Genomic DNA, 55,826 nt, shown 5'->3' on the forward strand with positions numbered 1-55,826 from the left:
CAGCTGGCCGATCTTGGGCAGCGAGAGGTTCGTCAGCTCCCGGCACAGGTACATGGCGATCTGGCGCGCGGTGGCGACGGCCTGCGAGCGCGCCGAGCCCAAGGGCGACGCGATCCCGTTCGGCAAGGGCCGCGACCCGCACGACCTCGGCGACGTCCTCGACTCCCTCACCGTGAAGCTCGGCTGGACGGCGCCGCTGGCGCAGGGCGACCTGATGTCGTCGTGGACGGCGATCGCCGGCGAGGAGACCGCGAAGCACTCGACTCCGGTGGGCGTCGTCGACGGCGTGCTGACCGTCGCGTGCGAGTCCACGGCGTGGTCGACGCAGCTCCGGCTGATGCGGATCGAGATCATGAACCACATCGCCGTGAACTTCCCCGACGCGGGCATCGCGTCGATCCGTTTCCAGGGCCCGGACGTCCCGAACTGGAAAAAGGGTCCCAGGTCGATTCCAGGGCGTGGTCCGCGCGACACCTACGGCTGAGGACGCATTTTCGGTCGACCGCTGATCTTTCGCGCCTCAGATCGCCGTCCAGCGCTTCGGATCGACCCGGCACGCGGTAGAATGGAGGGCCGCCGAACCGCAGTGACGCCGCCGCGCGGGCGATCTCCAGATCACCGTGCGCGTCGCGACGGACCGTCAGAGGAGAACTCCACAGCTATGACTCACGAGCCGAACGACTCCACGTCACCCGCAGCGAACGACCTGGACGCGAACGGCTCAGCAGCCCCCTCCGCTCCGCACGAGAGCATGTCGACCAAGTCGTCCGGCGACTACGGCGCGAACCAGATCCAGGTCCTCGAGGGCCTCGAGGCGGTCCGCAAGCGCCCCGGCATGTACATCGGATCCACGGGTCCGCGCGGTCTGCACCACCTGGTCTACGAGATCGTCGACAACGCCGTCGACGAGGCGCTCGCGGGCTACTGCGACAACATCGAGATCCTGATGCGCGCCGACGGAGGCGTCACCGTCTCCGACAACGGCCGCGGCATCCCGGTCGACATGCACCCGACCGAGGGCATCTCCACGGTCGAGCTGGTCCTCACCGTGCTCCACGCCGGCGGCAAGTTCGGCGGAGGCGGCTACGCGGTCTCCGGCGGCCTGCACGGCGTCGGCTCCTCCGTGGTCAACGCGCTCTCGACGCGCCTCGACGTCGAGGTCAAGCGCCAGGGCGCCGTGTACCGGATGAGCTTCACCGACGGAGTGCCGGACGCCCCGCTCGAGAAGGGCGAGGCCAGCGACGAGACCGGCACGACGATCACCTTCTGGCCCAACGCCGGCATCTTCGAGACGGTCGAGTTCGACTACGAGACCCTGCGCGCGCGCTTCCAGCAGATGGCGTTCCTCAACAAGGGCCTGCGCATCGCGCTGACCGACCAGAACGAGGTCGAGTTCGAGGGGGAGGGCGAGAACGAGACCGAGGGCGACCGGACCGACGTCTTCCACTACGAGAAGGGCCTCGTCGACTACGTCGAGTACATCAACTCGCTGAAGAAGTCGGACCTCGTGCACTCCGAGATCATCGACTTCGAGTCCGAGGACACCGAGCGCCGCATCTCGCTCGAGGTCGCGATGCAGTGGACCACGGCCTACACCGAGAGCGTCCACACCTACGCGAACACCATCAACACCCACGAGGGCGGCACCCACGAGGAGGGCTTCCGCGCCGCGTTGACCACTCTGGTCAACCGCTACGCGCGCGCGAACAACCTGCTCAAGGAGAAGGACGAGAACCTCTCGGGCGACGACATCCGCGAGGGCCTCACCGCCGTCGTGTCGATCAAGCTCGGCGAGCCGCAGTTCGAGGGCCAGACCAAGACGAAGCTCGGCAACACCGAGGCGAAGGCGTTCGTGCAGCGCGTGGCCGGCGAGCAGCTGGCCGACTGGTTCGACCGCAACCCGAGCCAGGCGAAGGACATCATCCGCAAGGCGATCCAGGCGGCCTCGGCCCGCATGGCGGCGCGCAAGGCGCGCGAGACCGCCCGCCGCAAGGGCCTGCTCGAGGGCGGGGGCATGCCGGGCAAGCTCAAGGACTGCCAGTCCAAGGACCCGTCGATCTCCGAGATCTTCATCGTCGAGGGCGATTCGGCGGGAGGATCCGCGGTGCAGGGCCGCAATCCCGAGACGCAGGCGATCCTCCCCCTCCGCGGCAAGATCCTCAACGTCGAGAAGGCGCGGCTCGACCGCGCTCTCGGCAACAACGAGGTCCAGGCGATGATCACGGCGTTCGGCGCCGGCATCGGCGAGGACTTCAACCCCGACAAGGCGCGGTACCACAAGATCATCCTGATGGCCGACGCCGATGTCGACGGCCAGCACATCACGACGCTGCTGCTGACGCTCCTCTTCCGCTACATGCGCCCGCTGATCGACCTCGGCTACGTCTACCTCGCGCAGCCGCCGCTGTACCGCCTCAAGTGGTCGAACTCCCCCCACGAGTACGTCTACAGCGACCGCGAGCGCGACGCCCTGATCGCGCACGGCTCGGCGACCAACAAGCGCATGCCCAAGGAGAACGGCATCCAGCGCTACAAGGGCCTCGGCGAGATGGACTACAAGGAGCTGTGGGAGACCACGATGGACCCCGCCACGCGGACCCTCCTCCAGGTCACGCTCGACGACGCGGCCGCGGCCGACGAGATCTTCTCCACCCTCATGGGCGAGGACGTCGAGTCCCGCCGCTCCTTCATCCAGAAGAATGCGAAGGACGTGCGCTTCCTCGACATCTAGTGGTCGAGAAAGCGGACGTCCTTCGAAAGACGGCGGCCGGGCGGTCCAGTGGACCGCCCTCGCGACCACCTCGAACACGTGACGGCGGCCCTCGATGGGCCGCATCCTCGACCAGAACGCGACAGAGGCCCTCACCGGCCCGCCCACCGACGACACACCTGACACCCAGCGCGACCGCCGCCCCCGCTCCTCCGGGGCACGGACCCACCTGAGAGACCAGAGACCATGGCAGAAGAACCCACCACCCCCACCGGCCCGGACGAGAGCGACGACATCGTCACCGAGACCGGTGTGGTGATCCACGGTCACGACAAGATCGAGCCGGTCGACCTGCAGCTCGAGATGCAGCGCTCCTACCTCGACTACGCGATGAGCGTCATCGTCGGGCGAGCCCTGCCGGAGGTGCGCGACGGCCTGAAGCCGGTGCACCGCCGCGTGATCTACGCCATGTACGACGGCGGCTACCGTCCCGACAAGGCGTTCTCGAAGTGCTCGCGCGTCGTCGGCGACGTGATGGGCCAGTTCCACCCGCACGGCGACTCCGCGATCTACGACGCGCTGGTCCGTCTGGTGCAGCCGTGGAGCCTCCGCTATCCGCTCGCGCTCGGGCAGGGCAACTTCGGCTCCCCCGGCAACGACGGCGCGGCCGCCCCCCGGTACACCGAGACCAAGATGGCGCCGCTCGCGCTCGAGATGGTCCGCGACATCGACAAGAACACCGTCGACTTCCAGGACAACTACGACGGCCGCACCCGAGAGCCGGCGATCCTGCCGGCGCGGTTCCCGAACCTGCTCGTCAACGGCTCCGTCGGCATCGCGGTCGGCATGGCGACCAACATCCCGCCGCACAACCTGCGCGAGGTCGCCGCCGGCGCCAAGTGGGCGCTCGAGAACCCCGACGCGACGCGCGAGGAGCTCCTCGAGGCGCTGCTGCAGCGGATCAAGGGACCCGACTTCCCCACCGGTGCGCAGATCCTCGGCGTCCGCGGCATCCAGGACGCGTACCGCACCGGCCGCGGCTCCATCACGATGCGCGCCGTCGTCTCCATCGAGGAGATCCAGGGCCGCACCTGCCTCGTCGTCACCGAGCTGCCGTACCAGGTGAACCCGGACAACCTGGCGATCAAGATCGCCGAGCTGGTCAAGGACGGGCGCGTCTCGGGCATCGCCGACATCCGCGACGAGACCTCCGGTCGCACCGGCCAGCGCCTCGTCGTCGTCCTCAAGCGCGACGCCGTGGCGAAGGTGGTGCTGAACAACCTCTACAAGCACACCCCGCTGCAGGAGAACTTCGGCGCGAACATGCTCGCGATCGTCGACGGCATCCCGCGCACGCTCTCGCTCGACGGCTTCATCCGCGCGTGGGTCGACCACCAGGTCGAGGTCATCGTGCGCCGCACCCAGTACCTCCTCGACGAGGCCGAGGCGCGGATCCACATCCTGCGCGGCTACCTCAAGGCGCTCGACGCGCTCGACGAGGTCATCGCCCTCATCCGCCGCTCCCCCACCGTGGAGGAGGCGCGCGACGGTCTGATGGAGCTGCTCGACATCGACGAGGTGCAGTCCCGCGCCATCCTCGACATGCAGCTGCGCCGCCTCGCGGCCCTCGAGCGCCAGAAGATCATCGACGAGCACGACCGGATCCAGGCCGAGATCGAGGACTACAAGTCGATCCTCGCGAGCCCGGAGCGCCAGCGCACGATCATCTCGGACGAGCTCGACGAGATCGTCGACCGCTTCGGCGACGACCGCCGCACCGAGATCCTCTTCGGATTCGACGGCGACATGAGCGTCGAGGACCTGATCCCCGAGGAGGAGATGGTCGTCACCGTCACCCGAGGCGGTTACCTCAAGCGCACCCGGAGCGACTCCTACCGGGCCCAGCACCGCGGCGGCCGCGGCGTGCGCGGCGCGCAGCTGAAGGCCGACGACATCGTCGAGCACTTCTTCGTCACCACCACGCACCACTGGCTGCTGTTCTTCACGAACACCGGCCGCGTGTACCGCGCCAAGACCTACGAGCTGCAGGAGGCCGGCCGCGACGCCAAGGGCCAGCACATCGCGAACCTGCTCGCGCTCGAGCCGGGGGAGCAGATCGCGCAGATCCTCGACATCCGCGACTACGAGGCGGCCCGCTACCTCGTGCTCGCCACGCGCGACGGCCTCGTGAAGAAGACGGCCCTCTCGGAGTACGACACGAACCGCTCCGGCGGCATCATCGCGATCAAGCTGCGCGACGGCGACGAGCTCGTCTCGGCGCTCCTGGTCGAGGAGGACAGCGACGTGCTGCTGGTCTCCCGCAAGGGCATGTCGATCCGCTTCACCGCGTCCGACGAGGCGCTGCGTCCGATGGGCCGCTCCACCTCCGGAGTCCGCGGCATGTCGTTCCGCGGGGAGGACCGCCTCCTCGACGCCAACGTCGTCAGCGACGAGGGCTTCGTGTTCGTGGTCACCGAGGGCGGCTACGCCAAGCGCACCGCGGTCGACCAGTACCGCCTCCAGGGACGAGGCGGGCTGGGCATCAAGGTGGCCAAGCTGGAGGAGAAGCGCGGCGACCTCGTGGGCGCCATCATCACCGGAGAGGACGACGAGGTGCTCGTCGTGCTCGCCAGCGGCAAGGTGGTACGCTCTGCGGTGGCCGAGGTACCGGCCAAGGGTCGCGACACCATGGGAGTCGTCTTCGCACGATTCGCTGAGGACGACCGCATCATCGCACTCGCCAAGAACACCGAACGCAATCTCGACGCCCAGGACGAGGATCCCGACGCCGCGGCGCCGGCCGAGTCCGCCCCGGTGTCGGAGGAGGATGGGTCCGTAGATGAGTAGCACCGTCGCCGAGAAGCTCGCCAGGAAGTCCGCGAAGAGCCCGGCGGCGAAGCAGGTCCGCCTGAAGCTCGTCTACGTCGACTTCTGGTCGGCCGTGAAGCTCTCGTTCCTGCTGGGCCTGACGCTCGCGATCATCACGATCGTCGTCGTCTACCTGGTCTACACGGTCCTGGCTCAGACGGGAGTGTTCGACGAGGTCAACGGCCTTGTGCAGGACATCGCCGGCGCGGAGGCGTTCGACCTCAACACGATCATCTCGCTGCCGCAGGTCATGGGCTTCGCGATCGTCGTCGCGGTGCTGAACACCATCGTCACCACCGCGCTCGGCGCGATCGTGGCGCTGCTGTACAACCTCAGCGTCAAGATCACCGGCGGCCTCCTGGTGGGCTTCACCAACCAGTAGGGCGCACGGTCCGGCCGATTGGGATTCCTGCTCGATGTCGGGTAGAGTCTCCTCTGGCCATTCCGGGGGTATAGCTCAGGCGGTTAGAGCGCTTCACTGATAATGAAGAGGTCCCAGGTTCAAGTCCTGGTACCCCCACCCGGTCCGAACGGCCCGTCACCTCGCGGTGGCGGGCCGTTCGACTCTCGGAGACGGATCGCCCCGTCTCCGGCCCGGGGCCTTAGCTCAGTTGGTAGAGCGCCTGCTTTGCAAGCAGGATGTCAGGAGTTCGAATCTCCTAGGCTCCACACTTCCTCCCCTCTCGCGGGTGCTCCCCTCACAGGCCCTTCTGGTCTCCCGGCCCACGGCACTCCGGGTCCTCCGCCGTCGCGGGGTCACCGTGTCGAGGTCTTCGGCGGCCTCTCCTGTCGCCCGCCGCGCGGCCGTGCGATCGAGGTCGCCACTCGGACGGACGAGCCGCCCGCTCAGCGGTCCACGCAGGCGAGGCCGAGGAACTGCTGGACCGAGAGGGTCTCGGACGTGCCGTCGCGGATGTCGCCGACGATGATCTCGCCGACGGAGAGCGTGTCGAACTGCTCGGCCGTGAAGACGACCGGGCGGGCGAGCACGGAGCGGTCGGTCGCGTAGGCGCCCAGCGAGAGGTCGACGCCGAGCGGGAACCGCTCGATCACCGTGTCGGCCGGCCAGACCGTGGATCCGGAGAGGTCGGTCGCGCCCAGTTGCGTGACCGGTGACGGGGAGACCCAGCGGGTGACCCTCCGCAGCCCGTCGCCGATGGTCAGGGGGGCGGAGTCGGAGGCGGCGAGGTCGAGGCCGTCGACGGACCCCGAGCACACGACGACGACCCCGAGGACCTCTCCTCGCTCGCCGCCCCGTCCGAGCCCGACCGCGGCCGTGGTCACCGGCTCCTCGGAGGCGCACCCCGAGAGCGCGAGGGCGCCGAGCAGAACGACGGTGCTCGCGAGCGCAGCGCGACGGTGCATGGGTCCTCCCGCGGCCACCCTACGCGGGCAGGGCGAGGGCCAGAGCGGCGAGAGCCTGCGGAAGGGAGGGAGCGCCCTCCGCCCGGAAGACCACCTCTCCGGCCGTGTCCCGCACGACGACCGTGGGGGTCGAGCGGATGCCGGCGGCCTCGGCCTCGACGGGGTGGAAGGCCACGTCGCGCTCGCGGATCTCGGCGGCGGGGACGAGCTCCGCGGCGCGCTCCAGCACCGAGCGCGCGGCATGGCAGGCGCCGCAGAAGGCGGAGGTGTAGAGCTCGACGATCACGACGAAGGGAACACCGGGGCGCGGCCGGGGATTCCCGGGCACCGTCAGCGGAGGAGCCAGGCCTCGTTCATGGTGAGGGCCGCGTCGACGAGCTCGACGCGCTCCAGCTCCTCGACGTCGCTCAAGGGGAACCAGGCGGCGGCGTCCGTGGAGCCGTCCACCTCGTGCGTGAGCTCGCCGCCCACGATGCGGGCGCGGTAGACGACGCGGATGGCGTGCAGGGGGCCGGCCTCGGGATCGCTGCGGCGGTGCGCGGGGATCACGTGCGAGTCCACGCCGATGAGGGCCTCGAGCTCGGCACGGTAGCCCGTCTCCTCGAAGATCTCGCGGACCGCGGCGTCGGCGGGCGACTCGCCCTCGTCGATCCCGCCGCCCGGAAGCGTCCAGGCCGACCAGGGGCCCTGGCTCCAGTGCGCGAGCAGCATCCGCTCGCCGTCGATGATCACGCCGTACGCGGCGACCCGGATGTCCACCGCAGAAGCCTAACCCGGGCATACGAAGGAGCCGGACCCCCTGAGGGGCCCGGCTCCAGCGACGAGAACGTCAGGAAGCGGTCGAGGCCGCGTTCTGCGCGGCGCTCTGCGGCTCGTCCTCGGCGACCCACAGCTCGTCGTCGGCGCGGAACGTCTGCCAGACGGCGTAGCCGATGCCGCCGACGGCGACCAGCGCGGCGCCGATCGCGAAGACCGTGCCGACCTTGCTCTTCTTCTTCGGCGGAGTGGTGAGCTCCTCCCAGCGCGCCTTCGAGATCTCGGCGAGCTTCGCGCGGTTCTTCGAGTCCTTGGCGGCCTCGAAGGCGGCGGCGGCCGTGCCGCCCACAGCGGCGAAGGTCGGGACGACCTTGTGCTTGTAGGCGTTGCGTGCCGAGGAGTACGTGCCCTCGACGGCCGAGACGCCGTTGTCGTAGACCGGCTTGACGCGCGAGTCGTACGTGTCCTTGACGAAGGGGACGAGCTCCTTCTTGGCGTACTTCGACGCGTGGCGGCGGCTCTTCTCGAGCACGGAGGCCGCGTGCGCCAGCACCTCCTGCTGCTCGCCCCAGACCGCCTCGGCGTTCTTGCGAAGACGCTTGAGGTCCTTCTTGTGCTTACGTGACAGACCCATGTTGGTCCTCCATCGGCTACGAGCAGCGAACGCCTCAATACTGCCACTCATCGATCGGCGTCCGCATCGCGCACCCAGCGCATTGACACCGGGCGTTGCAGGGGCCTACAGACGCGCTGTGCGAGAATCCGAGCATGCCTTTGCACACCGCAGTCGCGACGTTCCACACCAACAAGGGCGACATCGTCGTCAACCTCTACGGGAACCACGCTCCCAAGACGGTCCGCAACTTCGTCGGTCTCGCGACCGGCGACATCGAGTGGACCCACCCCGCCACGGGTGCGAAGACGAAGGAGCCGCTCTACAACGGCACCGTCTTCCACCGCATCATCCCCGACTTCATGCTCCAGGGCGGCGACCCGCTCGGTCAGGGCATCGGCGGCCCGGGGTACCAGTTCGACGACGAGATCAACTCGGAGCTCGACTTCACCCAGCCCTACATCCTCGCGATGGCGAACGCCGGCAAGCAGGCGGGCCGCGGCACCAACGGCTCGCAGTTCTTCATCACCGTGGCGCCGACCACCTGGCTCCAGGGCAAGCACACCATCTTCGGCGCCGTCGCCGACGAGGAGTCGAAGAAGCTCGTGCAGTCGCTCTCGGCTGTTCCCACCGACGGCCGTGACAAGCCGCTCGAGGACGTCGTGATCGAGAGCGTCGAGATCACCGAGGTCTGATCGCCTCATCCACCACTCATTCGAGGGCCGGGTCCGTCAGGGCCCGGCCCTCGTTCTCCCCGGAGGCACGTCCGTGACCCAGGTCCCGCCGAGCAGCACTTACTCCTGCTACCGACACCCCGACCGGCAGAGCTTCGTGCGCTGCCAGCGGTGCGGCCGCACCATCTGCGGCGAGTGCCAGACGCCGGCTCCGGTCGGCGTGATCTGCCCGGACGACATGGCGCAGCAGCGCGCCACCGCACCGCGCACCCGCGGTCCCCTCCTCTCCCGCGTGCGGGCCATGACCCGCGCCGACCAGCCGACGGTGACCTACGCGATCATCGCGCTCTGCATCGTGCTGTGGATCGTCGAGATCCTCCCCTTCGTCGGCGGACCGGCGGTCAACGCGCTCCTGTACGCCCCCGCCTACACGCTCCCCGGCTTCGGTGCCGGCTTCGAGCCGTGGCGGATGCTCACCTCGGTGTTCCTCCACAGCACGTCGCTCTTCATCGTCATCCCGTTCCACCTGGTGCTGAACATGTACACGCTGTGGGTGTTCGGCATGGTGCTCGAGCGGATGCTGGGCCGCGGGCGCTACCTCACCCTCTTCCTCCTGAGCGGGTTCGCCGGATCGGTGGGCGTCCTGCTCCTCGCGAACCCGCTCACCCCGGTGATCGGCGCCTCCGGTGCGATCTTCGGGCTGATGGGCGCGTACCTGGTGATCCTCCGGCACCTGGGCGGTCAGGCGTCGCAGCTGCTGGTGCTGGTCGGACTGAACCTCGTCATCGGCTTCCTGCCCGGGATGAACGTGGCGTGGCAGGCGCACGTCGGCGGTCTGGTGGCCGGCGCGCTCATCGGGCTGGTCTTCACGAAGACCCGGCAGCGCGCTCAGCGGCGCACGCAGAACCTCCTCGTCGGGCTCATCGGAGTCGGACTGGTGGCGATCACCGCGGGCGCCTACGTCCTCGGCTGATCCCGTCCCCTCCCGCAGCGGCGGGTCCGGCAGTGCCTCGCGCACTCCCGGGCCCGCCGCTTCGTCGTTCCCGCGGCGACCGTCTCCACCGCTGTCCACAGGTGCTCTCAACAGGTGGGGAGGAAGTTATCCACAGAGTTGTTAACACTGGGGAGAACGTTCCGGGTGTCCTCCTCGGGAGGACGATCCGGGGACGGCGGCGCGTCCGAGGACCGGCGGACTGGTGCGGATCCGGGCCCTCCTCGCCTCGAGCAGGCCAGCGCGGCGGAGACCGCGGAGTTCTCCACAGGAGATTCCACAGCTGGGGATAATTACAGCGGTGTAGTTCTCCGGCGGACGGCCACCAGGGCCGTCGCCTCACGGTCGTCGTCGCGGTGCAGCGCGGTGGCGAACCCGGCCGCCTGGAACGCGGAGGCACTCGCCGCGGCCTGATCCGCGCCGACCTCGATCACGACGACGCCGTGGGGTGCGAGCCACGCTCCCGCCTCCTGAGCGATGCGGCGGTGCAGGGCGAGCCCGTCCGACCCGCCGTCGAGCGTGAGCATCGGCTCGTGCACCCGGGCCTCCGGCGGCATGAGCGCGATCGCGGCGGTGGGGACGTAGGGGGCGTTGACGACGACGACGTCGATCCGCCCGCGCTCGCTCCCGGGGAGCGCGTCGAAGAGGTCGCCCTCGTGGACGTCGGCGCGGCCTGCGAGCGTGCGGCGCGCGCAGGCGACGGCGGCGGGGGAGAGGTCGGCCGCGAGCAGGCGGACGTCCGGCCGCTCCTCGGAGATCGACCGGGCGAGGGCGCCGGATCCGCAGCAGAGGTCGAGCACCACGGCGCCGTCCGGGAGGATCTCCAGGGCGCAGTCGACCAGCCATTCGGTGCGCATGCGGGGCACGAAGACGCCGGGTGCGACGGGGACGCGCAGGCCGCGGAAGGCGACCCAGCCGAGGATCTGCTCGAGGGGCTCGCCCGTCTCGCGGCGGCGGAGCAGCAGCTCGAGGTCGGAGGAGGAGTCGGCGGCCTCCTCGAGCAGGCCCGCCTCCTCCTCGGCGAAGACGCAGCCGGCGGCGCGCAGACGCTCCACCGACGACGAACGCCCCGTCGGCGGACCGGACGGGGCGTCGTTCACGACTGGGGGAGGCTCAGCGCCAGCGCGTCGTCATCAGGAAGCCGATGAACGCGATGCCGAAGCCGATCAGGATGTTGAGGTTGCCGAGATCGGGGATCGGCAGGGTGCCCTGGCTCACGTAGAAGACGATGATCCAGGCGAGTCCGAGCAGCATGAAGCCGAACATCACCGGCTTGAACCAGACCGGATTCGGTGCGTTCTCGCCGGTCCGGGCCTCGTCGCGCTCGGGCTTCGGGCTCTTCGTCGCTCGTGCCATGCTGACCACTGTACCGGGCGGAGGCTCCGGGCCGGGAGCGCCGGGGCTGCGCGGGTGCTGTGCGGACTCGCGCAGCGGCCGGTGCGGGCGCTCGAGTGATCCCATCGGGCCTCCTCAGGCGGCGATTCTGGAGGGCTCTCCACAGGTCCGGATCGTGCGCCACAGCCGGTCACGGCTCGCGCCTAGACTCGTCGCATGACCGCCCAGAACCCCGACGGGGCGGCTCTGCGGCCGCGAGCGAAGCGACGGAGGGCCCGCCCGGTCCGACGACTCTCGTTCTTCGGAGTCGTCGGTGAGCTCCTGATGACCGCCGGCGTCCTGGTCCTGCTCTTCCTGGCCTGGCAGCTCTGGTGGAACGACGCGGTGATCGCGGGCCGGCAGACGACGCAGGCCGCGGAGCTCCGCGAGACCTGGGGCGACTCCTCTCCGGCACCGCAGCCGACCGAGGCCGCCCCGGCGGAGCCGGTCGTCGCGTCGGTCGCCGCCCTCGACACCTCCTTCGGCAACCTCTACATCCCGCGCTACGGCGAGGGGTGGGTGCGCACGATCGCCGAGGGCATCGACGCCGAGAACGTGCTCGACGAGGGGAGCATCGGCCACTACCCCGGGACGCAGATGCCCGGCCAGGCCGGCAACTTCGCGCTCGCCGCGCACCGCAGCGCGTACGGCGGAGGCATGCACCTGATCGACGAGCTCCAGCTCGGCGACCCGATCTACATCGAGACGGCGGACGGCTGGTACACCTACCGCTTCCGCAATCTCGAGTACGTCCAGCCCTCCGACGTCCAGGTGATCGACCCGGTTCCGTGGACTCCGGACGCGGCTCCGACCGATCGCCTGATCACGCTGACGAGCTGCAACCCGCTCTACTCGACGGCCGAGCGGATCATCGCGTACGGCGTCTTCGACTCGTTCCAGCCTCGGTCCGCGGGCGCCCCCGCCGAGATCGCCGCCTCGCTGGCTCAGGAGGGCTGACCGTGTATGCAGCGCTGTGGCGGCTCCTGCCCGGGCCGTGGTGGGTCCGGCTCCTGATCGTCCTCGTCCTTGTCGCGGCGGTCCTGGTCGCGCTCGACGAGTGGGTGTTCCCCTGGGTGCAGTCGCTCGTGCTCGACCGGAACGTGACCGTCGGCTCGTGACCGCCGGCGCGGCCCCGCGGATCCTGGTCGTCGACCACCACGACAGCTTCGTCTTCACGCTCGTCTCGTACCTCCGCGAGCTCGGTGCCGAGGTCGACGTGGTCGAGGGCGACGATCTCGGGACGACGGCGCTCCTGGCTCGCGCGGAGGAGGCGGACGGAGTCCTGGTCTCACCCGGGCCGGGCCGTCCCGGGGACGTCCCCGCGTCGACGGCGCTCGTGCAGCGGGCGGAGGCGACCGGGCGGCCGCTGCTCGGAGTCTGCCTCGGCCACCAGGTGCTCGCCCACGCTCTCGGCGCCCGCGTCACGGAGGCGCCGGAGCTGCTGCACGGCCGGACGTCCGCGGTCCTCCACGACGGAGATCCGCTCTTCGACGGCCTGCCCTCCGGATTCGCCGCGATGCGGTACCACTCGCTCGCGGTCGACGGTGAGAGCCTTCCCGAGGAGCTGCGGGTGACGGCGCGGACACCGGAGGGAGTGGTCATGGCCGTCCGGCACCGGAGTGCTCCGCTCGTGGGCGTGCAGTTCCATCCGGAGTCGGTCCTCACCGAGGGCGGGCGGCGCCTTCTCGAGAACTGGCTGCGCGAGGTGACGTCGATCCGGTCGTCCGTATCGGCCGACGACACGCCCGGACTCTCGATCCCGGCTCGGTGAGGCGGAATTCGCCGGGCTTATCGGGCTCGTTATCGACTCGAGAGCATTGAGAATGATCAGCGACCACCGTCCCCCGAACGGGGATGCCGCCCTGAGTGCGTTCTCACGTAGAAATCCGCCATCTGACGGCTAAATGACGGTGGGCGGAGGAGAAAGCCGAGACAGGGTATGAGCGTGACCTTGTCCACCCCCTTGCGCACCCCCCGATCAGGTGGCGGGATTTGACGGGCTCCCGGCGGAGGATGCGGCCCCTTTTCCCTGCATAATCAGAGGGCGCCGACAGGGGGTCGGCGCCGCAGAAGAGAAGTCCGGGGGGACCTCATGGTCGCATCGATCTCCTGGGCTTTCTCGGGAATCCGAGAACTCGAGAATCTCGGACCGCGCATCGTCGTCAAACCCGGCACCGTTCCGAGCATCACCGGTTCGGGATTCGGCACCGCCGATCTGAGCGTGGTGCTGATGACGGTCTCGCCGTTGCGCGTCCTCCGCGGGACGTGGCCGGCCGACGACACCTCCTTCCTCACCTTCAGCTTCCTCATCGACGGCTTCGTGCGCATGGTCGCCCCGGACCGAACGGTGCTGCTGCGTCCGGGCTCGATCTCGTACCAGCAGGGGACGACGACGTTCACGACCGAGTCGACGACTCCGGCCACGATCCTCCACCTCTCGCTGCGCGCCGACGAGATGCGCCGCTACGGCTTCGACACGTCGGCCCCGGTCTACGCGCTCGATCCCGACGCCCGGTCCACCCGCGCCGCATACGCCTTCACGACCGCCTTCGCCCTCGCGGCGGAGTCCGGGACGGGGCTGCCCGGTGAGGGCGAGGTCACCGGCTTCGCCCACGTGGTCAAGCAGCTCCTCACCAGCGCGTTCCTCGCGGCGGCGAGCTCGCAGCCCGGCACCACGAGCGTCCGGGCCGCCACGCTCGGGCGCGCGCGCACGGTCATCGACCGGACGCACCGCACGCCACGCTGCACCCCGGAGGCGGTGGCCGACGCGGTCAACGTGTCCACCCGCTCCCTCCAGCGGCTCTTCGAGGACGCGGGCACCACCGTCGCGAGCGAGATCGAGCGCTCCCGGGTCGCCAGCGCCGTGGAGCTCCTGCGCCGCCGCCCGCGGGAGGTCCCGCTCGAGGCGATCGCCGCCGCGTCCGGATTCTCCTCGGCGGACCACCTCCGCCGTGCGCTCAAGCGCCGCGAGGGGCTCACCCCGAGCGACATCCGCGGCAGGATCGCGCGCCCCGCCGACGGATCGGCAGCCGGCGAGGTCGTGCGGCTCCAGCCCCCGCTCGCCGACGCGCGCCGGGCGTAGCCGTTCACCTCGGGGCCGTCGGCCTCGCGGAGCATCGACCCCGACGAGCGACGTCCGGACGCGCCCTTCTCGGCGCAGAGCAGCGGCCCGGCCTCCACCGGGCACCGTCGGCCGACGCCGCAGCCGCAGCGGGCTGCAGGCCGGGTCAGCCCGCGCAGTAGCCGAGCTGGACGGTCGATCCCTGCGGGACGTCGCCCGGAGCCAGGGACTGGGTCGTGATGGGCGGGTTCGCCCGGGTCGCGTCGCAGGTCTCGTCCGGGACCTCGACCCCCACGAGCTGCAGCTTCTCGGAGGCGAGGGTGGCCAGCGCGCTGCTGAGGGATGTCCCGACGAGGTCGGGGAGCGTGACCTGGCCGGAGGAGACCGTGAGGTCGACCGGCGTGCCCGGGGCGACCTGCTGGCCCGCTCCGGGAGAGGCGGCGAGTACGACGTCGCCCGGGACGGTCGGCGAGTTCTCGCGGGTCTGGGAGCCCTCGACGAAGCCGACGGCGGTGAGCGCGTCGATGGCCTCGGCGAGGCTCTGCCCGACGGTGTCCGGCACGGCGACGGGCTGCGGACCCTGGGACACGACGATGCGGATGACCGTCTCGGGCGCGACGATCGTGCCCGAGCCCGGATCCGTGCGGATCACCTCGCCCTCGGGGACGGTCGAGCTGTACTCCGCGACCTGGCTCGGCACGAGGTCGAGCTCGGTCAGGGTCGACTGGGCGCTGTCGTAGGTGGTCTCGGTGAGGGTGGGGACCTCGCGCGACTGCGACGGGAGGGTCGACGCGGGCTGGAGCGTCAGCACCCAGATCACGAGTGCGGCGACGATCACGGCCAGCACGACGATCGAGGACCAGATCCAGAGGACCGGCGGGCGGCGCTGGGTGCGGACGATCGAGTTGTCCTCGGCCAGCTGGCGGAGGGCGAGCTCGGAGTCGTTGACTCCACCCTGGCTGCGGGCCGCGAAGAGCGAGGTGGTCAGCTCGTCGATCGGGCGGTGGTCGGGGAGGCGTCCGGCGGCGGCGTCGCGCAGGTCGTCGCGGAACTCCGCAGCTCCCTGGAAGCGCTCGTAGCGGTCCTTAGAGAGTGCTCGGGCGACGACCGCGTCGAGCGCCGGGGTGACGGCCGGGTTGATGGAGCTCGGCGCCGGCGGCGTCTCGCTGACGTGCTGGTAGGCGACGGCCACCGGGGTGTCGCCGCGGAAGGGCGCACGCCCGGTGAGGAGCTCGAAGAGCACGATGCCGGCGGAGTAGAGGTCGCTGCGGGCGTCGACCTGCTCGCCCTTCGCCTGCTCGGGGGAGAAGTAGGCCGCGGTGCCGAGGATCGCCGTGGTCTGAGCGACCGTGGCGGCGGAGTCGGAGACGGCGCGGGCGATCCCGAAGTCCATCACCTTCACCTGGCCCGACGGGGTCAGCATGATGTTGCCGGGCTTGATGTCGCGGTGGACGACGCCTGCGCGGTGCGAGTACTCGAGGGCGGTGAGGATGCCCTCCGTGATGCGGACGGCCTCGTCCACATCGAGGGGACCCTCGGCGATCAGGTCCTTGAGGAGGCGGCCCTCGATGTGCTCCATGACGATGAAGGGCCGGCGCGACTCGGCGCCGTTGTCGTCGAGCGAGACCTCCTCGCCCGCGTCGAAGACCCGGACGATCGTGGGGTGCGACATGCGCGACGCGGACTGCGCCTCCTGCCGGAACCGCAGGCGGAAGGCGGAGTCGGAGGAGAGGGAGAGCTTCAGCTCCTTGATGGCGACGGTGCGGCCGAGCCGGGTGTCGGTGCCGAGGTACACCTCGGACATCCCGCCGCGACCGAGCCGGGGCCCGACCTGGTACCGTCCCGCGATCAGGCGACCCTCATCCGTCACGCGCACGCTCCCGCCCTGTACTTCCGTGTGGTGCGGCCCCGAGGAGCCACGGCAAGTGTACCTATGGGCCCCTGGTGTTCCGGGCGGGGGCGCGACGCGACGGCCGCGAGGCGCCGGGCCGGAGCGGTGCCCCGACCGGCGCGCCGCCGCTACTCGGAGGGGGTGGGCGTCGAGGTGGCCTTCGAGGTGGGGGTCGGCGCCGGGGTCGGAGCCGGCTCCTCGACGGTGACGGAGAGGGTGGGCGAGGCCGCCGACTCCGACTCGCCGCAGAGCACGGTGTACGTGACGTCGATCGTGCCGGCCGTGGTGCCGGCCTGGATCGTCGCGGTCGTCGAGTTCGACGGGTTGGTGCTCGTCACGCTCGCGCCCTCACCGGTCGCGGTCACCCGGTAACCGCTCACGGAGGTTCCGCTCGGGCACTGGTTGTAGTTGCTCCAGGTGACGTTGAACGTCGCGCCCGCCTCGACGCTGGAGGCGGCGGGGGTGACGGTCGGCACGGCGGTCGGTGCGTCCGGGGTCGCGACCTCGGTGAAGACGGAGACCTCGATGGTCGTGCCCTTCACCACGTTCGCGGTGGGGTTCACGTCCTCGACGAGTCCGACCTGCTCGGCGGTGGGGGCGCTCGGGCCGTCCGCCCGGCGGACGCCCATGCCCAGGGCCTCGAGCTCGGTCTCGACGTCGTCGAAGGAGCGCCCGACGTAGTCGGCCTTGTCGATGACGACCGTGTTGGAGGTCGGCGTCGGCGTGGGGCTCGGAGTCTCGGACGGCGTCGGCGACGGGGCCGTGCTGGTCGTCGCGGTGGGGGACGCGGCCGGGTCGCTGCTCCCGCCGGTCGTCAGGGCGAAGATCGTGCCCGCGATGACGACGGCGAGGATCACGATGAGGGCGATCAGCGGCCAGGTCCAGGGGCTGCGCCTGCGCGGCTCCTCGGCCGCCTCGAGCGGCTCCTCGATCGGCACGAACGGAGCGGCGGCCGCCGCGGGCGCCCCGGAGGGCAGCACCGTGGTCGCCCGCGTCGCGCCCTGGTTGGAGGGGAGGACCGTGGTCGCCTGCGTCGCGGGAAGGTCGCTGAGGACCGCGGGGACGGCCAGCGCCGCTCCGCGCACGTCGCCCGAGCGCAGCGCCTGAGCCGCCCGCGCGAGGTGCGCGGCGGTGGCGGGGCGGTCGGCCGGCTTCTTGGCGATGCAGGAGTAGACGAGGTTGCGCACCGGCTCCGCGACCGTGACCGGCAGCTCCGGCGGGGTGTCGTTGATCTGCGCCATCGCGATGGCGACCTGCGACTCGCCCGTGAAGGGGCGGCGCCCGGCCAGGCACTCGTACGCGACGATGCCCAGCGAGTAGATGTCGGTGGCGGGGGAGGCGGGCTGGCCGCTCGCCTGCTCCGGGGACAGGTACTGGACCGTGCCCATGACCTGGCCGGTCGCCGTCAGCGGGACCTGGTCGGCGATGCGCGCGATGCCGAAGTCGGTGATCTTGACGCGGCCGTCCGGCGTGATGAGCAGGTTGCCCGGCTTCACGTCGCGGTGCACGAGGCCCGCGGCGTGCGCGGCGTGCAGGGCGAGCGCGGTCTGCGCGACGATGTCGAGGACCTTGTCGGTCGAGAGGACGCGCTCGCGCTCGAGGACGGTCGAGAGCGCCTCGCCGGGGACGAGCTCCATGACCAGGTAGGCGGAGCCGTCCTCCTCGCCGTAGTCGTAGACGTTGGCGATGCCCTCGTGGTTGACCAGCGCCGCGTGGCGGGCCTCGGCGCGGAAGCGCTCGAGGAAGCCGGGGTCGCCGAGGTACTCGTCCTTCAGGATCTTGATCGCGATGGTGCGGCCGATGACCAGATCGGTCGCCTGCCACACCTCTCCCATGCCGCCGATGGCGATCCGGGACTGCAGCTCGTAGCGTCCCCCGAAGGTGAGGCCTGTCGTGGGTCTCATTTGTTCAGCACCGCCTCTAGTACCTGTTGTCCGATGGGTGCGGCGATCAGGTTGCCGTACCCGGTCTGGCCGAGCCCTCCACCGTTCTCCACGAGCACGGTGATGGCGTACTGCGGGTCGTCCGCAGGCGCGAAGCCGGTGAACCAGAGGGTGTACGGGTCGTCCCCGCCGTTCTCGGCGGTACCGGTCTTACCGGCCACAGTGACGCCCCCTATTGTTGCATTCGTCGCCGCGCCGCCCTGGACGCTGGCGACCATCATCGCCTTGACGGCGTCCGCGGTCTGCGTGCTCACCGCCCGGCCGAGCGACTTCTCCTGGAACTGCTGCAGCACGCTGAGGTCCTGCGAGCGGATCGAGTCGACCAGGTTCGGCTGCATCACCTCGCCGCCGTTCGCGATCGCCGCGGAGACCATGGCGATCTGCAGCGGCGTCGCGCGCACCTCGTACTGCCCGAAGGCGGTGAGGGCCGTCTGGGCGTCGTCCGTCTTCGTCGGGTAGGTGCTCGCCTCGACCGACATCGGGATCTCGAGCTCGGTGTCGAAGCCGAACTTCTCGGCCTGCGAGCGGATCGCGTCCGCTCCCAGCTGCACGCCCATCTCGGCCATCGGGACGTTGCAGGAGAGCGAGACGGCGGTGGCCAGCGTGACCGTCTCTCCGGAGCCGCAGAGACCGCCTCCGGAGTTGATCACCTGCGACGAGGAGCCGGGCAGCGTGTACGACTCGACGTTGGGGAAGCTCGAGTCGGCCGTGAAGCGGCCGGACTCAAGGGCGGCCGAGGCCACGACGAGCTTGAAGACGGAGCCGGGCGGATTGAGCGAGCCGCCGATCGCCAGGTTCACGAGGGGCTCGGAGGAGTCGTCGTTCAGCGCCCGGTAGGCGGCGAGGACGTCGTCGGTGTCGTGGGAGGCCAGCGCGGTGGGATCGAAGGTGGGCTTCGAGACCATCGCGAGGATGCGGCCGGTGGCCGGCTCCGTCACGACGACGGCCCCCGTGTAGTCGCCGAGCGCGTCGAAGGCGGCCTGCTGGGCGACCGGGTCGATCGAGAGCTCGACCGACGCGCCCTTCGGGTCCTGGCCCGTGACGAGGTTGTTGATCTCGTCGAAGAACTGCGAGTTCGAGGTGCCCGAGAGGTAGTCGTTGAGCGTGCGCTCGATGCCGGTGGTGCCCTGGTTCAGGGTGAAGTAGCCGGTCACGGTGGAGTAGAGCGGGCCGTTCGCGTACTGCCGCTGGAACTTGTAGAGGTCGTCCGACGGCGTCGAGGAGGCGATCGGCTGACCGCCGGCGAGGATCGCGCCGCGCTCGGTCGAGAAGCTCTCGTAGAGGGTCCGCGTGTTGCGGCCGTCCTCGTCGAGGGAGTCGGCCTGGATCACCTGGATGGTGGTCGTGGAGAGGAAGAGGGCCACGAACATCGTCAGCACGACGAGGCTCACCCGTTTGAGTTCTCGGTTCATCGACGGATCACACCACCAGACGAGGCTGACTGCGGACTGTGTCGGACAGGCGCAGCAGCACCGCCACGATCATCCAGTTCGCCACGAGGGAGGAGCCGCCGGCGGCGAGGAACGGCGTGGTCAGGCCGGTCAGCGGGATGACACGGGTGACGCCTCCGATGACGATGAAGCACTGCAGGGCGATCACGAACGAGAGGCCGACTCCCAGGAGGCGCCCGAAGTCGTCCTGCCCGGCGAAGCCGATGCGGAACCCGCGCGAGACCAGCAGGAGGTAGAGGCCGAAGATCGCGAAGAGCCCGGCGAGGCCCAGCTCCTCGCCGAGGCTGGCGATGATGTAGTCGGACTGCGGGACCGGCGTGAGATCCGGCATCCCCTGGCCGAGGCCCGTGCCGAGCAGCCCGCCGTGCGCGAGGCCGAAGAGGCCCTGCACGAGCTGGTAGCTGCCGCCCGGATCCGCCCCGTAGCGCTCGGCGCTGAAGGGCTCGAGCCAGTTGGCGAAGCGGTTGCCCACGTAGTCGAGCGTCTGGCTCGCCAGCAGCGCGCCGCCGAGGAACAGGCCGACGCCGATGAGGACCCAGCTGGTGCGCCCGGTCGCGACGTAGAGCATGACCAGGAACAGGCCGAAGTAGAGCAGAGCCGTCCCCAGGTCGCGCTGGAAGACGATGACGCCCATCGTGACCGCCCAGACCACCAGGATCGGGCCGAGGTCGCGCAGGCGCGGGAAGCGCATCCCGAGGACGGTGCGGCCCACCATCGAGAGGGAGTCGCGGTTGCGCACGAGGTAGCCGGCGAAGAAGACCGCGAGGGCGATCTTGGCGATCTCGCCGGGCTGGAAGCTCGCCACGTCGCCGATCCCGATCCACACGCGCGCGCCGCTGACCTCGCGGCCGATGAAGGGCAGGAGCGGCAGCAGGAGCAGCACGATCGCCGCGAACCCGGCGACGTAGGTGTAGCGGAACAGCACGCGGTGGTTGCGGATGACCAGCAGCACCACGATCGCCGCCACGACGGCCAGGGCGCTCCAGAAGATCTGCCGCACCGCCACCGACTCCCAGCCGGTCGCGCCGTCGGCGATGTCGATCCGGTAGATCTCGGCGACGCCCAGGCCGTTCAGCACGGTGGCGATCGGGAGGAGGAAGGGGTCGGCCGCGGGGGCCGCAAAGCGCAGCACGACGTGCACGGCGAGCACGAGCGCCGAGAGGCCGGCGCCCAGCGAGACCAGCGTGGTGTCGATCGAGCCGAGGGCGCCGAGCTGCACGAGCACGATCGCGCCGGCGTCGATGAGGCATGCGCCGATCAGGAGCAGGAGCTCGAGATTGCGCAGCTTCTGGCGGAAGAAGCCCTGCCGCTCGGGGGCGGGGCGGGCGGTGGCCGTGGCGGCGTCCGTCATGGTGCTCCGTTCGCGTCCGTGAGGCGCTCGACGATGTCGACCGCGCCGGCGTAGGAGTCGGCGCTGATCGTCTGCTGCAGCTGCTCGACGTCGTAGGCGCGGAGGGAGTCGAGCGGGATGCCCGTGTCCTCCTTCACCTCCGAGAGCGAGAGCGGGCCGACCGACTGCTGGATGCCCTGGTAGATGATCACGGTGTCCCCGTCGGTGCCGACGTAGAAGCGCGACTGCGTCCAGTCGTAGGCGAAGAGGATCCCGAGGAATCCGATGATGAGCACGAGGGACAGGCCGACGAGCCAGGTGATGCGGCGGCGCAGGTGCCGGCGGCGGTCCTCCTCGATCAGCTCGTCGAGGTAGTCCTCGGACGCGGGCTCGAAGTGGGTGGGGCCCTGCGCGGCGGGAGCCCGGGTGTGCAGGCGGAGGCCGGGGATCCGGACGCGGTTCTGCGAGTCGTCGGTGCTGAAGGGCGTGGGCGCGGCGGCCGATCCGACGACCACCGGCTCCTCCACGGGTGCGAGGATGCGCGCGGTGTCGCCCGCGCCGGGGATGTCGAGGACGACGACGGTGACGTTGTCCGGGGCGCCGTGCGAGAGGCTGTCGCGGATCAGGCGGTCGGCCACCTGCTGGGCGGTCTCGTCGCGGCTGAGCTCCTTGAGGATCTCGTCGTGCGGGACGACGCCGGAGAGGCCGTCGGAGCAGATCAGCCAGCGGTCGTGCGGCTCGGTCTCGAGCGTCAGCGTGTCGATCTCGGGGTTGGTGTGCACGTCGCCGAGGACCCGCATCAGGACGGAGCGGCGCGGGTGCGTCATCGCCTCCTCCTCCGTGATGCGGCCGGAGTCGACCAGGCGCTGCACGAAGGTGTGGTCGGTCGTGACCTGCTCGAGCCGGCCGTCGCGGAGGACGTAGATGCGGGAGTCGCCGATGTGCGCGATCGCCACCGACTCGCCGACGCGGGCGATGGCGCTGACGGTGGTGCCCATGCCGGTGAGCTCGGGGTGGTCGACCACGGCGTCGGCCAGCAGGGTGTTGGCCGCCAGCAGGGTGCGCTTGAGCTCGTCCTCGGCCTCGTAGGTGGAGGCGTAGACGCGGTCGGCCTCCGCGATGCGCTTGATCGCGATGGAGGAGGCGACGTCGCCGCCCGCGTGGCCGCCCATGCCGTCGGCGACGACGAAGAGCTGCCGGCCCGCGTAGCCGGAGTCCTGGTTGTTCGAGCGGATCCTGCCGACGTGCGAGACGGCGGCGCTCTCGCGCACCGCGCCGTGGCCGGAGCCGCTCTCCGGAGTGGGGGCCACGCGCTACGACCGCCGCAGTTCGAAGGTGGTGGTGCCGACCTTCACGGGCGTGTCCAGCGGCACCTTGGTGGGCGCGCCGACACGGCGGCCGTCGAGGAAGGTGCCGTTGGTGGAGTCGAGGTCCTGGATCATCCACTCGTCGTTCCAGAGGAGAAGGCGCGCGTGGTGGGTCGAGGTGTAGTCGTCGCGGATGACCAGCGTCGACTCCGCGGAGCGGCCGATCGTCAGCGGGTCGCCGGTCAGCTCGAGCTCGGTGCCCCGCTTGGGGCCCGAGGTGATCACGAGGCGCTGCGCCGTGTGGACTGTGGCGGCACCTCCCTGCTCGGCGCGCTCGGCGGCGGCCTCGCGGCTCCTCCGGGCCGAGGGGGCCGACGGGGAGGCGGGCTGCGCGGGCGCGGGAGCCGGGGCGGCCGCGGCGACCACGGGCTGGGCTGCCGTCACGAACGGGGCCTCGGGGGACGCGGCCTGCGCGCCGGGCGGCAGCTTGCGCACGCGCTGCCCGAACAGGTCGGAGCGCAGCGCGTAGACGATGCCGAACACGAAGAACCACAGCAGCGCGAGGAACGCGATGCGCAGGAGGAAGAGAGTGAGCTCGCTCATAGCCGGTCGTCCCAGAATCCCTCGGAGCCGCGTCCGGCTGCCCTGCCGGACGACGGGCGGTCGGTGCGTGCGGGCGCGGAGCCCTGCACGACGCGGTAGACGATCGAGGTGCGCCCGATCGTGATGGTCTGCTCGGGGGCCAGGGGCGCCTGCGTGACGGGCCGGCCGTCGAGCTTGGAGCCGTTCGTGGACCCGAGGTCGTGCACCTGGGCGCGGGAGCCGTCCCAGAGGATCTCGACGTGCGTGCGGGAGGTGCCCGAGTCGTCGACGGTGATGTCGGCGTCGCTGCCGCGGCCGATGACGGTGCGCGCCTTCGTGATCGGGTGGCGCCGGCCGTCGATGTCGAGGACGGGCGTGTAGGCGACGGTGCCCTTCACGCTGCGGGAGTCGACCTCGACCATGCCGTCGCTGAGCGCCGGATCGACGGCGAGGGAGATGTCGATCGGGCCGGGGAAGCGGAAGCCCTGCTTGGTGGCGTGCTCGGTGGCCACGGTGGTGAGCTCGTCGATCAGCGTGGCGCCGAGACGCTGCATCCGGTCGAGGTCGGTCGCGGACATCCGCAGGACGAGGCTGTTGGGGACGAGGATGCGGTCGCGGCTGACCACGGCGGCGGTGGTGTCGAGCTCCCGGCGGAGGGCGGAGGCGAGCTCGACCGGCTGCAGACCCGACTTGAAGGTCCGCGCGAACGCGCCGTTGACGACGCGCTCGAGTCCCTTCTCGAAGTTGTCCAGTATGCCCACAGTCTTCCGATCTTCCGGTTCTTCGCCTTCTCGGCGGTCGCGCACGGATCGAGATGTCTGCGCGCCCGTCGCCGCTTCCTCTTCTTGGTCTGCGCCGCGCACGGCTACGGGCATGTTACTGGGATGGTCTGGATGCGCGATCCTCCGCAGTGGTTTCGCGGCCGGAGTGCCGTGTGCGCGCTCTCACCGGGGCGGCCCGGTGGCGGCTCCCGGGGGAGCTCCGGCCCGGGGCGGCGGGTGCCGGTTCGGCTCGGAGGCCGGGGGATGCTACGATTTCTCGTCGGCGCTTCGGTGCCGCTGGTGAGCGCGAGTGGCGGAATAGGCAGACGCGCACGGTTCAGGTCCGTGTGCCCGAAAGGGCGTGGGGGTTCAACTCCCCCCTCGCGCACCAGAGTTCATGAGAACCGGAGTTCGAGAGAACCGGGTTCGAGGGAACCGGAGAGAAGCCCCCGATCGGATGTCCGGTCGGGGGCTTCTCCCGTTCCCGGGTGCGGTGCGCTCCGGGGCGGGCTCCTGTCGTGTCGTTCTCTCGTACGGCGTCCCGCGGAGGGGCGGTGTTCACCGGGAGGTCGGCGCGAGGTCGTCCGGCGCGGGCACGCTCGCGGGGTGATCGCCCTCCGTGCCGACGTGTCCGCCCTCGATACGCAGGCGCTGCCCGAGCTGCTCCGACGCCTCCGCCGGCACCGGAGCGTGCAGGTGGGGGAGTGCCAGTGGATCGCGGTGCTGCCCGGATCGGGCCCGGTGCTGCTGACGGCCGGCGACCGGCTCGTGCTCGACCTGCTGATCGAGCGGCGCGCGCTGCTCCCCGTGGTGATCGACGCGCTCGAGGCGGAGCTGCGCAGCGGCGGCTTCCGCGAGCGGATCGCGCTGAGCTGGAGCACGCCGGACACGGTGCCCGTGCTGCTGCGCTGACGGCTCGCGGTCAGCGGCGGGTGAGCTCCACGACCGGGATGATGCGGGTGGTGCGCTTCTCGTAGTCGAGGAAGCCGGCGGAGGCGGTGGTGAAGCGGGCCCAGCCGGCGTCGCGCTCCTCCCCGGCGAGGACGCGCGCCCGGACGTCGACGGTGCCGTCGTCGGGGGTCTCGATCGCCAGGTCCGGGTGGGCGATCGTGTTGTAGAACCAGGCGGGGTGCTTCGGCGCACCGGCGGCGGACGCGGCGAGCAGCCAGACGTCGTCGGAGGGGTGCAGCGCCATCAGGGGAGTCACGCGCTCCTCACCGGAGCGGGCGCCGCGGTGGTGCACCAGCACGAGGCTCCTCCCGAAGCCGCTCGTGGTCACGGTCCCGCCGTTCGCGCGGAACTCCTCGATGATCGTGTCGTTCCAGTCGGCCATGCTCGTCCTCCTCGACGCGGTGCCGGCACTCGAAGGCCGGGGTCAGGCGCGGGCGCCCAGGGCGTCCTCGCGGCTGCTGCTCCCACCCGGCGGCTGCGCGCCCCCGGTGACGGCGGCGGGATCCGCCAGCGCCCGCCGCCAGGGTAGCTCCGCGGCGCCGACGAGTTCCAGCCTCGAGCGCAGGGCGGCCCGCTCGATCCGCACGCCGCGCGCGAGGTCGCTCAGGGCCCGGGCGGAGACGCGGGCGGCGAGGCGCTCGCGGTCGACGGTGAGCAGCGAGCCGAGGAAGCCGCCCAGCACGACCGCGGTGGGGTTGAAGAGGTTGATGTAGGTGGACAGGCCCTCCGAGAGTAGGTCGACCTGGCGGGCGACCTCGCCGAGGACGGCGGGGTCGCGGGAGGTGCCCAGGGCGATGTCGAGCTCGTCCTGGTCGAGGACGCGGGCGCCGAGGACGTCGAGGAGGGAGCGCATCCGGACCTCGGCCTCGAGGCAGCCGCGCCGGCCGCAGCCGCAGAGGCGGCCGTTCGTGGCGACGAGGGTGTGGCCCAGCTCGGCCGCGAACCCCGAGGAGCCCTGGAGCGGGACGCCGCCGATGATGACTCCTCCGCCGATGCCGCCCGCGCCGCCGGTGACGTAGACGACGTCGGCCACGCCGTGCGCGGCTCCGAAGAGGGACTCGCCGATGGCGCCGAGGGTCGCGTCGTTGCCGACGGCGACCGGGAGGTCGAGGGCGCGGCTCAGCTGGGTGGCGAGGTCGACGTCGCGCCAGCCCAGGTGCGGGGCGCGGTGGACGAAGCCGGAGTCGGCCTGGACGAGGCCGGGGACGGCGACGCCCGCGCCGACCAGCGTGCGGAGCGACTCCCGCTCGGAGCGGAAGCCCTCGACGATCCCGGTGACGACGCGGACCACCGTGGCCGGGCTCGCGGGCTTGGGGGTGTCGAAGCGGACGCGGCGCAGCAGCTCGCCGTGCAGCCCGACCAGGCCGACGATGATCGCGTCGGTGTCGAGGTGGACGCCCACGGCCGCGAACCGGTCGCCGGGGACGACGGTGGCGCTGGGGCGGCCGATGCGGCCGTCGGGCGCGGTGGTCTCCTCCGCCACCCAGCCGAGCTCGCTCAGCTCGCCGACGAGGTTCGCGACGGCGGAGCGGTTCAGCCCGGTGAGGCGGCCGAGCTCGGCGCGGCTGGTGGGACCGGAGCGGTGCACCAGGGTCGCGAGGCTCGCGAGGTTCGTGCGGCGCAGCAGCGCGTTGCTGGAGGCTCCGACTGCTCCTGCCATGATCGCCTGCCTGTCGCTGGACCCCGACGGGTCTCGGATGCACTCGGGCGCGGCTCCCCCGAGGAGAAGCCGCGCCCGAGAACTGTAGAAGAGAAGGACGAGGAGCGCCGCTGGGCGGCGCCCGGCGTTCGCCTAGCGGCCGCCGGCGCGGCGCTTGTTGAAGATGTCGAACGCCACCGCGAGCAGGAGCACGAAGCCCTTGATCGCCATCTGCCAGGCCGCGTCGACCGAGAGGATGGACAGGCCCATGTTGAGCACGCCCATCACGAGTCCGCCGATGACGGCTCCGACGACGGTGCCCACGCCTCCCTGGACGGCGGCGCCGCCGATGAAGACCGCGGCGATCGCGTCCAGCTCGTAGTTCTGTCCGGCCGAGGCGACCGCACCGCCGGCGCGGGCGGTGCTGACGATGCCCGCGACTCCGGCCAGTGCGCCCATGTTGACGAAGATGAAGAAGTTGACCCACTTCGTCTTGACGCCGGACATCATCGCGGCGAACAGGTTGCCGCCCATCGCGTAGATGTGGCGGCCGAAGACCGTCCGGCCGAGCACGAAGCTGTAGGCGAGGATCAGCACGGCGAGCACGATCAGGATGATCGGGGTTCCGCTGTAGCCGGCGAGCAGCCAGGAGAGGGCCATGATCGCGATGACGGCGATGGCCGACTTCGCCACCAGCGAGCCGATGGGCTCGCGGGGCAGCTCGAGGCGGCGGAGGGTCGCGCGGCTGCGGAGCTGCTGAGCCACGAGGACGACGCAGACGATCAGGCCGAGGACCAGGGTGAGCGCGTCGCGGCCGGCGATGCCGCCGAGGACGCCCGGCAGCCAGCCGGCGCCGATCGCGGTGAACTCGGTGGGGAGGCCGTTGATCGTCCCGCCGGTGAGGAGGACGAGGGTGAAGCCGCGGAAGATCAGCATGCCCGCGAGGGTCACGATGAACGCCGGTATGCCGACGAAGGCGACCCAGAAGCCCTGCCATGCTCCGACGGCGGCGCCGGTGACGAGGGCGACGACGACGGCCGCCCACCAGGGCAGGCCCCAGTTGTTCATCGCGATCGCCGAGATGGCGCCGACCATCGCCACGACCGAGCCGACCGAGAGGTCGATGTGGCCGGCGATGATGACCATCACCATGCCGATCGCGAGGATCAGCACGTAGGCGTTCTGCTGGATCAGGTTGTTGACGTTGCCGGGCAGGAGCAGGCGCCCGCCGGTCAGCACCTGGAAGAGCAGGATGATGATGGCCAGCGCGGCGAGGATGCCGTACTGCCGGAGGTTGATGTTCAGCCGGCGCGAGCGCTTGGGCGGGGTGGAGGGCGTGTTGGCGGGCGTGTCCGCCGGCGCTGTGGTGGTCGTGGCGCTCATCGGGCCTGTTCCTTTCCGGCGGTCATGTAGTGCATGAGGTGCTCCTGGGTGGCGTCGGCGCGATCAATCTCGCCCGTGATCCGTCCCTCGGAGATGGTGTAGATGCGGTCGGCGAGGCCGATCAGCTCGGGCAGCTCGGACGAGATGACGACGACCGCCTTGCCCTGGGCCGCGAGCTCGTTGATGATCCCGTAGATCTCGTACTTGGCTCCCACGTCGATGCCGCGGGTGGGCTCGTCGAGGATCAGCACGTCGGGACCGGAGAAGATCCACTTCGAGAGGACGACCTTCTGCTGGTTGCCGCCGGAGAGCTTCCCCGTGACGGCCGAGACGGTCGGCGCCTTGATGTTCATCTTCGATCGGTACGAGTCGGCGACCTTGTACTCGCGGTGCTTGTCGATCACGCCGAGCCGGGCCAGCCGCGAGAGCGCGGCGGCCGAGACGTTGACGGTGATGTCGCCGATGAGGTTGAGCCCGTAGCGCTTGCGGTCCTCGGTCGCATAGGCGAGGCCGTTGCGGATCGCCTCGTCGACGGTGCGGGTCTGGATCTCCTCGCCGTCCTTGTAGACGCGGCCGGAGATGCCGGTGCCGTAGCTCCTCCCGAAGATGCTCATCGCGAGCTCGGTGCGTCCGGCGCCCATCAGGCCCGCGAAGCCGACGATCTCGCCGGCGCGGACGGTGAAGGAGGCGTCGTCGACGACCACGCGGTTGATGTCGACGGGGTGGTGGACCGTCCAGTTCTCGACGCGCAGCTTCTCCTCGCCGATCTGCGGGTCGCGCGGCGGGAACATGCTGTTGAGGTCGCGGCCGACCATCGCGCGGATGATCCGGCTCTCGGACGCCTCCTCGCCGGCCATCGGGAAGCTCTCGATGGTGCGGCCGTCGCGGATGATCGTGACGGTGTCCGCGATGGCGCGGATCTCCTTCAGCTTGTGGCTGATGATGATGCAGGTGATGCCCTGCTTGCGGAGCTGGTCGATCAGGCCGAGCAGGTGGTCGCTGTCCTCGTCGTTGAGGGCGGCGGTGGGCTCGTCCAGGATGAGGAGCTTCACCTCCTTGGCGAGGGCCTTGGCGATCTCGACGAGCTGCTGCTTGCCGACGCCCAGCTCGAGGATCTTGGTCGCGGGGCTCTCGGCGAGGCCGACGCGGGCGAGCAGCTTGGCCGCCTCCGCGTTGGTCGCGTTCCAGTTGATGACGCCGCGGGTCGACTTCTCGTTGCCGAGGAAGATGTTCTCGGCGATGGAGAGGTAGGGGCTGAGGGCGAGCTCCTGGTGGATGATCACGATGCCGTCGGCCTCGCTGTCGTTGATCGACCGGTACTGCGCCTCCTCGCCCTCGAACTCGATGGTGCCCTCGAAGCTGCCGTACGGGTACACGCCGGAGAGGACTTTCATCAGGGTCGACTTGCCGGCGCCGTTCTCGCCGCAGATGGCGTGGACCTCGCCGGGCTGGACCGAGAGCGAGACGCCGTCGAGGGCGCGGACGCCGCCGCCGAACTCCTTGACGATGTCGCGCATGATGAGGATGGGACTGGCCAACAGGGCCTCACTTCGTTGGGGGGGAGTGGTGTGCGGACGGGCGGGCGGGGGCGGGGAGGATCGCTCCTCCCCGCCCCCGCCCGACGGATCAGAGTCCGACGTCGCCGGCCTTGAGGAAGCCGGAGTCGACGAGGACCGACTGCACGTCGTCCTTCGTGACGACCTGCGGCTCCAGCAGGTAGGACGGGACGACCTTCTCGCCGTTGTCGTAGGTCTCGGTGTCGTTGACCTCGGGCTCCTCGCCCGCGACGATCGACTGCACCATCTGGAAGACGCGGTCGCCGAGGGTGCGGGTGTCCTTCCAGACCGTCATGGACTGCTCGTCGGCGAGGATCGCCTTGACGTTGGCCTTGTCGGCGTCCTGGCCGGTGATGACCGGGTAGTCGGCGCCGGGGGTGTAGCCGGCCGACTTCAGCGAGGCCTCGATGCCGATGGCCAGGCTGTCGTTGGGGGAGAGCACGACGTCGACCTTCTGGCCGCCGGTGTAGAAGGACGAGAGGCGGTTGTCCATCTCGGACTGCGCCTTGTCGGAGGCCCAGCCCTGGATGCCGATCGAGGCCCAGTCGTCGTCCGACGCGGGCGACTTGCCCGAGGGGACGGTGAGCTTGCCGCTCTCGATGTAGGGCTGCAGGACGTCCCACGCGCCGGAGAAGAAGAACTTCGCGTTGTTGTCGTCGGGGCTGCCGGCGAAGGGCTCGAGGGTGAAGGGACCCGCGGCGTTCTTCAGGTCGAGGGTCGACTCGATGTACTGGCCCTGGAGCTGGCCGACCTTGTAGTTGTCGAAGGTCGCGTAGTAGTCGACGTCCGCGGTGCCGTTGATGAGACGGTCGTAGGCGATGACGGTGGCGTTCTGCTTCTTCGCCTCGGCGAGGACGGGCGCGAGCGCCTCGCCGTCGATCGCGGCGATGACCAGGATCTTGGAGCCGCCGGCGATCTGGTTCTGGATCTGCGAGATCTGCTGATCGGTCTTGTTGTCGGCGTACTGGAGGTCGACGGTGCAGCCGTCGCCCTCGAGCTGCGACTGGAGGCCTTCGCCGTCGTTGATCCAGCGCTCGAGGCTGCGCGTGGGCATCGAGATGCCGACGGTGCAGTCGCCTTCCGCGCCGGCGCCGGCAGCGGCGCCTCCGGAGTTGGCGGGGCTCGCGGAACAGGCCGCGAGGCCGAGGGAGATGATGCCGGCGGCGGCCAGCGTGGTGATGCCGCGGGAGAACTTCATGGAGTGCATTCCTCTCTGAAAGCAGTGTCCGAGGGAGAGGACGACAAGAGGCGTGCACGTGTGGCGCACGTCGTCGTGTCGTCGCCCGGGAGGGCGGGAGAGCCCCGAGGGGCTTTGTCCACGGAGAGAACATATTGCTTCGATCGGGGGGAGTAAAGCGCGGGCGGCGAATTTGTCCAGGCGATGCCGAAATGTGATCTTCGGGACGTCGACCCCCGCCGTTGCTGGGGGAGAACGCTCTCACCGCTCGGCTCCCGCCCGGCTCGCGCTCCTCCGCCGGGCGCCCGCCGCCGTCCGCGTGAGGGAAACGCGAGGACTCCGGGCCGGGCCGTAGGGGAACCGTGAGGACCGCTCCGAGGAGCCCCCGCGAGGTGTTGCATCGCTTCCTGTGCCGCTTCCCGGCAGGCGTCCGGTCCCGGGCGTCGTCCGCTCCCCGGATGGAGTCCTCCGTGCTCGACCTCGCCTACCTCCTCGGCGTGCTCGCCCTCTTCTCGCTCATCGCTCTCGCCGCGAAGGGGGTCGAGCGGCTGGGCGGACCGCCCCCCTCGGCGACCCGCGGGACCCGCGAGAAGGAGGCGGGCCGGTGATCGTCTTCGACGCCCTCGCGGCCGTGCTGGCGCTCGCCGCCGTCGTCTACCTCGTCGCGGCCCTGATCCGACCGGAGCGCTTCTGATGGATCCGCTCCTCGCCGTCCTCCAGGTCGCGACCGTCGGCCTGGCCGTCGCCCTCCTCCACCGCCCCCTCGGCGACCACATGTTCCGCGTCTACACCTCGACGCGCGACCTCGCCCTCGAGCGCGGCGTCTACCGCCTCATCGGCGTCGACTCCGCGGGCGAGCAGAGCTGGCGCGCCTACCTCCGGGCCGTGCTGGCCTTCTCGCTCGTCGGCGTGCTCCTGCTCTACGGGATGCAGCGCCTCCAGGCGGTCCTGCCCGGCTCCCTCGGCCTGCCCGCGGTGCCGGAGGGGCTGGCGTTCAACACCGCCGTCTCGTTCGTCACCAACACCAACTGGCAGTCCTACTCCCCGGAGGCGACCCTCGGCTTCGCGGTGCAGCTCGGCGGCCTCGCCGTGCAGAACTTCGTCTCGGCGGCCGTGGGCCTGGCCGTGGCGGTGGCGCTGATCCGCGGATTCGCGCGCCGCTCCTCCGGAACGCTCGGCAACTTCTGGGTCGACCTCGTGCGCGGCACGCTGCGCCTCCTGCTGCCCCTCGCGGTGGTGGCGGCGGTCGTGATGATCGCGGGCGGCGTGATCCAGAACCTGAACGGCCCGCTGACGGTGACCACGCTCACCGGCGGCGAGCAGAGCATCCCGGGCGGCGCGGTGGCCTCGCAGGAGGCGATCAAGCTGCTCGGCACCAACGGCGGCGGCTATTTCAACGCCAACTCCGCGCACCCGTTCGAGAACCCCTCGGCGTGGGTGTCGCTGCTGCAGATCGTGCTGATCCTCGCGATCCCGTTCTCGCTGCCGCGCACCTTCGGCCGGATGGTCGGCGACGTGCGGCAGGGCCGCGCGATCCTCGCGGCGATGGCGACGATCTTCGTCGTGTCGCTCGCGGCCCTCACCGCGCTGGAGGCGGCGGGCGGCGGATCCGCGGCGCAGGCCGCCGGAGCCGCGATGGAGGGCAAGGAGACGCGCTTCGGCATCGCCGGCTCCGCCCTCTACGCGACCGCCTCGACGCTCACCTCGACCGGCGCCGTCAACGCGATGCACGACTCCTTCACCGCGCTCGGCGGCATGCTGCCGATGCTCAACATGATGCTCGGCGAGGTCGCCCCCGGCGGCGTCGGCTCGGGCCTCTACGGGATGCTCGTGCTCGCGGTGCTGGCCGTGTTCGTCGGCGGGCTGCTGGTCGGCCGGACGCCCGAGTACCTGGGCAAGAAGCTCGGCCCGCGCGAGATCAAGCTCGCGAGCCTCTACATCCTCGTGACGCCGACGCTCGTGCTGGCCGGCACGGCCCTGAGCTTCGCGATCCCGGCGGTGCGGGAGGACGTGGAGAGCACGTCGATCCTGAACCCCGGGCTGCACGGGCTCTCGGAGGTGCTCTACGCCTTCACCTCCGCGTCCAACAACAACGGCTCGGCGTTCGCGGGGCTGACGGCGAACACGCCCTGGCTCAACACGGCGCTCGGCGTCGCGATGCTCCTCGGCCGCTTCCTCCCGATCCTGCTGGTGCTCGCCCTGGCCGGCTCGCTCGCGGCGCAGTCGCCGGTGCCCTCCAGCGCCGGCACGCTGCCCACCCACCGGCCGCAGTTCGTCGGCCTCCTCGTGGGCGTCACGGTCGTCGTGACCGCGCTCACCTACTTCCCCGTACTCGCGCTGGGCCCCCTGGCGGAAGGACTGCGACTCCGATGACCACTGCACTGACCGAGGCACCCGCGGAACCCGCGCGCCCCACCCGCGCCGCCCTCGGGCCGCGCCAGCTCGCCGCTGCCCTCCCCGGAGCGCTGCGCAAGCTCGATCCGCGCCTGATGTGGCGCAACCCCGTGATGTTCATCGTCGAGGTCGGCGCCGTGCTGACCACGGTGCTGGCGATCGCCGAGCCGTTCCTCGGGGGGCCGGAGGAGTCGGGCGGATCGACGGTGCCCGTCACCTTCACGGGCGGCATCGCGATCTGGCTCTGGCTCACCGTGGTGTTCGCGAACCTCGCGGAGTCGGTGGCCGAGGGCCGCGGCAAGGCGCAGGCCGAGAGCCTGCGCGCCACCCGCACGAGCACTCCGGCCCGGCGCATGACGGACTACGACCCCGCGGACCCCTCCGCCCTGTCGGCCCGCCTGGTCGAGGTCTCCTCGGCCGAGCTGCAGCTGGGCGACGTGGTCGTGGCGGAGGCGGGCGACCTCGTCCCCGGCGACGGCGACATCGTCTGGGGCATCGCCTCCATCGACGAGTCGGCGATCACGGGCGAGTCGGCGCCGGTCGTCCGCGAGAGCGGAGGCGACCGCAGCGCGGTGACGGGCGGCACGCGAGTGCTCTCGGACCGGATCGTGGTGCGCATCACCTCCCGGCCGGGCGAGACCTTCGTCGACCGGATGATCGGCCTGGTCGAGGGCGCGTCGCGGCAGAAGACGCCGAACGAGATCGCGCTCGACATCCTCCTGGCGAGCCTCTCGATCGTGTTCGTCGTGGTCGTGCTGACCCTGAACCCGATCGCCTCGTTCGCGGGAGCCTCCGTGAGCGTCCCGGTGCTGGTCGCCCTGCTCGTCTGCCTCATCCCGACCACCATCGGCGCCCTCCTCTCGGCCATCGGCATCGCCGGCATGGACCGGCTCGTGCAGCGCAACGTGCTCGCGATGTCCGGCCGGGCCGTGGAGGCGGCGGGCGACGTCACGACGCTCCTGCTCGACAAGACGGGGACCATCACCTACGGCAACCGCCGTGCGGTGGCGTTCCTCCCCCTCGACGGAGTGGCGCAGGCCGCCCTCGTCGACGCGGCCGCCTCCTCCTCGCTCAGCGACCCGACGCCCGAGGGGAAGTCGATCGTCGACCTCGCGGGCGACTCGGGCCGCCCCGCCGTCGAGCCCGCTCAGGCCGCCGTGGTGCCGTTCACCGCGCAGACCCGGATGAGCGGGCTCGACCTCCCCGACGGCTCCTCCATCCGCAAGGGCGCCGGCTCGGCCGTGCGCGCCTGGGTGGAGGAGGAGGGGCCGCTGCCGTCCGCGGTCGCGGCGCGCCTCACGGTGCTCGTCGACGGCGTCTCGGAGAGCGGCGGCACGCCCCTGGTCGTCGCGGTGAAGGACGCCCACGGCGCCCGGCTGCTCGGCGTCGTGCACCTGAAGGACGTGGTGAAGGACGGGCTCGCCGAGCGCTTCTCGGAGCTGCGCGCGATGGGCATCCGCACCGTGATGATCACGGGCGACAACCCGCTGACCGCGAAGGCGATCGCGGCGGAGGCGGGAGTCGACGACTACCTCGCCGAGGCGACCCCCGAGGACAAGCTCGCCCTGATCCGGCGCGAGCAGGAGGGCGGCGCGCTGGTCGCGATGACCGGCGACGGCACCAACGACGCCCCGGCCCTCGCGCAGGCCGACGTGGGCGTGGCGATGAACACCGGCACCTCGGCGGCGAAGGAGGCGGGCAACATGGTCGACCTCGACTCCGACCCCACCAAGCTCATCGACATCGTGCGGATCGGCAAGCAGCTGCTGATCACCCGCGGCGCGCTCACCACGTTCTCGATCGCGAACGACGTGGCGAAGTACTTCGCGATCATCCCGGCGATGTTCGCGGGAGTCTTCCCCGGGCTCGCGGTGCTGAACGTGATGCAGCTGCACTCGCCGGCCTCGGCGATCCTCTCGGCGATCGTGTTCAACGCGCTGGTGATCGTCGTGCTGATCCCGCTCGCGCTGCGGGGAGTGGCGTACCGCCCGGTCGCCGCCTCGCGCATCCTCAGCCGCAACCTCCTGGTCTACGGGCTGGGCGGAGTGATCGCTCCGTTCCTCGGGATCAAGCTCGTCGACCTGATCGTCGCCGCGATCCCCGGCTTCTGACCCGCCCGTCCCGACCACCGAAGACAGAGAGAAGAGACCATGTTCCGTCCCTACGGTGTCGCGCTGCGCGCGATGATCGTGCTCACCGTGCTGCTGGGAGCGGCGTACCCGCTCGCGGTGCTCGGGATCGGGCAGCTCGCCCTGCCCGCCCAGGCGAACGGCTCGCTGCTGCGCCAGGACGGCGCGGTGATCGGCTCGTCGCTCATCGGGCAGTCGTTCACGGACGCCGACGGAGCGCCCCTGCCGGAGTGGTTCCAGTCGCGTCCCTCCGCCGCGGGCTACGACGCCGCGGCCTCGACCGGCAGCAACCTCGGCCCCGAGAACGCCGACCTGGTCGCGTCCGTCGAGGAGCGCCGGGCCGCGATCGCCGCCTTCGAGGGCGTCGACCCGGCCGCGGTGCCGGCCGATGCGCTGACCGCCTCCGCCTCGGGGCTCGACCCCGCGATCAGCCCCGCCTACGCGCAGCTGCAGGCGCCCCGCGTCGCCGCCGCCCGCGGGCTCGACGTGAGCGCCGTGCGCGCGCTGGTCGAGGAGCACACCGCGGGCCGCGAGCTCGGGTACCTCGGCGAGCCGACGGTGGACGTGCTCGAGCTCAACGCCGCTCTCGCGCGGCTGTGACCGCTCCGGTGGCGCCTCCGGCTCGTAGAATCGCGATCGGCTCGTCGGGACCGTCCGATCGAGCGGATCGACGCCGGTCCCGCGAGCCCGGGACGCCCCGGAGCCGCGAGCACGAGGGGAGGCCGGGAGCATGACGAAGGGCCGCCTGCGCGTGCTCCTCGGAGCCGCGCCCGGAGTGGGCAAGACCTACACGATGCTCGAGGAGGGCCGCCGGCTCGCCGCCGAGGGTCGCGACGTCGTGGTGGCCGTGGTCGAGACGCACGGCCGCTCCGCCACCGCCGCGATGGTCGAGGGGCTGGAGGTCGTGCCGAGGAGGGCCGTCGAGCACCGCGGTGTGCTGCTCGACGAGATGGACCTCGACGCGGTGCTGGCCCGCCGGCCCGACGTCGCGCTGGTCGACGAGCTCGCGCACACCAACGCCCCCGGCTCCCGGCATGAGAAGCGCTGGGAGGACGTGCGGACGCTCCTCGACGCCGGCATCACCGTCTTCTCGACCGTGAACATCCAGCACATCGAGTCGCTCAACGACGTCGTGCACGCGATCACCGGAGCGCCGCAGCGCGAGACGATCCCGGACGCGGTCCTCCGCGCCGCCGATCAGATCGAGGTCGTCGACCTGGCGCCCCAGGCGCTGCGCGACCGCCTCGCCGACGGCCGCGTCTACCCGCCCGAGCGCATCGACGCGGCGCTGTCCAATTACTTCCGGCTCGGCAACCTGACCGCCCTGCGCGAGCTCGCGCTGCTCTGGCTCGCCGACGAGGTCGACAGCGCGCTCCGCGACTACCGCGTCGAGCACGGCATCGACAGCACCTGGGAGGCGCGCGAGCGCGTGGTCGTGACCCTCACCGGCGGGCCGGAGGGGGAGACCCTGCTGCGGCGCGGCGCGCGGATCGCGGCCCGCGCCTCCGGGGGCGACCTGCTCGCCGTGCACGTGGTGACCCCCGACGGCCTCCGCACTCCCCGGCCGCACGTGCTCGAGGCGCAGCGGGTGCTGGTCGAGAAGCTCGGCGGCAGCTACCACCAGGTGGTCGGCGAGGACGTGCCGCGGACGCTGGTCGAGTTCGCCCGCTCGGTGAACGCGACGCAGCTGGTGATCGGCGTGAGCAGGCGGAGCCGTTTCGCCTCGGCGCTGACGCCCGGCACCGCGTCGACGGTGATCCGCGAGTCCGGCAACATCGACGTGCACATCGTCAGCCACTCCGCCGCCGGGCGCACCGCGGTGCTGCCGAGGCTCGACGGGGCCCTGACTCTGCGGCGCCGCCTCCTGGGACTGGCCCTCGCCCTCGTGGGCGGCCCGCTGGTGACCTGGCTGCTCTCGAGCCTCCGCAGCGACGAGTCGATCACGAGCGACGTGCTCTCGTACCAGCTGCTGGTGGTGGTGGTCGCGCTGGTCGGCGGGCTCTGGCCGGCCCTCTTCGCGGCCGTGCTCTCGGGGCTGACCCTCGACTTCTTCTTCGTCGATCCGCTCTACACGATCACCGTCGACGAGCCTCTGCACGCGCTGGCGCTGGTGCTCTACGTGCTCAACGCGGCGCTCGTCAGCGCCGTGGTCGACCGCGCGGCCCGGCGGGCGCGGGCCGCCAAGCGGTCGGGGGCGGAGTCGGAGCTGCTGGCGACGATCGCCGGCGGCGTGATCCGCGGGCAGGGGGCGCTGCAGGCGATCCTCGAGCGCTCGCGCGAGGCGTTCGGGCTGACCGGCGTGCGGCTGCTGCGCGGCGGCGAGCTCGTCGCGGCGGACGGCGAGCCGCAGCCGGAGGGCGATCCCGCGCGCATCGCGGTGGGCGAGGGCGCGGTGCTCGAGCTGCACGGCCGTGAGCTGGAGGGGAGTGAGCGGCGGCTGCTCCAGGTCGTCGCCGCCCAGCTCGACTCGGTGCTCGAGAACGCGGCCCTCAGCGAGACGGCCAGCTCCCTCGCTCCGCTGGCCGAGACCGACCGGGTGCGCAGCGCCCTGCTGTCGGCCGTCAGCCACGACCTGCGCCGGCCCCTCGCCGCGGCCACCGCGGCGGTCAGCGGTCTGCGCTCGCCCGAGGTGGTCTGGAGCGAGCGCGACCGGGAGGAGCTGCTCGCCACCGCCGACGAGAGCCTCACCGTGCTCGCCGCGCTGGTCACCGACCTGCTCGACGTGACGCGGCTGGAGGCTGGGGCGCTCGCCGTGGCGCTCGCTCCGCTCGACGCCGCCGACGTGGTGCTCCCCGCGCTCGACGAGCTCGGGCTCGGTCCCGGCGAGGTCGACCTCGATCTCGATCCGGAGGGCCCGGCGCTGCTCGCCGACGCGGTGCTGCTGCAGCGCGTCGTGGTCAACCTGCTCGCGAACGCCGTCCGCTACGCGCCGTCCGGCACCCGGGTGCGCGTGGCCGCCAGCGCCTTCGGCGGGAGCGCGCAGCTGCGGATCGTCGACCACGGCCCCGGGGTGCCCGAGGAGCGCCGCGCCGAGATCTTCGTGCCGTTCCAGCGACTCGGCGACGACGACAACCTGACGGGCCTCGGCCTCGGCCTCGCGCTCTCGAAGGGGTTCACGGAGGGGATGGGCGGCACGCTCGAGACGGAGGACACTCCGGGGGGCGGGCTGACGATGGTGGTGACGCTGCCGCTGGCGCCGGAGACTGCTGCCGCTGCTCCTGCGGTTCACGTCGCTCCGGCCGGCCCGCACGACGGCGGGTCGGGCGCCGCCCCGCACGAGGACTCCGGAGGAGCCGCATGAAGATCCTGATCGCCGACGACGACCCGCAGATCCTGCGTGCCCTGCGCATCACCCTCACCGCCCGCGGATACGACGTGGTGACGGCCGGCGACGGCACCGAGGCGATCAACCGCGCGGTGGACGAGCATCCGGACCTCTACATGATCGACCTCGGCATGCCCCGGCTCGACGGGGTCGAGGTCATCCACGGACTGCGCGGCTGGACGAGCGCGCCGATCCTGGTGGTGTCGGGGCGGACGGGCGCGGCCGACAAGGTGGGCGCGCTCGACGCCGGCGCGGACGACTACGTGACCAAGCCGTTCTCGATGGACGAGGTGCTCGCGCGCATCCGGGCCCTCTCGCGGCGGGTGCAGCCGGCCGACGGCGAGCCGCTGGTCGTGATCGGCGAGGTGACCGTGGACCTGGTGGCCAAGAGCGCGACGCGGGACGGCGTCTCCGTGCGGCTCACCCCGACCGAGTGGCAGGTGCTCGAGATCCTCATCCGCAACGCGGGCAAGCTGGTCACCCGCCGCTCGCTGCTGGCCGAGATCTGGGGCCCCGCGCACGTCACCGACACCGGCTACCTGCGCCTCTACGTCGCGCAGCTGCGCAAGAAGCTCGAGCCCGACCCCGCGCATCCGCGGCACCTGCTGACCGAGGCGGGCATGGGCTACCGCTTCGTGCCCTGACCGGCCTGTGCCCGGCGGGGGGAACCCCGGACCGTCGAGGGAGCCCGCCGGTCGTGGCTCCCGCGACGGTCCGGGGTCCCCTCGGCGGAGGGGGGCAGGTCACCAGTCGTGGACGGTGCCGTCGGCGAGGCGGTTGAAGGGCAGGTACGCGTGCACGTAGGGGTACTTCCCGGCGGCGTCGACGTCGAGCTCCACGCCCAGACCGGGGGCGTCGCCCGGGTGCAGCCGTCCCTCGCTCCAGGTGAACGACTGCTGGAAGACGCTGTCGGTCCGCTCGCCGTGCTTCATGTACTCCTGGATCCCGAAGTTGTGGATCGCCAGGCCCAGGTGCATCGCGGCCGCCATGCCCACCGGGGAGACGTCGGTGGGTCCGTGCATCCCGGACTTGATCTGGTACTGCGCGGCGTGGTCGAGGATCCTCCGGAGGTGGGAGACGCCTCCGGTGTGCGTGACCGCGCTGCGGATGTAGTCGATCAGCTGCTCGCGGATCAGGAGCTGGTAGTCCCAGACGGTGTTGAAGACCTCGCCGATCGCCAGGGGCGTGGTGGTGTGCTGCCGGACGAGGCGGAGGGCCTCCTGGTTCTCGGCGGGCGTGCAGTCCTCGAGCCAGAAGAGGTCGTACGGCTCGAGGGACTTACCGAGGGCCGCGGCCTGGATCGGTGTCATCCGGTGGTGGCCGTCGTGGAGGAGGGGGAGCTCCGGCCCGAACTCGTTGCGGACGGCCTCGAAGACGCGGGGGACGTGGCGCAGGTAGGCGCGGGTGTCCCAGTCCTCCTCGGTCGGCAGGCCGCCGCGCTGCGCCGGCTCGTGGTCGTAGCGCACGCCGGCGTTGCCTTCGAGGACGGCGTTGGAGGCGATGCCGTAGATCGAGGTCAATCCCGGCACCGCGGTCTGCACGCGGATCGCGCGGTACCCCTGCTCCTGGTGCTCGCGGATGCTGTCGAACAGCTCCGCGTCCGTCCGCCCGGACGCGTGGCCGTAGGCGAGCAGGCCGGTGCGGGACGCGCCTCCGAGCAGCTGGTAGAGCGGCATGCCCGCGGCCTTGCCCTTGATGTCCCAGAGGGCGGTGTCGACCGCCGCGATCGCCGCCATCGTGACCGGCCCGCGGCGCCAGTAGGACGACCGGTAGAGGAACTGCCAGGTGTCCTCGATGCGCGAGGCGTCGCGGCCGAGGAGCAGCGGCACGACGTGGTCGGCGAGATAGGAGACCACGGCGAGCTCGCGGCCGTTGAGGGTCGCGTCGCCGAGGCCGGTCAGCCCGTCGTCGGTCGTGAGCTTGAGGGTGACGAAGTTGCGGTCGGGACTGGTGACGACGACCTCCGCCTTGTCGATCTTCATGGGATGCCTTTCGTGGTGGGGGATCGGGTCAGGGGTTCCGGCCGGGAGCGCGGTCCATCGAGAACGCGGCGGTCGAGAGGCCGGGCGCCACGGGCGCGGCCTGCCCCGTGCTCTCGCGGCGCTCGGCTATCTCGGCGACGATCTGCGCGTGCCGGCGGTCGGTCAGCGGGTAGAACGCCATGATCAGCACCGCGAGCAGGGCCGCGACGGCCGGGATGAGGCCGGCGGCGGCGCGGATGCCCCACTCGGCGTGCTCGCTCTGCTCCGCGGCCCCGGCCACGTAGCCGCCCCAGGCCAGCGCGTACGCGGCGAGGGCGCCTCCGACCGCCTGGCCGGTCTTGCGGGTGAAGGAGAACAGGGCGTAGATCGTGCCCTCGGAGCGGATGCCGGTCTTCCACTCCCCGTACTCGACGGTGTCCGCCTCGATCGCCCAGACGAGCATGTTGACGAGCTGGATGCCGACGTAGGCGAGGACCAGTCCGCCGAAGCCGACCGCCACCGCGTCGCCCGGGGCGAGGAAGACGACCGTTCCGCCGCTGATCAGGACCCCGACTCCGGCCATGTAGGCGTTGCGCTTGCCGAACCGCCGCACGATCGTCGGGACGAGGGCGGCCAGGCCGAAGGTCAGGGCGAGCTGGATCAGCGACATCGCGGCGTAGAGCTGGACCGATCCGAGCACGTCGCGCAGGTAGTAGAGCTGCACGGTCTGGAGCGCGAGCGTCCCGGTGAGGAACAGGAACGAGCTGAGGCAGAGGAAGAGCAGCGGCCGGTTGGAGCGGAGGGTCGTCATGCTCTGACGGAACGTGACGTGCGCGACGTCGCGCTGGACGCGCTCCTTCGCGGTCAGGATCGTGAAGAGGTAGAGCGCGGAGCCGACGACGACGAAGCTCAGCGTGACGATCGAGAAGAGCGACTGCAGATCGGCGCCGGGGACGACCAGCGGGGCCATGAAGGTGCCGAGCCCGGCCCCCACGATCGCGCCGCCGATGGCGCGGGCGCTGGCGAGCTTCGCGCGCTCGGTGCCGACCTGCGTCATCGCTCCGGCGAGCGAGCCGTAGGGGATGTTGACGAGGCTGTAGGCGAGGCCGAGCGCGGCATAGCTCAGGTAGGCGTAGAGCAGGGTTCCGCTCTCGCCGATCTGCGGGACGGAGAAGGTCGCGGCCGAGAGCAGCAGGAGCGGGACCGACCCGAACATCAGGAAGGGCCGGAACTTGCCGAAGCGCCTGCTGTAGGTGCGGTCCACGACCCGGCCGGCGAAGACGTCGGCGAACGCGTCGAAGATCCGCACGACGAGCAGCAGCGTGCCCGCCGCGGCCGCGGAGATCCCGGCGACGTCGGTGTAGTAGACGAGCAGGAACATCGTGGCGGTGGTGAAGGCGAGGTTGTTCGCCGTGTCGCCGGCGCCGTAGCCCACGATGCTCAGCTTCGAGAGCTTCTCAGCGGCGGGCGCTCCGGGCGCGGTGGTGCGGGGGGTCATGCGGGCTCCTTTACCCGGGCGCGGACCCGTCGGGGATCCGCGCCGCATCGAGACGGTGCGAAGGTGGCAATCGGTTGCCGACGGCGCCGGAAGGCGCCGCGCGGAGAGGCGGGGTGGAGGTCTAGGCCGCCTGAGCGGCGACCGCGGCGACGAGGGCCGGGTCGTCGACGAGGCGCGGGTCGACGAGCCGCAGCAGCGCCTCGACGGGCCGGGCGGAGCCGAGGGCGCGGTCGAGGGCGGGGCGCTGCGCGTCGGGCAGGCGGTCGCCCTGGAGCAGCAGTGCGATCCAGTCGGCGACGGCACGGAGGGAGGCGGCTCCGCCGTGTCCGCCCGCGCGCTCGGCGAGGAGCACGGGCACGATCCGGATGCGGAGCTTGGCGGTCGCGTCGGCGCCGATCTGCTCGAGCCGGTGCTCGATCCGGGGGTTGCCGAAGCGCTCGAGGAGGGCGGCGCAGTAGGCGTCCGCGTCGAGACCGGCGGGGAGGCCGGCCGCCGCCTCCGCCCAGAACGCCTCGACGGCGCTCCGGCAGGCGGGGTCGGCGATCGCCTCCGCGACGGTGGCGAGACCCCGCCGGCGGCCGGTGGCGGCGAGGAGCGTGTGCGCGCCGTTGAGGAGTCGCAGCTTGCGCCGCTCGAAGGGCTCGATGTCGTCCACGAAGCGGGCTCCGGCGCGCTCCCAGGCGGGCCGGCCGGCGGGGAAGCCGCCGCAGAGGACCCAGTCGCGGAACGGCTCGGTCACGACGGACGCGGCGTCGCTGATGCCGGTGAGCTCGGCCGCCGCCTCCCGGTCCGCCGCCGTGGCGGCCGGAGTGATCCGGTCGACGGAGGTCGACACGAACGAGACGGTTCGGTCGATCCAGTCGGCGAGCGACGGGTCGAGCCGCTCGGCGAGCAGGAGCAGCCCACGGCGCACGAGAGGGCCGTTGCCGGAGAGGTTGTCGCAGGGGACGACGGCGAGCGGGCCGGAGCCGGCGTCGCGCCGGGCGGTGAGGCCGAGGAGGAGGCGGCCGAGCGCGGTCGTCGGCGCTCCTCCCGATCGGAGGGCGGCGAGGTCGCTCCGGACGGCGGGGTCGTCCAGGTCGGGGCCGCCGTCCGCGGCGAGACGGTACCCGGCCTCCGTGATCGTCAGCGTGACGATCGCCGTCGCCGGAGCCGCGACGAGCTCGACGAGACGCGCGACGTCCGCGCCGTCGACCGCCTCGACGATGCTGCCCACGACCGTCGCCGAGTCGCCCTCCGGTCCGCGCTCGATCAGCGTGAACAGGCCGTCCTGCGCGGCGAGCTCCTCGGCCGCGCGGGGGCTCCGGCCGGTGAATGCGGCGATGCCCCACTCGTGGTCGTCGTCGACGGCGTGCGTGTACCAGGCCTGGTGCGCTCGGTGGAAGGCGCCGAGGCCGAGGTGGACGATGCGGACGGGAGCCGCCGGCAGGCCCGCGGACGCGCGATCGAGACCGCCTCCTCCGCCGTGCCCGCTCACAGCTTGAAGACCTTCCGCGGCTGGGCGTCGACGAGGTCCAGGATGACGGCGCTCGCCGTCTCGGAGTCGATGCGCCCCTCGGCGACCAGGCGCGCGAGGAACGCGGCGTCCAGCCTCCGCGCCATGTCGTGACGGGCCGGGATGGAGAGGAACGCGCGGGTGTCGTCGATGAAGCCGGAGCTCCGCGAGAAGCCGGCGGTCTCCGTCACGGCGGCGCGGAAGCGCAGCACCGCGTCGGGCGCGTCGAGGAACCACCACGGCGCTCCGAGGAACACCGACGGGTAGTAGCCGGCGAGGGGAGCGAGCTCGCGCGAGTGGGTGCTCTCGTCGATCCCGAAGAGGACGAGGTGGAAGCCCGGTGCGTTGCCGAGCTCCTGCAGCAGCGGGCGGAGGGGCTCGGCGAACCGGGTCGCGACGGGGATGTCGTGGCCGGTGTCGGGACCGAAGCGCTCGAAGGTCGGCCGATCGTGGTTGCGCAGCACGCCGGCGTGGACGGTCATCACCAGGCCGTCGTCGACGCTCATGCGGGCGGACTGCAGCAGCAGGTGGGCGGCGAGGACGCGGCTGCCCTCGGCGTCGATCGTGCCGGCGCGGGCGCGGGCGAAGAGGGACTGCGCCTCGGCGGGGTCGAGGTCGACGGTCAGCGGCTCCAGCACTCCGTGGTCGGCGGAGACGGCGCCGTGGTCGAGGAAGTACCGGCGCCGGGCGCGGAGGGCCTCGAGGAATCCGGGGAAGCTGGACTCCTTCGTTCCGGTGGCGGCGGCCAGGGCGGCGACGCGCTCGGGCCAGCCGGGGGTGGAGGGATCGAGGTAGGCGTCGGGGCGGAAGGTCGGCAGCACGCGGCCCGGGAACGCCGGATCCTCCGCCAGAGCCCGATGGACGGCCAGGTCGTCCAGCGGATCGTCGGTCGTCGCCAGCACCTCGATCCCGAACCGCTCGAAGAGCGCCCGCGGGCGGAAGGCGTCGGACGCCAGCCGGGCCCCGATCGCCGCGAAGAGGGCGTCGGCGGTGGAGGCGTCGGGCTGCTCGGTGATGCCGAACTGCTCGGCGAGGATCGACTGGAGCCAGTAGCCCGAGGCGGTTCCCGCGAAGATCCGCCAGTGCGCGCAGAACGTGCGCCACACCTCCTCCGGGCCGGCGAGGCGCTCGCCTCCCGGGATGCCGAGATCGCCGAGGTCGATCCCGGCGGAGTGGAGCAGCCGGGTGACGTAGTGGTCGTGCCGGAGGAAGAGCTCGGCCGCGTCGGCGAAGGGGCGGTCCTCGAGCAAGAGGCGCGGATCCACGTGCCCGTGCGGGGAGAGGATCGGCAGGTCGGCGACGCTCGAGTGGAGGTCGCGGGCGATCGCCCGGGTCGTCGGGTCGATCGGCAGGAGTCGGTCGGGATCGTTCAGCAGCTTCGTCGGCACGGGGCCATCCAAGTATGGGTGCGGAGGAGTGTCAACCGATTGCCAAGGCTGTCGCACCGATTGGCGCGCCGGGGCGCGGACCGGGGTCAGGAGTCGCGGCGGGGTCCCGTCGAGGCGCGCGGGACGAACTCCGTCGGCAGATCGTCGGCCCGCTCCGGAGGCTCCTCGTCGCCGAGCACCCGGCGGACCGCCCGCTCGCCCATCCGGCCCAGCGGCGCGCTGATGGTCGACAGCGGCGGCGAGGTGAAGTCGCTCCCGAAGATGTCGTCGAAGCCGATGATGCTGAGCTGCTCCGGGATCGCGACGCCCGACTCCTGTGCCGCGCGCATCAGTCCGATGGCGACCAGGTCGTTGTAGGCGATCACCGCGCCGACGCCGGAGGCGGTCACCCTCGCGAGCGCGCTCCTCCCGCCCTCGAGGGTCGAGACGCCCGGCCCGATCTCGACGACCGTCATGCCCCGCTGCGGAGCGCGGTCGAGGAGGAGCTCCCATCGCGCGGCGCTCATCCACGAGTCGGGCGGACCGGCGATGAAGGCGAGGGAGCGGTGGCCGAGGGCCGCGAGGTGGTCGAGCGCGGCGTCGATCCCGGGGGCGAGATCGGGCACGATCCCCGCGACGCCGGGGACCACGCGGTTGAGGACGACGACCGGGATGCGCCCGGCCAGCGCGATGATCTCCTCGTCGCTGAGGCGGGTGCTGACGAGGACGAGCCCGTCGGTGGAGGCGGCGATGCGGTCGGCCGCCTCGGCCTCGCGCTCCCCGGACTCCTGCGACTCGGCGAGGATCATCGTGAAGCCGCGGAGCGACGCCGCCCGCTCCGCTCCGCGCACGGCGGGGAAGAAGGCCGGGTTGGTGATGTCGGCCACCAGCAGCCCGAGGGTCGAGGTGCGGCCCGTCGGCAGCGCGCGCGCCATCGGGTTGAGCCGGTAGCCCAGCTCCTTGGCGGCGGCGCGGATCCGCTGCTCGGTCGCGGCGTTCAGCCGTCCGGGCGTGCTCAGCCCGCGCGAGACGGTGGAGGGGGCGACGCCGGCGAGTCGGGCGACGTCGTAGATCGTCGTCGCGGAGCGGCCGCGGCGTCTCGCGGCGGAGGGGCCGGTGGGCGCGTCTTCGCTGGGCACGATCGCGGTCTTCTCTCGAGGGGCACGGCGGCGGACGGGGCGCCGTCCGCCGCCCATGCTGCCACAGGGCCGAGAAGCCCGCCCGGCCCGTCGCTCGCGTCCGGGTCGGGCCGGATCGGGGAGTCCGCGCTCCGGGAGGCCGCCGTCACCGGCCGGCCGCCCACCGCTCCGGTCCTGTCCAGCGCGGCTCCGCCCCGTCAGCTCCGCTCCGGGAACGCCCCCTCCTCGCGGATGCGCTCGTTGAGCGCCGCCAGGAACACGCCCTCGTCGAGGTCGAGCGGTACCTCGCGTCCCGTCCAGCTCGAGTAGTGGATGGCGTTGGCGAGCCGGACCCCGAGGATCCCCTCCGCCCCGGGTGCGAGCAGCGGCGTGCCGTGCAGGATGCTGTCCGCGAAGTCCTGCAGGACGGCCGTGTGCTGCTCGCCCCAGACCGACGCCGACTCGATCCGCTCCGTCGTGGAGAGGCCCGCGGTGTCGTAGCGACCGCTGAGCAGGAGGCCCACGTCCTCGGCGCTGAGGGCGGCGCTGACCTCGCGCTCGGGGGCTTTCAGCCGGGTGATCGTCGCGACCCGGGAGTCGTCGACGACGATCCGACCGCGCTCGCCGACGATCTCGAGGCGGTCGGTGCCGATCGGGTCGTGCGTCGTGGTGACCAGCACGCCGGTCCTGCCCCCGCCGAAGTCGGCGAGCACCGTCACCTCGTCCTCCACCGCGATGTCGCGGCACCGCCCGTAGCCGGCCTTCGCGACCACCGACTCCGGCACCCCGCACAGCCACTGCCAGAGGTCGAGCTGGTGGGGCGCCTGGTTGACCAGGACGCCTCCGCCCTCGCCTCCCCAGGTCGCGCGCCACGCGCTCTGGTCGAAGTAGGCCTGCGGCCGCCACCAGGTCGTGATGATCCAGTTCGAGCGCAGGATCCGGCCGATCCCGCCCTCGTCGACGACCTCCTTGAGCCGGCGGTAGAGCGGGTTCGCCCGCTGGTTGAACATGATCGCGAAGCGCTGACCGGGACGGGCGGCGGCGGCCTCGTTCAGCTCCGCGACCTGCGCGGCGTAGACGCCCGCCGGCTTGTCGACCAGCACGTGCAGCCCGTGCTCGAGAGCGTCGATGCCGATCCCGGGGTGGAGGTAGTGCGGAGTGCAGACGACGACGGCGTCGACCTCTCCGCTCGCGAGGAGGGAGCGGTGGTCGGCGTGGAAGGACGCTCCGGGTGCGAGCGCGGCGGCCGCCGCCTCCCGGGCGGGGTCGACGTCGGCGACGGCGGTGACGACGAGGTCGCGCACTCTGCCGTCGGCGAGGAAGCGGGCGTAGGAGGAGCCCTGGGCGCCGAATCCGATGATGCCGAGGCGGACGGTGGTCATGGGAGGAGTCCTTCGTTCGGGGTGGAGTGGGGGATCCGCGCGGGCGCGCTCGGGGCGTAGGCGGCCTGGACGATCGCGAGCGACCTCGCCGCCTCGCGGGGCGAGATCCAGAAGGGCTCGTCCTCGCCGAGGCGGGCGTAGAAGTCGTGCACGAGAAGCTCGTGCGAGGCGCCCCAGTACGAGCGCCCGCCGGATCGGCGCTCCGTGTCCGGGACGACCTCGACGGATCCGTCGTCGCGCCGCACGGTGAGGGCACCGCGCAGCGAGACGGTGGCGCGCTCGGTGCGCAGGCGGAGCTCGACCGGCTCGTCCCACGCGTTCGCCACGGTCGCGTAGAGGACGCTGCGCGCGCCGGAGGCGTGGGTGAGCACCAGGTCGGCGGTGTCCTCGACCTCGATCGGAAGCAGGCGCGTGGAGGCGGAGCCGCTCACCGCGACCACCTCGCCGAGGAGCCACTGCAGGAGGTCGACGGTGTGGATCGCCTGGTTCATCAGCATCCCGCCGCCGCCCTCGGCCCGCATCCCGCGCCAGGGGCGGTCGAGGTAGTAGCCGGGAGTGCGGTGCCAGAGCACGGTCGCGGCCGCACCCGTCACGGCGCCCAGGGAGCCGGACACCAGCAGCTCGCGGAGGCGCTGCACGGGCGGGTTGTAGCGGTTCTGGAAGCAGACGCCGATGCGCGCCCCGCCCCGCTCGGCCGCGGCGATCACCTGCTCGCCCTCGGCGACGGAGGAGGCGAGCGGCTTCTCGAGGAGCACCGCGACGCCGCGGTCCAGGGCCGCGACCGCCAGCGCGGCGTGCGTGCTGTGCGGAGTGCAGACGTGCACGACGTCGGGGCGGACGGAGTCGAGCATCCGGACCGCCTCGGGGAAGCCCGGCACCGCGTGCCTCTCGGTGGCCGCGGCGAGCCGGCCCGGGTCGGTGTCGCAGACCGCCACCAGCTCCGCGCCGGGTGCGGTGCCGATCGCCGCGAGGTGGACGGAGGAGATGTCGCCGCAGCCGATCACCGCCGCGCGGACGCTCATCGCAGGTCGATCCCGAGCGAGGAGGCGAGCCCCCGGAAGGCCCGAGCGGCCACTCCGAACGACTCGGGGCCGGAGAATCCGCCGAGGGCGTCCGTGATCGCGAGGTGCGGCTCCAGCGAGGCGACGCCCGTCCAGCCGTCGTCGCGCAGGGCGGTGAGCGTCTCGCGCAGCTGGCCGTCGCCCTCGCCGGCGGGCACCACGGTGCCGGTCGCGGCCACCGCGTCCTTCACCTGCAGGTAGTCGACGTAGGGCCGCAGCGCCGTCCAGCCGTCGTCGAAGGGCCGCACCCCGCACTGCACGAAGTTCGCGTTGTCCCAGGCGAGGCGCAGGGCGGGCGAGCCGACGGACTCGACCAGGTCGAGGATCCGCTCGGGGACGTCGCCGTAGATGTCCTTCTCGTTCTCGTGCAGCAGCACCACGCCCTCGCGCTCGGCTCGATCGGCGAGTCTGCGCATGCGCAGCAGGACGTCGTCGCGGATGCTCTCGACCGGCACTCCCTCGCCCCGGTAGAACGAGAAGACGCGGATGCTCGGCGTGCCGAGGGCGTGCGCGGCGCGGATGACGCGGTCGAGGCGCGCCACCTCGAGCTCGGGGTCGAGGGCGACGTCGACCTTGCCGATGGGCGAGGCGACGGCCGAGACGGACTGGCCGCCGCGCTCGAGCACGGCGGCGAGGCGGGCGAGGCGCTCGTCGTCGAGGTCGACGACGTTCCGGCCCCAGGCGCTGCGCACCTCGATGCTGTGCGCGCCGAGCGCTCGGAGGACGGCGACCTGGACGACCGGGTCGGGGTCGATCTCGTCGCCGAAGCCGGAGAGGGTCCAGGGCGCGGGGTTCTCGGATGCGGTCGTCGCGGGTGCGGTCGTCGCGGGTGCGGTGGTCACGGTGCGTGCCTCGTTCTCGTCGTCGGGAACCGGCGGGCAGGAGCGCCGCCGTGCCACGACCATACGCGTATTGGCAACCGATTGACAAGATCGGAGGCGCGCCTCTACCGTCGGGGGCGTTCCGGGCCGCGGAGACGCCGGCCCCCACCGCGACCGGGAGGACTGCCGTGACCAGGATCGGCGTGCAGGCGATGATGCTGAAGGACGCGTTCGCCTCGGCGGGCGCCTTCGCGACGCTCCGGGAGGTCCGAGCGATCGGCTACCGGTCGGTGGAGATCTCGCAGGTCCCGCTGACGGCGGCCACCGTGGCCGAGCTGCAGCGGGCGCGGGACGAGCTCGGCGTCGAGATCGCGGCGATCTCGGCGGGCCTGGCACCGGGGGACTCCCCGGGTGCCGCGCTCGAGGGCGGGCTCGCCGGGATCGTCGCCGACGCCCGCGCGCTCGGCACGCGCACGGTCCGGATCGGCATGCTGCCCGCCTCCGCGGCGGTCTCGCCGGCCGCTCTGCTCGACTTCGCCGACCGCTGCCAGGCCGCCGCGGCGGGGCTCCGCGACGACGGGCTGCGGCTGCTGCTCCACAACCACCACCACGAGTTCGCGCGGCACGACGGCCGCCTCCTGCTCGACGTCGTCGCCGAGCGGGCTCCGCTGCTGGGGCTCGAGCTCGACGTGCACTGGGTGCAGCGGGGCGGGCTCGATCCCGTGACGACGCTGCGCCGGTACGGGGAGCGCGTCGCCCTGGTGCACCTGAAGGACTACCGGGTCGGGCCGCCCGCCGATGCGTCCGGCGGGTGGTCCGTGCACGCCTTCACCTCGAACGTGCAGTTCGCCGAGGTGGGGGAGGGCAATCTCGACTTCCCGGGGATCATCGGGACGAGCCTCGCGCTCGGCGTCGACCACCTCCTCGTCGAGCAGGACGAGCGCTACGGGCGGAGCGCGCTCGACTGCCTGCGGACCTCGCACGCGAACCTCGTCGCGATGGGCTTCTCGGACTTGTTCTGAGGAGCGGCCGAGGCTCCTCGCCAGGGATCGGAGCGGCCCGTTCTCCACCGCTCAGGGGCCCGGGTCCCCGCCGCGTCGGGCGCGACGGCACGCTGGCTCTCCGTGCCCGACCAGTCCGTGGTCGAGTGGACCGAGGACGCCGCCCCGCACGCCGAGGAGGAGGAACGACGACCGGGAAGACGACTGCGAACGACGGCTCGACGGCCCTCGGCTACCCGCCCGCGTACGGCCGCCCCGCTCCGGCCACCCTCCGCCCGGTCGATCGGGGAGCTCCGTTCCGTCTTCGCATCCGGGCGCAGCCCCGGAGAAGAAGCAGCCGGATCCGCCGGGGTCCGCCTCCGCTCCGCGGAGCGGAGGACAATGGAGGGACCCCCAGCGAAGGAGACCACCGTGGATCAGCCGCGCATGAACGTCGAGTCGTTCAACCTCGACCACCGCACCGTCGCAGCGCCGTACGTGCGCCTCGCCGACGCGAAGACGCTGCCCGGAGGCGACCACCTCGTCAAGTACGACGTGCGCTTCACCCAGCCCAACCGCGGGCACCTCGAGATGCCCACCGTGCACTCGCTCGAGCACCTGTTCGCCGAGAAGTCCCGCAACCACTCCGACCGCGTGATCGACTTCTCGCCGATGGGCTGCCAGACCGGCTTCTACCTGCTCCTCTCGGGCGAGCCCGAGCTCTCCGAGGTGCTCGGCCTGGTCGAGGCGACGCTCCAGGACATCACCGAGGCCGACGAGGTCCCGGCCGCCAACGAGACCCAGTGCGGCTGGGGCGCCAACCACTCCCTCGAGGGGGCGCAGGAGGCGGCGCGCACGTTCCTCGCGCACCGCTCGGAGTGGGAGACGGTCACCGCGTGAGCACGGCGATCGTCCTGGTCGCGATGGACGAGGAGGCCGCGCCGTTCCTCGCCGCCGCGTCCAGCGCCTCCGAGCCGCGCGCCGTCGGCAACGCGCTGCAGTGGGAGCTCGAGCTCGACTCCCGCGCGGTGCTGCTCGTCCGCACCGGCATCGGCCTCGTCAACGCGGCCGGCGGTCTCACCGCAGCGATCCTGCGGGAGGGCGGCTCCCGGCCGCTCGTGGTGAGCGCGGGGACCGCCGGCGGCCTGGGCGCCGACGTCCGCGTGGGCGAGGTCGTGATCGGCGCCGAGTACGTGCAGACCGACGCCGATGCGCGGGCGTTCGGCTACGCGCTCGGGCAGGTCCCGGGGATGCCCGCCCGCTACTCCGGGGACGACGCGGCGCTCGCCGCGGAGCTCGAGCTGCTGGAGGGGCCGCCGGTGCGCCGCGGCCTGATCGTCTCGAGCGACGTCTTCGTCTCGAGCGCCCACGTGGACCGCGTGCGGAACGACTTCCCCGGCGCGCTCGCCACCGACATGGAGTCCGTCGCCCTCGCGCAGACGGCGCACGTGCACGGGCTGCCGTTCGTCTCGGTCCGCGGGATCTCGGACCTCTGCGCCCCCGGCGAGTTCGAGGCGCACGTCGACGACGCGGCCGATCGCTCCGTCGCCGTGGTGCGGGCGCTGCTGCGCGGGCTCGGCGACCGGGACTGATGGACGGGCGGCCCTCCGCGACAGCGCGGAAGGGCCGCCCGGCGGTCAGTCGTTGCCGACGTGCTGGTCGCCGGCCTCCTGGGCCTTGTCGACCTGGCCGGCGAACTTCCCGCCGGTCGCGGAGTCGGCGGCGTCGCCCGCCTTGTCGAGTCCCTTGTCGGTCAGCTCCTCGCCCTTGTCGCTGTTCACGGCGTTCTTCGCCTTGTCCGCGAGTCCTCCGAGATCCACCATGGGGTCGTTCCTTCCGTCGATGAGCGCCCGTCGAGCAACGGGCCGCCGCCAGTCTCCGCCGCTCGGCGAGGATCTGCGCGGGGTTGCGTCTCACGGCCGCGCCGAGGAGGATGCGCCTCCGGCCCGGCCCGTCAGCCCGCTGCGCCGAGCCCCGTCACCGCACCGGCGATCGCCGTCGTCTCCTCGCCGTCCGGCCAGCGCAGCCGCACGCCCGGCTCCGTGACGACGCTCCCCACCGCGGCCGTCGCGGTCCAGGGTGTGCCCATCCTCGACTCCCCCCGCCGGTCGGCGGTGATCATCGCGAAGCCGGGGAAGCAGCCGAGCCAGTCGGCGGTGCCGGCCGCCTCGGGGACGGGGACCGCCGCGAGGTCGATCACCGCTCCTCCTCCGCTGGCCTCGGCGAGCATGCCGACCGTCCCCACCAGCCCGGCCATGCTCACGTCCTTCGCCGCCCTCGGCCGCGCGAGTCCGACGGAGGCGGCCATCGCCCGGAGCTCCTCCGCGCGCCGGGACGACGTCGAGTCCCACTGGGCGCCCGCGAAGCCGGGCCGCCAGCCGCCGCCGAGGTCGGCCGTCAGCGAGAGCTCGTCGCCCGGAGCGGCGGCGCCCGGCACCGGCGCCGCGGTACGGCCGAGACCGGTGACGCTCAGGGCCGCCGGCACTCCGAGCTGGGTGTGCCCGCCGAGCACGGGGACGCCCCAGGCGGCGGAGGCGGCCCGCAGACCGCTCACGATGCGCGCGGCGGCGGCCGCGTCGCGAGCGCCGATCGCGTCCATCAGCCCGATGCCGGTCGCGCCCATCGCGGTGAGGTCGTTGACGTTGACCAGCACCGAGCACCACCCCGCCCACTCCGGGTGGCGCTCCACCATGGACGGGACGATCGCGTCGCAGACGGCGATCAGGTCGCTGCCCGGGACCGGTGCTCCGTCGTCGCCGACGAAGCCGGCCCCACCGAGGCCCCCCTCGGCCGCCAGCGGAGCCAGAAGGGCGCCGAGGGCCGCCTTGGCCGCGGTGGCCGCCCGGTCGAGCCGGTCGACCGGCCAGCGCATCCGGGCGTGCTCGACTCGGGCGACGGTGCTCGTGCCGATCCTCCGCCAGCCGAGCCGCCGGAACAGCACCTCGTTGCGCAGCTGCACCGAGGCCTCGAAGCGGAGCACCCCGCGCGCCTCCGCCTCCGCGCAGGCCGCGCGCACGAGGGCGGCACCGATTCCGGAGCCGCCCCGCGCCTCGCGCGCCACCACCAGGCGGCTGCCGGTCCACCAGCCCAGATCGCGTCCGCCGCCGACAGGCGCGATCCGGACCCCGCCGAGCACCGCGCCGTCCGGAGCCACCGCGACGAGCACCACCGAGCGCGGATCGTCGTCGGCGTCGTCGTGGTCGTCGCCCGCGAACAGCCCCTGCTCGGCGACGAAGACCTCGCGCCGCAGGGCCCGGTGCGCGGCGAGCTCGCGCTCCTCCGCCCTCACCACCGTGAACGCAGGCGCGACCCGAGCACCCTCGAGGATCGAGAGCTCCACCATCAGGCGCCGGCCGTCTTCAGGACGCCGCAGGCCCCGCACGCCGCGCAGCCCGCACTCTGGCCGCTGCTCAGCATCCCGGCCTCGATCAGGAGCGCGGCGACCTCGGCGCTGACCCGCTCCAGCAGTGACCCGGCCGGCGGGAGCACGTGGTCGACCTCGGTCGCCAGGGTCCCGCGCAGCGGACGGAAGGGCACCACGAAGGGGTAGACCCCCATCCCGATCAGCTCGCGGGCGCTCGTGACCAGCTCGTCCGGGTCCTCGCCGAGGCCCACCAGGAGGTAGGTCGAGACCTGGTTGCGGCCGAAGATCCGCACTGCCTCGCGCCACGCCCAGCGGTACTCGTCCAGGCTGACCCGCGCCTTGCCCGGGGTCCAGCGCTGCCGCACCGCGTCGTCCATCGACTCCACGTGGATGCCGATCGAGACGGCGCCCGCGTCCTTCAGCGCCTGCAGCGCCGAGACGTCGGAGGGCGGCTCGCACTGCACCTGGATCGGCAGCCCGGGGACCGCCGCGAGCACCGCGCGGACGCAGCGCGCGAGGTGGGCCGCTCCGCGGTCGCGGCCCTTGGAGGTGCCGGTGGTCATCACCATCTGGCGCACGCCGTCGAGGCGGACCGCCGCCTCCGCGACCTCGGCGAGCTGGGCCGGGGTCTTGACCGCGATGGTCGCACCGGCTTCGAGCGAGGCCTCGATCGCGCAGAAGCGGCAGCGCTCCGCCTCGTCGTAGCGCATGCAGGTCTGGACGACGGTGGTCGCGAGGATGTCACGGCCGTGCAGCCGGGCGATCTTCTCGTAGGAGACGCCGTCGGCGGTGTCGAGATCGTAGAAGCGCGGGCGGCGGACGGGAGTCACGTCCAGGCCGATGTCGGCGCCCTCGAGCAGGAGGCGGTTCCCGCTCACCACGTAGGGGCTGTCGGGGTTCACCGGGATCGCGGCGCCCAGGCCGCCGAGCATCACGTGCCCGTCGTCGCTCGGGCCGGCGCCGGCCTCGCGGTGCACCGGTGCCTCGACGCGGATGCCCTGCAGGGCGATGTCGACGCGAGTGCGGAGGGCGGAGGGGCCGGTGCGGCGGATCCCGGTCGAGTGCGCCCCGCCCGGGGAGTGCGCCCCGCCGACCGGGTGCGGGCCGGCGGCCGGGTGCGCCGCACCGGTTGCCGGCGGCGAGGACGCGGGGGAGGGACTGCGGAGATCGGTCACGAGGACTCCTTCGTGGCACCGCGGAGCGGGCCGGACGGGCCGCGCACAGCGGCGGCCGGGATGTCGGTGCGGTCGTCTCACCCCCCAGTCAAGGCGCCTCGTGTTTCGCCCTCGTGACGGGAGGAACGCGGTCTCGTTACGGATCCGCCGTCACGGGAGCTTCTTCCGGTGGAAACCACTCCGAAACATCCCGGCCGTTGACTGGACGCGTTCCACTCCGCACCACTGCTCCACCCCGGCGGACGTCGTCCCGCGTCGTCTCAGCGCATCCCGCCGGAGCCATGCACTCGCACGCCGCTTCGGCGGACCGACACCAGGAGGAACCATGTCCGTCTCCCAGGAGATCGAAGACCAGGTCAGCGCCAACATCGAGATGTCGCGCTCCGAGATCGCCCACCCGGCGCTCCCGAAGGGCAGCAACCTCTACGGCTCCACCAAGGTCTTCCCCGACTACCAGGCCGAGCCCGGGGAGTCGTACCTGACCCTCGTGCACGGCATCGCCCACGAGTCCTCGGTCAGCTTCGTCGCAGTGCTCCAGGCCACCCGCGCGGCGCGGAAGGGCTACGAGTCCGCGCTCTACTTCTACGGGCCCGGCACCATCAACGCGATGGCCACCCGCGGCTTCCCGACGGTCGGCGACTCCGGATTCCCCGGCGAGCAGAACCTCAACAACGCCATCGAGACCTTCATCCAGGAGGGGAACCGCGTCTTCGTCTGCCGGTTCGGCATGGCGCTCCACGGCCTCCGCGAGGAGGACCTGATCGAGGGCTGCATCCCCTGCCACCCGCTCGACGTGCAGGACGCGCTCATCCACTACGCCCGCAAGGGCGCGATCATCAACTCCACCTACAACCTGTAGGCGATCGCGATGACCCTCGTCGGATCGGTCGCGGCGAACTTCACCCGCGACCTGGATCAGAACTACGCGCTCATCGCCTCCCTGGCCGAGGAGGCCCGCGAGAGGGGAGTGCGCTTCCTGGTGCTCCCCGAGGCCGCGATCGGCGGCTACCTCTCCTCGCTCGGCAACCACGGCGACACGGTCGCCACCACCCGCCGCTCCCTCCCGCCGGCGGTGCGCCTGGACGGGCCGGAGCTGCGGCGGGTGCAGGAGATCGTCGGCGACCTGGTGGTGGCGATCGGCTTCTGCGAGCTCGACGACGACGGCGAGACCCGCTACAACGCGGCCGCGCTCCTGGACGGCGGGCAGGTCTACGGCAGCTACCGGAAGGTGCACCAGCCGCTGGGCGAGCACCTCTCGTACTCGCCGGGCCCGGGCTACGGCACCTTCGAGACGCCGGTCGGCCGGGTGGGCCTGCAGATCTGCTACGACAAGGCGTTCCCCGAGGCGGCGCGGTCGATGGCGCTGGACGGCG

52 protein-coding genes, 3 tRNA genes and 1 pseudogene (1 of these 56 running past the window's edge) are annotated in these 55,826 nt (G+C 71.9%); 26 read left to right on the forward strand and 30 right to left on the reverse strand.

The window, feature by feature from the left end; all coding sequences use genetic code 11:
• Window positions 1-99: pseudogene (locus tag C5C69_RS11755) on the reverse strand (helix-turn-helix domain-containing protein); the annotation flags it as partial.
• On the opposite strand from C5C69_RS11755, the gene C5C69_RS11760 reads away from it, so the two are divergent.
• From C5C69_RS11760 to C5C69_RS11785, 6 genes are all read left to right on the forward strand, one after another.
• Window positions 53-484, forward strand: a complete 432-nt coding sequence (locus C5C69_RS11760) for a DUF721 domain-containing protein (protein WP_104257968.1) — start codon at window positions 53-55, stop codon at window positions 482-484. The pseudogene C5C69_RS11755 and the gene C5C69_RS11760 sit on opposite strands and share 47 nt — an antisense overlap.
• Window positions 485-751: 267 nt before the next feature.
• On the forward strand, window positions 752-2,731 hold the full coding sequence (gene gyrB / locus C5C69_RS11765) for a DNA topoisomerase (ATP-hydrolyzing) subunit B (protein ID WP_208543372.1): 1,980 nt from the start codon (window positions 752-754) through the stop codon (window positions 2,729-2,731).
• A 225-nt stretch (window positions 2,732-2,956) separates the two neighbouring features.
• Window positions 2,957-5,557, forward strand: coding sequence for a DNA gyrase subunit A (gyrA, locus tag C5C69_RS11770; RefSeq protein WP_104222674.1), 2,601 nt, complete (start codon window positions 2,957-2,959; stop codon window positions 5,555-5,557).
• Entirely contained in the window at window positions 5,550-5,960 is a 411-nt protein-coding gene (locus C5C69_RS11775; protein WP_104222673.1) for a DUF3566 domain-containing protein, read from the forward strand. Before gyrA ends, C5C69_RS11775 begins: the two co-directional genes overlap by 8 nt.
• Window positions 5,961-6,024: 64 nt before the next feature.
• A tRNA-Ile gene (locus C5C69_RS11780) sits at window positions 6,025-6,098 on the forward strand.
• 76 nt (window positions 6,099-6,174) lie between these two features.
• A tRNA-Ala gene (locus tag C5C69_RS11785) sits at window positions 6,175-6,247 on the forward strand.
• Between the two features lie 177 nt (window positions 6,248-6,424).
• Here C5C69_RS11785 and C5C69_RS11790 read toward each other — a convergent pair.
• The 4 genes from C5C69_RS11790 to C5C69_RS11805 all read right to left on the reverse strand — a co-directional run bounded on the left by C5C69_RS11790 (window position 6,425) and on the right by C5C69_RS11805 (window position 8,333).
• The gene (locus C5C69_RS11790; RefSeq protein WP_104257944.1) at window positions 6,425-6,943 is read right to left on the reverse strand and encodes a hypothetical protein; all 519 of its coding nucleotides are present in this window, start codon (window positions 6,941-6,943) and stop codon (window positions 6,425-6,427) included.
• A gap of 19 nt (window positions 6,944-6,962) precedes the next feature.
• Window positions 6,963-7,229, reverse strand: coding sequence for a thioredoxin family protein (locus C5C69_RS11795; RefSeq protein ID WP_104222728.1), 267 nt, complete (start codon window positions 7,227-7,229; stop codon window positions 6,963-6,965).
• A 44-nt stretch (window positions 7,230-7,273) separates the two neighbouring features.
• A complete protein-coding gene (locus C5C69_RS11800; RefSeq protein ID WP_104222671.1) occupies window positions 7,274-7,702 on the reverse strand; it encodes an NUDIX hydrolase in 429 nt (142 codons plus the stop codon).
• Window positions 7,703-7,772: 70 nt separating this feature from the next.
• Window positions 7,773-8,333: a hypothetical protein gene (locus C5C69_RS11805; RefSeq protein WP_104232995.1), complete on the reverse strand. Its 561-nt coding sequence runs from the start codon at window positions 8,331-8,333 to the stop codon at window positions 7,773-7,775.
• A gap of 134 nt (window positions 8,334-8,467) precedes the next feature.
• Between C5C69_RS11805 and C5C69_RS11810 the strand changes: the two genes are divergently transcribed.
• Window positions 8,468-9,007: a peptidylprolyl isomerase gene (locus tag C5C69_RS11810; RefSeq protein ID WP_104222669.1), complete on the forward strand. Its 540-nt coding sequence runs from the start codon at window positions 8,468-8,470 to the stop codon at window positions 9,005-9,007.
• A gap of 73 nt (window positions 9,008-9,080) precedes the next feature.
• The gene (locus tag C5C69_RS11815; RefSeq protein ID WP_104222668.1) at window positions 9,081-9,959 is read left to right on the forward strand and encodes a rhomboid family intramembrane serine protease; all 879 of its coding nucleotides are present in this window, start codon (window positions 9,081-9,083) and stop codon (window positions 9,957-9,959) included.
• Between the two features lie 311 nt (window positions 9,960-10,270).
• Here the strand turns inward: C5C69_RS11815 and C5C69_RS11820 are convergent, their stop codons facing one another.
• Together C5C69_RS11820 and C5C69_RS11825 are read right to left on the reverse strand one after the other, a co-directional pair.
• Window positions 10,271-11,032, reverse strand: a complete 762-nt coding sequence (locus C5C69_RS11820; RefSeq protein WP_104257945.1) for a putative protein N(5)-glutamine methyltransferase — start codon at window positions 11,030-11,032, stop codon at window positions 10,271-10,273.
• 58 nt (window positions 11,033-11,090) lie between these two features.
• Window positions 11,091-11,333, reverse strand: a complete 243-nt coding sequence (locus C5C69_RS11825) for a cell division protein CrgA (RefSeq protein ID WP_104222667.1) — start codon at window positions 11,331-11,333, stop codon at window positions 11,091-11,093.
• Window positions 11,334-11,528: 195 nt separating this feature from the next.
• Here C5C69_RS11825 and C5C69_RS11830 point away from each other — a divergent pair, with 195 nt between their 5' ends.
• From C5C69_RS11830 to C5C69_RS11840, 4 genes are all read left to right on the forward strand, one after another.
• Window positions 11,529-12,308 (forward strand): class E sortase, encoded by a 780-nt coding sequence (locus C5C69_RS11830; RefSeq protein WP_104232997.1) that lies wholly within the window; start codon window positions 11,529-11,531, stop codon window positions 12,306-12,308.
• A 2-nt stretch (window positions 12,309-12,310) separates the two neighbouring features.
• A complete protein-coding gene (locus C5C69_RS17005; RefSeq protein WP_167299010.1) occupies window positions 12,311-12,469 on the forward strand; it encodes a hypothetical protein in 159 nt (52 codons plus the stop codon).
• Entirely contained in the window at window positions 12,466-13,122 is a 657-nt protein-coding gene (locus C5C69_RS11835; RefSeq protein WP_104257946.1) for an aminodeoxychorismate/anthranilate synthase component II, read from the forward strand. Before C5C69_RS17005 ends, C5C69_RS11835 begins: the two co-directional genes overlap by 4 nt.
• A gap of 321 nt (window positions 13,123-13,443) precedes the next feature.
• On the forward strand, window positions 13,444-14,433 hold the full coding sequence (locus C5C69_RS11840) for a helix-turn-helix domain-containing protein (protein ID WP_104222664.1): 990 nt from the start codon (window positions 13,444-13,446) through the stop codon (window positions 14,431-14,433).
• Between the two features lie 145 nt (window positions 14,434-14,578).
• Here the strand turns inward: C5C69_RS11840 and pknB are convergent, their stop codons facing one another.
• The 7 genes from pknB to C5C69_RS11875 all read right to left on the reverse strand — a co-directional run bounded on the left by pknB (window position 14,579) and on the right by C5C69_RS11875 (window position 23,677).
• Window positions 14,579-16,282, reverse strand: coding sequence for a Stk1 family PASTA domain-containing Ser/Thr kinase (pknB, locus tag C5C69_RS11845; RefSeq protein ID WP_104225780.1), 1,704 nt, complete (start codon window positions 16,280-16,282; stop codon window positions 14,579-14,581).
• Window positions 16,283-16,431: 149 nt separating this feature from the next.
• Window positions 16,432-18,207, reverse strand: a complete 1,776-nt coding sequence (locus C5C69_RS11850) for a protein kinase (protein ID WP_104257947.1) — start codon at window positions 18,205-18,207, stop codon at window positions 16,432-16,434.
• Window positions 18,204-19,658: a penicillin-binding protein 2 gene (locus C5C69_RS11855; RefSeq protein WP_104257948.1), complete on the reverse strand. Its 1,455-nt coding sequence runs from the start codon at window positions 19,656-19,658 to the stop codon at window positions 18,204-18,206. The genes C5C69_RS11850 and C5C69_RS11855 overlap by 4 nt, the downstream gene beginning before the upstream one ends.
• 7 nt (window positions 19,659-19,665) lie before the next feature.
• Complete coding sequence (locus C5C69_RS11860) at window positions 19,666-21,048, reverse strand: FtsW/RodA/SpoVE family cell cycle protein (protein ID WP_104225777.1); 1,383 nt, start codon at window positions 21,046-21,048, stop codon at window positions 19,666-19,668.
• On the reverse strand, window positions 21,045-22,337 hold the full coding sequence (locus C5C69_RS11865) for a Stp1/IreP family PP2C-type Ser/Thr phosphatase (RefSeq protein ID WP_258065330.1): 1,293 nt from the start codon (window positions 22,335-22,337) through the stop codon (window positions 21,045-21,047). Before C5C69_RS11865 ends, C5C69_RS11860 begins: the two co-directional genes overlap by 4 nt.
• A gap of 3 nt (window positions 22,338-22,340) precedes the next feature.
• Window positions 22,341-22,937 carry an FHA domain-containing protein gene (locus C5C69_RS11870; RefSeq protein WP_104225776.1) on the reverse strand — a complete coding sequence of 199 codons (597 nt, stop codon included), beginning with the start codon at window positions 22,935-22,937 and terminating at the stop codon, window positions 22,341-22,343.
• Window positions 22,934-23,677: a DUF3662 and FHA domain-containing protein gene (locus C5C69_RS11875; protein WP_104257949.1), complete on the reverse strand. Its 744-nt coding sequence runs from the start codon at window positions 23,675-23,677 to the stop codon at window positions 22,934-22,936. The genes C5C69_RS11870 and C5C69_RS11875 overlap by 4 nt, the downstream gene beginning before the upstream one ends.
• 304 nt (window positions 23,678-23,981) lie before the next feature.
• On the opposite strand from C5C69_RS11875, the gene C5C69_RS11880 reads away from it, so the two are divergent.
• Together C5C69_RS11880 and C5C69_RS11885 are read left to right on the forward strand one after the other, a co-directional pair.
• Window positions 23,982-24,068 (forward strand) — tRNA-Leu (locus tag C5C69_RS11880).
• A 215-nt stretch (window positions 24,069-24,283) separates the two neighbouring features.
• Complete coding sequence (locus C5C69_RS11885; RefSeq protein ID WP_104250258.1) at window positions 24,284-24,589, forward strand: hypothetical protein; 306 nt, start codon at window positions 24,284-24,286, stop codon at window positions 24,587-24,589.
• 10 nt (window positions 24,590-24,599) lie between these two features.
• On the opposite strand, the gene C5C69_RS11890 is transcribed toward C5C69_RS11885, so the two are convergent.
• From C5C69_RS11890 to chvE, 5 genes are all read right to left on the reverse strand, one after another.
• Window positions 24,600-25,010, reverse strand: coding sequence for a nitroreductase/quinone reductase family protein (locus tag C5C69_RS11890; RefSeq protein ID WP_104257950.1), 411 nt, complete (start codon window positions 25,008-25,010; stop codon window positions 24,600-24,602).
• A gap of 42 nt (window positions 25,011-25,052) precedes the next feature.
• Window positions 25,053-26,288 carry an ROK family transcriptional regulator gene (locus C5C69_RS11895; RefSeq protein WP_104222655.1) on the reverse strand — a complete coding sequence of 412 codons (1,236 nt, stop codon included), beginning with the start codon at window positions 26,286-26,288 and terminating at the stop codon, window positions 25,053-25,055.
• Window positions 26,289-26,420: 132 nt separating this feature from the next.
• Window positions 26,421-27,650: a multiple monosaccharide ABC transporter permease gene (gene mmsB / locus C5C69_RS11900; protein ID WP_104222654.1), complete on the reverse strand. Its 1,230-nt coding sequence runs from the start codon at window positions 27,648-27,650 to the stop codon at window positions 26,421-26,423.
• On the reverse strand, window positions 27,647-29,167 hold the full coding sequence (gene mmsA / locus C5C69_RS11905) for a multiple monosaccharide ABC transporter ATP-binding protein (protein ID WP_104222653.1): 1,521 nt from the start codon (window positions 29,165-29,167) through the stop codon (window positions 27,647-27,649). The genes mmsB and mmsA overlap by 4 nt, the downstream gene beginning before the upstream one ends.
• Window positions 29,168-29,276: 109 nt before the next feature.
• The gene (gene chvE / locus C5C69_RS11910; RefSeq protein WP_374952918.1) at window positions 29,277-30,404 is read right to left on the reverse strand and encodes a multiple monosaccharide ABC transporter substrate-binding protein; all 1,128 of its coding nucleotides are present in this window, start codon (window positions 30,402-30,404) and stop codon (window positions 29,277-29,279) included.
• A gap of 437 nt (window positions 30,405-30,841) precedes the next feature.
• Here chvE and C5C69_RS17010 point away from each other — a divergent pair, with 437 nt between their 5' ends.
• The 7 genes from C5C69_RS17010 to C5C69_RS11940 all read left to right on the forward strand — a co-directional run bounded on the left by C5C69_RS17010 (window position 30,842) and on the right by C5C69_RS11940 (window position 38,875).
• Complete coding sequence (locus C5C69_RS17010; RefSeq protein WP_167299012.1) at window positions 30,842-30,991, forward strand: hypothetical protein; 150 nt, start codon at window positions 30,842-30,844, stop codon at window positions 30,989-30,991.
• The gene (gene kdpF, locus C5C69_RS11915) at window positions 30,988-31,077 is read left to right on the forward strand and encodes a K(+)-transporting ATPase subunit F (RefSeq protein WP_068209492.1); all 90 of its coding nucleotides are present in this window, start codon (window positions 30,988-30,990) and stop codon (window positions 31,075-31,077) included. Before C5C69_RS17010 ends, kdpF begins: the two co-directional genes overlap by 4 nt.
• On the forward strand, window positions 31,077-32,756 hold the full coding sequence (gene kdpA / locus C5C69_RS11920; RefSeq protein ID WP_104222651.1) for a potassium-transporting ATPase subunit KdpA: 1,680 nt from the start codon (window positions 31,077-31,079) through the stop codon (window positions 32,754-32,756). The genes kdpF and kdpA overlap by 1 nt, the downstream gene beginning before the upstream one ends.
• Window positions 32,753-34,888, forward strand: a complete 2,136-nt coding sequence (gene kdpB / locus C5C69_RS11925) for a potassium-transporting ATPase subunit KdpB (protein ID WP_104257951.1) — start codon at window positions 32,753-32,755, stop codon at window positions 34,886-34,888. Before kdpA ends, kdpB begins: the two co-directional genes overlap by 4 nt.
• A gap of 39 nt (window positions 34,889-34,927) precedes the next feature.
• The gene (gene kdpC, locus C5C69_RS11930; RefSeq protein WP_104225770.1) at window positions 34,928-35,506 is read left to right on the forward strand and encodes a K(+)-transporting ATPase subunit C; all 579 of its coding nucleotides are present in this window, start codon (window positions 34,928-34,930) and stop codon (window positions 35,504-35,506) included.
• Window positions 35,507-35,636: 130 nt separating this feature from the next.
• The gene (locus C5C69_RS11935; RefSeq protein WP_104257952.1) at window positions 35,637-38,207 is read left to right on the forward strand and encodes an ATP-binding protein; all 2,571 of its coding nucleotides are present in this window, start codon (window positions 35,637-35,639) and stop codon (window positions 38,205-38,207) included.
• Window positions 38,204-38,875, forward strand: a complete 672-nt coding sequence (locus C5C69_RS11940; protein WP_104257953.1) for a response regulator — start codon at window positions 38,204-38,206, stop codon at window positions 38,873-38,875. The genes C5C69_RS11935 and C5C69_RS11940 overlap by 4 nt, the downstream gene beginning before the upstream one ends.
• Before the next feature lie 99 nt (window positions 38,876-38,974).
• On the opposite strand, the gene manD is transcribed toward C5C69_RS11940, so the two are convergent.
• From manD to C5C69_RS11980, 8 genes are all read right to left on the reverse strand, one after another.
• On the reverse strand, window positions 38,975-40,213 hold the full coding sequence (manD, locus tag C5C69_RS11945; protein ID WP_104257954.1) for a D-mannonate dehydratase ManD: 1,239 nt from the start codon (window positions 40,211-40,213) through the stop codon (window positions 38,975-38,977).
• Between the two features lie 28 nt (window positions 40,214-40,241).
• On the reverse strand, window positions 40,242-41,690 hold the full coding sequence (uidB, locus tag C5C69_RS11950) for a glucuronide transporter (RefSeq protein ID WP_104257955.1): 1,449 nt from the start codon (window positions 41,688-41,690) through the stop codon (window positions 40,242-40,244).
• Between the two features lie 121 nt (window positions 41,691-41,811).
• On the reverse strand, window positions 41,812-43,167 hold the full coding sequence (locus C5C69_RS11955; protein ID WP_258065234.1) for a mannitol dehydrogenase family protein: 1,356 nt from the start codon (window positions 43,165-43,167) through the stop codon (window positions 41,812-41,814).
• Window positions 43,164-44,573, reverse strand: coding sequence for a glucuronate isomerase (uxaC, locus tag C5C69_RS11960; protein WP_104257956.1), 1,410 nt, complete (start codon window positions 44,571-44,573; stop codon window positions 43,164-43,166). Before uxaC ends, C5C69_RS11955 begins: the two co-directional genes overlap by 4 nt.
• An 86-nt stretch (window positions 44,574-44,659) precedes the next feature.
• A complete protein-coding gene (locus tag C5C69_RS11965) occupies window positions 44,660-45,691 on the reverse strand; it encodes a LacI family DNA-binding transcriptional regulator (protein WP_159940282.1) in 1,032 nt (343 codons plus the stop codon).
• Between the two features lie 197 nt (window positions 45,692-45,888).
• The gene (locus C5C69_RS11970) at window positions 45,889-47,052 is read right to left on the reverse strand and encodes a Gfo/Idh/MocA family protein (RefSeq protein WP_104257957.1); all 1,164 of its coding nucleotides are present in this window, start codon (window positions 47,050-47,052) and stop codon (window positions 45,889-45,891) included.
• Window positions 47,049-48,074, reverse strand: a complete 1,026-nt coding sequence (locus tag C5C69_RS11975; RefSeq protein ID WP_104257958.1) for a Gfo/Idh/MocA family protein — start codon at window positions 48,072-48,074, stop codon at window positions 47,049-47,051. Before C5C69_RS11975 ends, C5C69_RS11970 begins: the two co-directional genes overlap by 4 nt.
• The gene (locus C5C69_RS11980) at window positions 48,071-48,955 is read right to left on the reverse strand and encodes a sugar phosphate isomerase/epimerase (RefSeq protein WP_258064191.1); all 885 of its coding nucleotides are present in this window, start codon (window positions 48,953-48,955) and stop codon (window positions 48,071-48,073) included. Before C5C69_RS11980 ends, C5C69_RS11975 begins: the two co-directional genes overlap by 4 nt.
• Before the next feature lie 167 nt (window positions 48,956-49,122).
• Here C5C69_RS11980 and C5C69_RS11985 point away from each other — a divergent pair, with 167 nt between their 5' ends.
• The 3 genes from C5C69_RS11985 (at window position 49,123) to mtnN (ending at window position 51,506) form a co-directional block, all read left to right on the forward strand.
• Window positions 49,123-49,956, forward strand: a complete 834-nt coding sequence (locus C5C69_RS11985; RefSeq protein ID WP_258065233.1) for a sugar phosphate isomerase/epimerase — start codon at window positions 49,123-49,125, stop codon at window positions 49,954-49,956.
• A 360-nt stretch (window positions 49,957-50,316) separates the two neighbouring features.
• The gene (locus C5C69_RS11990; protein ID WP_308470742.1) at window positions 50,317-50,814 is read left to right on the forward strand and encodes an S-ribosylhomocysteine lyase; all 498 of its coding nucleotides are present in this window, start codon (window positions 50,317-50,319) and stop codon (window positions 50,812-50,814) included.
• Window positions 50,811-51,506, forward strand: coding sequence for a 5'-methylthioadenosine/S-adenosylhomocysteine nucleosidase (mtnN, locus tag C5C69_RS11995; RefSeq protein WP_258059322.1), 696 nt, complete (start codon window positions 50,811-50,813; stop codon window positions 51,504-51,506). Before C5C69_RS11990 ends, mtnN begins: the two co-directional genes overlap by 4 nt.
• Before the next feature lie 45 nt (window positions 51,507-51,551).
• On the opposite strand, the gene C5C69_RS12000 is transcribed toward mtnN, so the two are convergent.
• From C5C69_RS12000 to C5C69_RS12010, 3 genes are all read right to left on the reverse strand, one after another.
• A complete protein-coding gene (locus C5C69_RS12000) occupies window positions 51,552-51,737 on the reverse strand; it encodes an antitoxin (RefSeq protein ID WP_104222638.1) in 186 nt (61 codons plus the stop codon).
• Between the two features lie 131 nt (window positions 51,738-51,868).
• Complete coding sequence (locus C5C69_RS12005) at window positions 51,869-53,257, reverse strand: MSMEG_0567/sll0787 family protein (protein WP_104257960.1); 1,389 nt, start codon at window positions 53,255-53,257, stop codon at window positions 51,869-51,871.
• Window positions 53,257-54,453 carry an MSMEG_0568 family radical SAM protein gene (locus C5C69_RS12010; RefSeq protein ID WP_258059779.1) on the reverse strand — a complete coding sequence of 399 codons (1,197 nt, stop codon included), beginning with the start codon at window positions 54,451-54,453 and terminating at the stop codon, window positions 53,257-53,259. Before C5C69_RS12010 ends, C5C69_RS12005 begins: the two co-directional genes overlap by 1 nt.
• A gap of 325 nt (window positions 54,454-54,778) precedes the next feature.
• Here C5C69_RS12010 and C5C69_RS12015 point away from each other — a divergent pair, with 325 nt between their 5' ends.
• Both C5C69_RS12015 and C5C69_RS12020 read left to right on the forward strand, forming a co-directional pair.
• Window positions 54,779-55,312, forward strand: coding sequence for an MSMEG_0572/Sll0783 family nitrogen starvation response protein (locus C5C69_RS12015; RefSeq protein ID WP_104222636.1), 534 nt, complete (start codon window positions 54,779-54,781; stop codon window positions 55,310-55,312).
• Between the two features lie 9 nt (window positions 55,313-55,321).
• Window positions 55,322-55,826 carry the 5' portion of a carbon-nitrogen hydrolase family protein gene (locus C5C69_RS12020; protein WP_104250270.1) on the forward strand. It continues 374 nt past the right edge of the window, so 505 of the gene's 879 nt are visible here — the first part of the coding sequence; its start codon is at window positions 55,322-55,324; its stop codon lies beyond the right edge, outside the window.

This window comes from Rathayibacter sp. AY1C7, assembly GCF_002931865.1.
Lineage (GTDB): Bacteria > Actinomycetota > Actinomycetes > Actinomycetales > Microbacteriaceae > Rathayibacter.

Excerpts from the sequence above, each read along its gene's own strand:
- C5C69_RS11760 (WP_104257968.1), top strand. The coding sequence starts at position 53 with ATGGCGATCTGGCGCGCGGTGGCGACGGCCTGCGAGCGCGCCGAGCCC.
- gyrB (WP_208543372.1), top strand. The coding sequence starts at position 752 with ATGTCGACCAAGTCGTCCGGCGACTACGGCGCGAACCAGATCCAGGTC.
- gyrA (WP_104222674.1), top strand. The coding sequence starts at position 2,957 with ATGGCAGAAGAACCCACCACCCCCACCGGCCCGGACGAGAGCGACGAC.
- C5C69_RS11775 (WP_104222673.1), top strand. The coding sequence starts at position 5,550 with ATGAGTAGCACCGTCGCCGAGAAGCTCGCCAGGAAGTCCGCGAAGAGC.
- C5C69_RS11790 (WP_104257944.1), bottom strand. The coding sequence starts at position 6,943 with ATGCACCGTCGCGCTGCGCTCGCGAGCACCGTCGTTCTGCTCGGCGCC.
- C5C69_RS11805 (WP_104232995.1), bottom strand. The coding sequence starts at position 8,333 with ATGGGTCTGTCACGTAAGCACAAGAAGGACCTCAAGCGTCTTCGCAAG.
- C5C69_RS11810 (WP_104222669.1), top strand. The coding sequence starts at position 8,468 with ATGCCTTTGCACACCGCAGTCGCGACGTTCCACACCAACAAGGGCGAC.
- C5C69_RS11825 (WP_104222667.1), bottom strand. The coding sequence starts at position 11,333 with ATGGCACGAGCGACGAAGAGCCCGAAGCCCGAGCGCGACGAGGCCCGG.
- C5C69_RS11830 (WP_104232997.1), top strand. The coding sequence starts at position 11,529 with ATGACCGCCCAGAACCCCGACGGGGCGGCTCTGCGGCCGCGAGCGAAG.
- C5C69_RS11840 (WP_104222664.1), top strand. The coding sequence starts at position 13,444 with ATGGTCGCATCGATCTCCTGGGCTTTCTCGGGAATCCGAGAACTCGAG.
- C5C69_RS11850 (WP_104257947.1), bottom strand. The coding sequence starts at position 18,207 with ATGAGACCCACGACAGGCCTCACCTTCGGGGGACGCTACGAGCTGCAG.
- C5C69_RS11855 (WP_104257948.1), bottom strand. The coding sequence starts at position 19,658 with ATGAACCGAGAACTCAAACGGGTGAGCCTCGTCGTGCTGACGATGTTC.
- C5C69_RS11860 (WP_104225777.1), bottom strand. The coding sequence starts at position 21,048 with ATGACGGACGCCGCCACGGCCACCGCCCGCCCCGCCCCCGAGCGGCAG.
- C5C69_RS11870 (WP_104225776.1), bottom strand. The coding sequence starts at position 22,937 with ATGAGCGAGCTCACTCTCTTCCTCCTGCGCATCGCGTTCCTCGCGCTG.
- C5C69_RS11890 (WP_104257950.1), bottom strand. The coding sequence starts at position 25,010 with ATGGCCGACTGGAACGACACGATCATCGAGGAGTTCCGCGCGAACGGC.
- C5C69_RS11895 (WP_104222655.1), bottom strand. The coding sequence starts at position 26,288 with ATGGCAGGAGCAGTCGGAGCCTCCAGCAACGCGCTGCTGCGCCGCACG.
- mmsB (WP_104222654.1), bottom strand. The coding sequence starts at position 27,650 with ATGAGCGCCACGACCACCACAGCGCCGGCGGACACGCCCGCCAACACG.
- mmsA (WP_104222653.1), bottom strand. The coding sequence starts at position 29,167 with ATGCGCGACATCGTCAAGGAGTTCGGCGGCGGCGTCCGCGCCCTCGAC.
- chvE (WP_374952918.1), bottom strand. The coding sequence starts at position 30,404 with ATGAAGTTCTCCCGCGGCATCACCACGCTGGCCGCCGCCGGCATCATC.
- C5C69_RS17010 (WP_167299012.1), top strand. The coding sequence starts at position 30,842 with ATGGAGTCCTCCGTGCTCGACCTCGCCTACCTCCTCGGCGTGCTCGCC.
- kdpA (WP_104222651.1), top strand. The coding sequence starts at position 31,077 with ATGGATCCGCTCCTCGCCGTCCTCCAGGTCGCGACCGTCGGCCTGGCC.
- kdpB (WP_104257951.1), top strand. The coding sequence starts at position 32,753 with ATGACCACTGCACTGACCGAGGCACCCGCGGAACCCGCGCGCCCCACC.
- kdpC (WP_104225770.1), top strand. The coding sequence starts at position 34,928 with ATGTTCCGTCCCTACGGTGTCGCGCTGCGCGCGATGATCGTGCTCACC.
- C5C69_RS11935 (WP_104257952.1), top strand. The coding sequence starts at position 35,637 with ATGACGAAGGGCCGCCTGCGCGTGCTCCTCGGAGCCGCGCCCGGAGTG.
- C5C69_RS11940 (WP_104257953.1), top strand. The coding sequence starts at position 38,204 with ATGAAGATCCTGATCGCCGACGACGACCCGCAGATCCTGCGTGCCCTG.
- manD (WP_104257954.1), bottom strand. The coding sequence starts at position 40,213 with ATGAAGATCGACAAGGCGGAGGTCGTCGTCACCAGTCCCGACCGCAAC.
- uidB (WP_104257955.1), bottom strand. The coding sequence starts at position 41,690 with ATGACCCCCCGCACCACCGCGCCCGGAGCGCCCGCCGCTGAGAAGCTC.
- C5C69_RS11970 (WP_104257957.1), bottom strand. The coding sequence starts at position 47,052 with ATGACCACCGTCCGCCTCGGCATCATCGGATTCGGCGCCCAGGGCTCC.
- C5C69_RS11975 (WP_104257958.1), bottom strand. The coding sequence starts at position 48,074 with ATGAGCGTCCGCGCGGCGGTGATCGGCTGCGGCGACATCTCCTCCGTC.
- C5C69_RS11990 (WP_308470742.1), top strand. The coding sequence starts at position 50,317 with ATGGAGGGACCCCCAGCGAAGGAGACCACCGTGGATCAGCCGCGCATG.
- C5C69_RS12000 (WP_104222638.1), bottom strand. The coding sequence starts at position 51,737 with ATGGTGGATCTCGGAGGACTCGCGGACAAGGCGAAGAACGCCGTGAAC.
- C5C69_RS12005 (WP_104257960.1), bottom strand. The coding sequence starts at position 53,257 with ATGGTGGAGCTCTCGATCCTCGAGGGTGCTCGGGTCGCGCCTGCGTTC.
- C5C69_RS12015 (WP_104222636.1), top strand. The coding sequence starts at position 54,779 with ATGTCCGTCTCCCAGGAGATCGAAGACCAGGTCAGCGCCAACATCGAG.